Annotated in this window: 31 protein-coding genes and 1 rRNA gene (2 of these 32 cut by a window edge); 13 read left to right on the top strand and 19 right to left on the bottom strand. The window is 68.6% G+C overall.

All coding sequences use genetic code 11. The annotated features are described in order from the left end of the window. Nucleotides 1-1,428, top strand: a 23S ribosomal RNA gene (locus tag TSH58p_RS25075) (it extends 1,331 nt beyond the left edge of the window). 136 nt (nt 1,429-1,564) lie between these two features. Here TSH58p_RS25075 and TSH58p_RS25070 read toward each other — a convergent pair. The 11 genes from TSH58p_RS25070 to TSH58p_RS25015 all read right to left on the bottom strand — a co-directional run bounded on the left by TSH58p_RS25070 (nt 1,565) and on the right by TSH58p_RS25015 (nt 15,881). Next, nucleotides 1,565-2,629, bottom strand: coding sequence for a GNAT family N-acetyltransferase (locus tag TSH58p_RS25070; RefSeq protein ID WP_247874121.1), 1,065 nt, complete (start codon nt 2,627-2,629; stop codon nt 1,565-1,567). A gap of 38 nt (nt 2,630-2,667) precedes the next feature. Then, entirely contained in the window at nt 2,668-3,675 is a 1,008-nt protein-coding gene (gene nadE / locus TSH58p_RS25065; RefSeq protein WP_109070963.1) for an NAD(+) synthase, read from the bottom strand. Nucleotides 3,676-3,797: 122 nt separating this feature from the next. Next, nucleotides 3,798-5,816, bottom strand: coding sequence for an asparagine synthase (glutamine-hydrolyzing) (gene asnB / locus TSH58p_RS25060; RefSeq protein ID WP_109070964.1), 2,019 nt, complete (start codon nt 5,814-5,816; stop codon nt 3,798-3,800). A gap of 53 nt (nt 5,817-5,869) precedes the next feature. After that, entirely contained in the window at nt 5,870-7,429 is a 1,560-nt protein-coding gene (locus tag TSH58p_RS25055) for a class I adenylate-forming enzyme family protein (RefSeq protein ID WP_109070965.1), read from the bottom strand. Between the two features lie 64 nt (nt 7,430-7,493). Then, entirely contained in the window at nt 7,494-7,790 is a 297-nt protein-coding gene (locus TSH58p_RS25050) for an acyl carrier protein (RefSeq protein WP_014198153.1), read from the bottom strand. A gap of 536 nt (nt 7,791-8,326) precedes the next feature. Then, a complete protein-coding gene (locus tag TSH58p_RS25040; RefSeq protein WP_109070967.1) occupies nt 8,327-9,238 on the bottom strand; it encodes a polysaccharide deacetylase family protein in 912 nt (303 codons plus the stop codon). Between the two features lie 117 nt (nt 9,239-9,355). Continuing rightward, the gene (locus tag TSH58p_RS25035; RefSeq protein ID WP_109070968.1) at nt 9,356-10,483 is read right to left on the bottom strand and encodes a glycosyltransferase family 4 protein; all 1,128 of its coding nucleotides are present in this window, start codon (nt 10,481-10,483) and stop codon (nt 9,356-9,358) included. 77 nt (nt 10,484-10,560) lie between these two features. Then, the gene (locus tag TSH58p_RS25030; RefSeq protein ID WP_109070969.1) at nt 10,561-11,769 is read right to left on the bottom strand and encodes a glycosyltransferase family 4 protein; all 1,209 of its coding nucleotides are present in this window, start codon (nt 11,767-11,769) and stop codon (nt 10,561-10,563) included. 7 nt (nt 11,770-11,776) lie between these two features. Continuing rightward, nucleotides 11,777-12,754 carry a glycosyltransferase gene (locus tag TSH58p_RS25025; RefSeq protein WP_247874122.1) on the bottom strand — a complete coding sequence of 326 codons (978 nt, stop codon included), beginning with the start codon at nt 12,752-12,754 and terminating at the stop codon, nt 11,777-11,779. A 61-nt stretch (nt 12,755-12,815) separates the two neighbouring features. Beyond that, complete coding sequence (locus TSH58p_RS25020; RefSeq protein WP_109070971.1) at nt 12,816-14,153, bottom strand: O-antigen ligase; 1,338 nt, start codon at nt 14,151-14,153, stop codon at nt 12,816-12,818. Nucleotides 14,154-14,435: 282 nt separating this feature from the next. Then, nucleotides 14,436-15,881, bottom strand: coding sequence for an exopolysaccharide biosynthesis polyprenyl glycosylphosphotransferase (locus TSH58p_RS25015; RefSeq protein ID WP_109070972.1), 1,446 nt, complete (start codon nt 15,879-15,881; stop codon nt 14,436-14,438). A gap of 871 nt (nt 15,882-16,752) precedes the next feature. Here TSH58p_RS25015 and TSH58p_RS25010 point away from each other — a divergent pair. Continuing rightward, nucleotides 16,753-18,234, top strand: coding sequence for a lipopolysaccharide biosynthesis protein (locus TSH58p_RS25010; protein ID WP_109070973.1), 1,482 nt, complete (start codon nt 16,753-16,755; stop codon nt 18,232-18,234). A gap of 76 nt (nt 18,235-18,310) precedes the next feature. Here TSH58p_RS25010 and TSH58p_RS25005 read toward each other — a convergent pair whose 3' ends face one another. The 5 genes from TSH58p_RS25005 to TSH58p_RS24985 all read right to left on the bottom strand — a co-directional run bounded on the left by TSH58p_RS25005 (nt 18,311) and on the right by TSH58p_RS24985 (nt 26,606). Next, nucleotides 18,311-20,788, bottom strand: a complete 2,478-nt coding sequence (locus TSH58p_RS25005; RefSeq protein WP_109070974.1) for a cellulase family glycosylhydrolase — start codon at nt 20,786-20,788, stop codon at nt 18,311-18,313. A 229-nt stretch (nt 20,789-21,017) separates the two neighbouring features. Further along, nucleotides 21,018-21,944, bottom strand: coding sequence for a bifunctional 2-polyprenyl-6-hydroxyphenol methylase/3-demethylubiquinol 3-O-methyltransferase UbiG (locus tag TSH58p_RS25000; RefSeq protein ID WP_109070975.1), 927 nt, complete (start codon nt 21,942-21,944; stop codon nt 21,018-21,020). Between the two features lie 161 nt (nt 21,945-22,105). Next, nucleotides 22,106-23,365: an endo-1,4-beta-xylanase gene (locus TSH58p_RS24995; RefSeq protein ID WP_109070976.1), complete on the bottom strand. Its 1,260-nt coding sequence runs from the start codon at nt 23,363-23,365 to the stop codon at nt 22,106-22,108. Nucleotides 23,366-23,543: 178 nt separating this feature from the next. After that, complete coding sequence (locus TSH58p_RS24990) at nt 23,544-25,910, bottom strand: polysaccharide biosynthesis tyrosine autokinase (protein ID WP_247874123.1); 2,367 nt, start codon at nt 25,908-25,910, stop codon at nt 23,544-23,546. A 3-nt stretch (nt 25,911-25,913) separates the two neighbouring features. Beyond that, the gene (locus TSH58p_RS24985; RefSeq protein ID WP_109070978.1) at nt 25,914-26,606 is read right to left on the bottom strand and encodes a WecB/TagA/CpsF family glycosyltransferase; all 693 of its coding nucleotides are present in this window, start codon (nt 26,604-26,606) and stop codon (nt 25,914-25,916) included. A 557-nt stretch (nt 26,607-27,163) separates the two neighbouring features. Between TSH58p_RS24985 and TSH58p_RS24975 the strand changes: the two genes are divergently transcribed. After that, a complete protein-coding gene (locus TSH58p_RS24975; protein WP_109070980.1) occupies nt 27,164-29,443 on the top strand; it encodes a helicase-related protein in 2,280 nt (759 codons plus the stop codon). 208 nt (nt 29,444-29,651) lie between these two features. Here TSH58p_RS24975 and gpmA read toward each other — a convergent pair whose 3' ends face one another. Next, nucleotides 29,652-30,413: a 2,3-diphosphoglycerate-dependent phosphoglycerate mutase gene (gene gpmA, locus TSH58p_RS24965; RefSeq protein WP_109070981.1), complete on the bottom strand. Its 762-nt coding sequence runs from the start codon at nt 30,411-30,413 to the stop codon at nt 29,652-29,654. Between the two features lie 225 nt (nt 30,414-30,638). Here gpmA and TSH58p_RS24960 point away from each other — a divergent pair, with 225 nt between their 5' ends. Together TSH58p_RS24960 and TSH58p_RS24955 are read left to right on the top strand one after the other, a co-directional pair. Continuing rightward, nucleotides 30,639-30,917, top strand: a complete 279-nt coding sequence (locus TSH58p_RS24960) for a helix-turn-helix domain-containing protein (protein WP_236778250.1) — start codon at nt 30,639-30,641, stop codon at nt 30,915-30,917. Nucleotides 30,918-30,929: 12 nt separating this feature from the next. After that, the gene (locus TSH58p_RS24955) at nt 30,930-31,271 is read left to right on the top strand and encodes a hypothetical protein (RefSeq protein WP_040134552.1); all 342 of its coding nucleotides are present in this window, start codon (nt 30,930-30,932) and stop codon (nt 31,269-31,271) included. A 15-nt stretch (nt 31,272-31,286) separates the two neighbouring features. On the opposite strand, the gene TSH58p_RS24950 is transcribed toward TSH58p_RS24955, so the two are convergent. Further along, nucleotides 31,287-31,484: a Nif11-like leader peptide family natural product precursor gene (locus tag TSH58p_RS24950; RefSeq protein WP_109070982.1), complete on the bottom strand. Its 198-nt coding sequence runs from the start codon at nt 31,482-31,484 to the stop codon at nt 31,287-31,289. Between the two features lie 209 nt (nt 31,485-31,693). After that, nucleotides 31,694-33,979: a glycogen debranching protein GlgX gene (gene glgX / locus TSH58p_RS24945; RefSeq protein WP_109070983.1), complete on the bottom strand. Its 2,286-nt coding sequence runs from the start codon at nt 33,977-33,979 to the stop codon at nt 31,694-31,696. Nucleotides 33,980-34,549: 570 nt separating this feature from the next. Here glgX and TSH58p_RS24940 point away from each other — a divergent pair. The 8 genes from TSH58p_RS24940 to TSH58p_RS24905 form a co-directional block, all read left to right on the top strand. Continuing rightward, nucleotides 34,550-36,700: an ATP-binding protein gene (locus TSH58p_RS24940; RefSeq protein ID WP_109070984.1), complete on the top strand. Its 2,151-nt coding sequence runs from the start codon at nt 34,550-34,552 to the stop codon at nt 36,698-36,700. Between the two features lie 113 nt (nt 36,701-36,813). Then, nucleotides 36,814-38,106, top strand: coding sequence for a pentapeptide repeat-containing protein (locus TSH58p_RS24935; protein ID WP_109070985.1), 1,293 nt, complete (start codon nt 36,814-36,816; stop codon nt 38,104-38,106). A 40-nt stretch (nt 38,107-38,146) separates the two neighbouring features. Beyond that, nucleotides 38,147-38,596: a hypothetical protein gene (locus tag TSH58p_RS24930; RefSeq protein ID WP_109070986.1), complete on the top strand. Its 450-nt coding sequence runs from the start codon at nt 38,147-38,149 to the stop codon at nt 38,594-38,596. Nucleotides 38,597-38,715: 119 nt separating this feature from the next. Beyond that, on the top strand, nt 38,716-39,465 hold the full coding sequence (gene hisG / locus TSH58p_RS24925) for an ATP phosphoribosyltransferase (protein WP_247874124.1): 750 nt from the start codon (nt 38,716-38,718) through the stop codon (nt 39,463-39,465). Continuing rightward, nucleotides 39,449-40,756 (top strand): histidinol dehydrogenase, encoded by a 1,308-nt coding sequence (hisD, locus tag TSH58p_RS24920; RefSeq protein ID WP_109070987.1) that lies wholly within the window; start codon nt 39,449-39,451, stop codon nt 40,754-40,756. The genes hisG and hisD overlap by 17 nt, the downstream gene beginning before the upstream one ends. Beyond that, a complete protein-coding gene (locus TSH58p_RS24915) occupies nt 40,753-41,235 on the top strand; it encodes a UPF0262 family protein (RefSeq protein ID WP_109070988.1) in 483 nt (160 codons plus the stop codon). Before hisD ends, TSH58p_RS24915 begins: the two co-directional genes overlap by 4 nt. Before the next feature lie 16 nt (nt 41,236-41,251). Continuing rightward, a complete protein-coding gene (locus tag TSH58p_RS24910; protein ID WP_109070989.1) occupies nt 41,252-41,713 on the top strand; it encodes a low molecular weight phosphatase family protein in 462 nt (153 codons plus the stop codon). Nucleotides 41,714-41,848: 135 nt separating this feature from the next. After that, a protein-coding gene (locus TSH58p_RS24905) for a hybrid sensor histidine kinase/response regulator (RefSeq protein WP_109070990.1) crosses the window boundary here: on the top strand, nt 41,849-43,038 show its 5' portion. 1,117 nt of this gene lie beyond the right edge of the window; the window shows 1,190 of its 2,307 coding nt (coding positions 1-1,190); its start codon is at nt 41,849-41,851; the stop codon falls past the right edge of the window.

The following is a 43,038-nucleotide window of genomic DNA, read 5'->3' as shown; positions in this document are numbered from 1 at the left end:
GCAGGGTGAGCCGGCCCCTAAGGCGAGGCCGAAAGGCGTAGTCGATGGGAACCACGTTAATATTCGTGGGCCAGCGGGTGTGTGACGAATGGGAAAGCGTGTCGGGCCTTATCGGATTGGCCCGGCTGGGGACCCGTTCCAGGAAACAGCCCCCGCATCAGACCGTACCCCAAACCGACACAGGTGGACTGGTAGAGTATACCCAGGCGCTTGAGAGAATGGTGTTGAAGGAACTCGGCAAATTGCCCTCGTAACTTCGGAAGAAGAGGGCCCCGTTCGTGCGCAAGCGCGGGCGGGGGGCACAGACCAGGGGGTGGCGACTGTTTACTAAAAACACAGGGCTCTGCGAAGCCGTACAAGGCGACGTATAGGGTCTGACGCCTGCCCGGTGCCGGAAGGTTAAGAGGAGGGGTTCACGCTCCGAATTGAAGCCCCGGTAAACGGCGGCCGTAACTATAACGGTCCTAAGGTAGCGAAATTCCTTGTCGGGTAAGTTCCGACCTGCACGAATGGCGTAACGACTTCCCCGCTGTCTCCAACACCAACTCAGCGAAATTGAACTCTCCGTGAAGATGCGGAGTACCCGCGGTCAGACGGAAAGACCCCGTGCACCTTTACTACAGCTTTGCAGTGGTGCTAGGGATCTCATGTGTAGGATAGGTGGGAGGCTAGGAAACCCGGGCGCCAGCTCGGGCGGAGCCAACCTTGAAATACCACCCTTGAGGTCTCTGGCATCTAACCGCGCTCCGTTGATCCGGAGCCGGGACCCTGCATGGCGGGTAGTTTGACTGGGGCGGTCGCCTCCCAAAGTGTAACGGAGGCGCGCGATGGTGGGCTCAGAGCGGTCGGAAATCGCTCGACGAGTGCAATGGCATAAGCCCGCCTGACTGCAAGACAGACAAGTCGAGCAGAGACGAAAGTCGGCCATAGTGATCCGGTGGTTCCATGTGGACGGGCCATCGCTCAACGGATAAAAGGTACGCCGGGGATAACAGGCTGATGACTCCCAAGAGTCCATATCGACGGAGTCGTTTGGCACCTCGATGTCGGCTCATCACATCCTGGGGCTGGAGCAGGTCCCAAGGGTTCGGCTGTTCGCCGATTAAAGTGGTACGTGAGCTGGGTTTAGAACGTCGTGAGACAGTTCGGTCCCTATCTGCCGTGGGTGTCGGAGTTTTGCGAGGATCTGTCCCTAGTACGAGAGGACCGGGATGGACATACCTCTGGTGCACCGGTTGTCACGCCAGTGGCATGGCCGGGTAGCTAAGTATGGACGGGATAACCGCTGAAAGCATCTAAGCGGGAAACCCACCTCTAAACCAGAACTCCCTTGAGAGCCGTGACAGACCATCACGTCGATAGGAGGCATGTGGACGGGCGGCAACGCCTGAAGCTGAGCCTTACTAATCGCTCGATCGGCTTGATCCTTCATGAACGTCGCGTGCAGCGGCAAACCGCTCATGCGCTCAGAAGATGCACCCTCACATTCTCGACTTTACGCACGACCCGAACGAAAAGGGCGCCCGCATCGCTGCGGGCGCCCTTTTCGTTTTTGGAAAACCGCTTACTCGCCGAGATCCTTGAAGCCCATGTCGCTGTCGGCGGCGGTGACGAACCAGTTCTTCGGGTCGCCGATCAGCGGGGTCAGCTCCGGGCGGTCGGCGGCGGGGCGGGCCATCATCCGGGTCGGCTGGCGCAGACCGTTCTTCAGGCAGAGGAAGCCCATCATCGACAGGGGACGGGCCGCCTGGGCGTTCAGCGTGCGGCAGACCAGGGCGGCCAGCCGGTCCCGCCGGGCGCGCTCGACCAGCAGGGCGAAGGCGGGCATCAGCCAGCCCGGACGGGCCAGATAGTCGCACACCACCCCGACGCTCTCGCCGCGCCAGCGGTCCACCCGCAGCACCACATAGGCCATCACCGTGTCGCGCCGCATGACGAGGAAGCGGCGGTGCCGTTCCGCGTTGGGGATCTTGTCGAAGCGCCACTGGAGATAGGCGTGGTCGCGCCGGGCGGCGCAGAGATGCTGCGGCGCCGCGGCCTCCCACAGCCCGTCCATGCGCTCGTCGAAGCGGTCGATTTCGACCAGCCGGGCGCCGAAGGTCCGGGCGGCCGCATGGCCGACCAGGGCGGCGGCGCTCATCGCCGGCTTGCCCAGCCGCGCCATCAGGCGGGCCAGCCCGCCGTCGTAGGGGCTGACGCGCAGGCAGCGCGGCGGGTCGATCACGCGCAGATAGGTCGGGATGTTCCCGAGATCGAGCCAGCCCGCCCGCTTGTAGGACTTGTAGGCGGCGTCGGTCATCGACAGGGAGACGCTCACCTCGCTGGCGGCGGCGTGGGTCTCCGACAGGCCCGGCCCGACGCCGCGCAGACGCCATTCCGGGGCGACCATCAGGTCGATCGCCCAGGAGGCGCGGCGCACCCGCTGCCCCACCTTCAGCGCGAAGGGAATGCCCGCCTGCTGGCCGACGATCCCCCCGTTCCGCTTGCAGACCCAGAGCTGAATCCCCTCCGGATCGGGGGTGGGCGGTTCCTCGAACAGCCAATTGAAATGGGTGTCGTCCAGCAGCGGGGAGTCCGCGCCGAAGTGGTCGCGCTGGAAGGACTCCAGCGCGACGCGATCCTCGGACATGAACCGTTCCACACCCCGCTGAAGCCAGGGCATTGCGGTCATGCGTCGCTCCCATCCACCTCGACCGGCTGCACCAGCGCGGCGTTGCGCAGGATGCGGCCCGACGTGCGGCGCTTCAGGACGATGTCCTTGTAGACGCGACGGACCTGCTCGACCGACAGGTTGAGGGCGCGGGCCGCCTCGTCCTCCGGCACGCCGCGGCCGTAGGCGCAGAGCGCCAGATCCAGCTTGTCGTAGGGGATGGCGTAGTAGAACTCCTCCTGCGACTGCGGCAGGGTGTAGGTGTCGGTGCTCGGCGACTGGCTCTGGATGTCGTCGGGCAGGCCGAGATAGGCGGCCATCTGGTAGACCTGGGTCTTGAACAGATGGGCGATCGGCTTCAGGTCGGCCAGACCGTCGCCGCCGCGCACGAAGAAGCCCAGCTCATACTCCAGCCGGTTCGGCGTGCCGAGGACCGAGTAGTTCAGCCGGTCGGCGTGGGTGTATTCCATGGTCTTGCGGACGCGCTGCTTCAGGTTGGTGGCGGCGACCACCGACAGATAGACGTCCACCGGCATGCGGCTGGTCTGGCGGTCGCCCTCCGGCGCCTCCACCGTCATGGTGAAGTAGTTGACGCGGTCGGCGTCGAGCAGGCCGGCGGCCAGACCGATCTTCTGCTTCCAGCCCGGCCCGTATTCCGGGAACAGGCGACGGATGGCGCTGTCGCGGCGGTCGTAGCAGCCGAGCGCGGTCAGCGGCGCCGTGATGTTCTCCATGATCGGCTCGACGCCCAGGCTCTCGCAGAGCAGCCGGCCGCGGCGGGTGCTGTCCGGCGAGGATTCCTTCTCCGGCATCAGGATGGCCAGGACGCGCTCCGGCCCCAGCGCGCGCACGGCCAGCGCCGCGCAGACCGAGCTGTCGATGCCGCCGGACACGCCGAGCACGACGCCCTGGCGCTTCAGGTCGTGGGCGACGGTGCGCTGGATGAACTGTTCGATCTCCCGGGCAGCCGCCGCGCAGTCGAGCGAGAGGGCGTTGGCGTCGAAGGGATGCAGGGCGTTCAGCATGGTGTCGGTTTTCCCGGTTGGCGTTGTTGCATCGACTGTGAGAAGGGGACTGTGAGAAGGGGACTGTGAGAAGGGGACTGTTGGATAGGACTGTGCCTTGGGGACCGCGCCGGTCCGCCCGATCAGGCGGCGGCGGCGCTGTCCAAATGCTCTTCGAGAATGTGGATGGGCGCGGCGTCCAAGCGGGCGCGGAGCGACGAGGCCCGGCCCGGCAGCTCGTCCAGCACGTTCCGGGCGAGCATCTGGAGGGTGAGCACGCCGACCAGGGCCATCTCCTCGCGCTCGCCGGCCATGCGGCCGTCGGTGCGGTGGGCCTTGGCGGCCAGGGCGGCGACGCCGGCGGCGTCGACCAGCCCGTAGCGGTTCAGCGACTCCTCGGACAGCAGGTCCCGGACATAGGCCGGGGCCTGGGCGCCGAAGAGGGCGGTGGTCATCGGGGCGCGGTAGGGGCGCTTCGGGCGGTGGAAGATCTCCGCCGGCAGCAGGCGCGAGGCGACGCGGCGCAGCGCCAGCTTGTCGCGCAGCCCCAGCATCTTCACCCGGTCGGGCAGGGCGGCGCAGAGGTCGTCCACCTCCGGATCGAGGAAGGGGTAGCGGACCTCGATGCTGTTGGCCATCGCCACCCGGTCGCCCTGGCTGGTCAGCAGGTAGGGCGACATGAAGGCGGCGATCTCCGTCCACTGGGTGCGGGCGAGCGGGCTCCAGCGCGACCAGCCGGCGGGCAGATGGGCGGCCACCACATCGTCGAAGGCCTGCGCGTTGGCGGCGGAGCGCACGTCCGGGGCCAGCAGGCGCTGGGTCCAGCCGGTGTTCTGCCAGCGGATGCGGTGGGCGTAGAAGGGATCGTCCGTCTCCGTCATGCCGCGCTTCCAGAAGGCCTGCCAGAGCGGGCTGTCCTTCTGGCCGCTGGTGGCGGCGTAGGGATGGATGCGGCTGAGCAGCTTCGGGCGCGCCGCGGAGTGCGGCTGCCGCGCCCAGAAGCGGCGGACCTTGTCCTCCTTGAAGATGTCGTAGCCGGCCAGCCACTCGTCGGCGCCCTCGCCGGACAGCACGACGCGGATGCCGCTGTCGCGGACGAGGCGGGAGAGCAGGAACAGCGGCGCCGGGGCGGTGCGGACCAGCGGCGATTCGCCGTGCCAGATGACGTCGGGCAGGGCCGCCTGGATGTCCTCCGCCGTGCAGAGGATGTCGTGATGCTCCGTCCCGACATGGCCGGCGACCAGCCGCTGCTGCGGCGTCTCGTCGAAGGCGTTGTCGGCGAAGCGCACGCCGAAGCTGTGCATCTGCGTGGTGTCGAGCTTGCGGGCCAGCGCCGCGATGACCGAGCTGTCCAGGCCGCCGCTGATGTAGACGCCGACCGGCACGTCGGCGCGCAGCCGCAGGCGGATGGCGTCGAGCAGCTTCTCCTCCAGCCGGTCCGCCGCCTCGTCCAGCGTGATGCGGGACAGGGCGGGATCGCCGGCCATGTCCGGCTCCCAATAGCGGGCCTCGTGCAGGCGCAGGTCGGAGTCGATGCGGATGGCGGTGGCCGGCGGCACGCTCTGCACCCCGGCGAAGACGCTGCCCTGGGGGGCGACGCTCCAGTGGGTGAAGACCTGGGCGAGGCGGGCGGCGTCGAAGCGCGGCTCGATCCGCCCGCCGCCGAACAGGGCCTTGGCCTCCGACGCGAAGGCGAGATGGTCGCCGCTGCGGGCGTAGAACAGCGGCAGGATGCCCAGCCGGTCGCGGACCAGCCACAGCTCCCGCTTCACGGCGTCCCACAGGCCGATGGCGAACTGGCCGTTCAGCTTGGCCCAGGCGGCGGGGCCGTACTCCTCGAAGGCGTGGACGATCACCTCGGTGTCGGTGCGGGTGTAGAAGCGGTGCCCGCGCGCCTCCAGGTCACGCCGCAGCTCGACGTGGTTGAAGATCTCGCCGTTGAAGGTGATCCACAGAGTCCGCTCCTCGTTGTGGATCGGCTGGAAGCCGCCGGCCAGACCGACGATGCTGAGGCGCGCGTGGGCGAGCCCGATCCGCCCGTCGCGGTAGAAGCCGTAGCCGTCCGGGCCGCGGTGCCCGATCATGGCGATCATGCGCTTCAGTTCGTCGAGTCCGGCGGGCTCGGCGCGCGGCCCGGCGAGAACTCCAGCGACACCACACATCGCGCGTTCTCCTGTGTTGTAGGCCCAGCGGAAAAGAGGCAGGCGGAAAAGGGTCAGGCGGTTTCGGCGAGCATCGCGCGCTTGATCTTGCCGGACTCGGTCTTCGGCAGCTCGTCGCGGATCTCGATGAACTTGGGCACCAGATGGCTTTCCAGGCGGCCCCGGCAGTGCTGGCGGATCGCCATCTCGGTCAGGGTGGCGCCGGGGCGGACGACCAGATAGGCCTTCACCGCCATGCCGTCGGCGGGGTCGGGCACGCCGAGGACGGCGGCCTCGACCACGGCCTCCAGCTCGTAGAGGGCGTTCTCGACCTCCTTGGGGCTGACCTTCTCGCCGCGGCACTTGAAGACGTCGTCCTTGCGGCTGACGAAGTAGAGGCAGCCGTCGGCGTCCATGGTGAAGAGATCGCCGGTGTAGAGCAGCGTCTCGCCCTGCGGCCCGCTGCGCAGGCGCTTGGCGGTCTCCTCCGGGCGGTTCCAGTAGCCGCGCATCACGTTGGCGCCGCGGACCACCAGTTCGCCGACCTCGCCGGGGGCGGCGCGGTTGCCCAGCTCGTCCACCACATAGGCTTCGCAGTTGGGGATGGCCCGGCCCACCGAGGCGGTCTTGGTGCCGAGGTCGCGCGGGTCGAGGTAGCAGATGCGGGTGCAGCACTCCGTCATGCCGTACATCGAGTAGAAGGCGGCATCGGGAAAGCGCTCGCGCAGGCGGTCGATGTGGGCGGTCGGCAGGGGGGCCGCCGCGTTGGTCAGATAGCGCAGGGAGGACAGGTCGGCGGTCTTCAGCGCCTCCATCCCCAGCAGCGTGGAGAAGAAGGTCGGCACGCCGGGCAGGCCGGTGATGCGGTGCTTCACCATGCGGGCCAGCGTTTCCGCCGGGAAGGCGAAGGAGCGTTCCAGGACCACCGTGAAGCCGACCCGCGCCCCGGTCAGGATCTGCGACAGGCCGTACCCGAAGGTCAGCGGCAGGACGCACATCACGACGTCGTCGGGCGTGTTCTCCAGATAGGTGGAGATCGACCAGGTGGTGTTCACCAGCGCGGCGTGGCTGAGCATGACGCCCTTGGGCCGCCCGGTGGTTCCCGAGGTGTAGAGGATGGCGGCCAGATCCTGGTCGATCAGGCCGCGGCTTTGCGGCTTGGCGCTTCCGGACGGGGCGTCCGGATGGGCTGCCACGATGTCTGTGAAGGAGAGCCCGCCGGCCCCGGCCGGCACGGCGGGCCCGACCCACAGCGTCGTGGCGAGGTGAGGCGCCTCGCCAGCCGCCGGCACAACCTGCCGGGCGAGCGCGGCAGGCGCGATCAACGCCCGCACGCCGGCATCGGTCAGGATGTAGGCCAGCTTGTCCGCCTTGGTGGACGGGTTGACGGGGACATAGACGGCCCCGGCCTTCAGCGCGCCGAACAGGCCCGCGACATACTCGATCGAGTTCTCCAGCATGACCGCCACGCGGTCGCCGCGCACCACCCCGGCGGACTGGAGCGCGCAGGCGACGGCGTCGCTCTGGCGGTCCAGCTCGGCGAAGGTGACGGCGTTCTCACCCGCGATCAGCGCGGTGTGGTGAGGCCGCCTTTCGGCGGTTTCGCTGAGGAACTGATGAAGCAGGTGCGCCATGACGCTGTTCCCTTGCCTGACTCCGGTGACTGTCCCGATGGTCCGTTCCGTCCTGGCGGAAGGATCAGGCCGCGTCCTTCAGGGTCCGCTTGCGCTCGACATAGGCGGCGATGCGGCTGACCGACTCGAGGTTGTCGGCCACCATGTCCTCGTCCTCGACGATGATGCCGAAGTGCTCCTCGAGGAAGGCCACCACGTGCATGATGCCGGTGGAGTCGATGATGCCGGTCTCCAGCAGGGATTCGGCGTTGTCGAAGCCGGAGTCGCTGCCGAGCAGGAAGTTCTCCACGATGAAGGCGCGGATCTCCTGGGTGGCGGGTGCGCTCAGGGTCGTCGTCTCGGTGGTGATGGCGGTCCGCATGTCGCTGGCAACTCCTGTGGGTTTGATCGTCGATCCTTGGCCGGCAGTTCGGGACGGTGGTCGGCCTCTGTGGGAGTTACTCCAAAGGGGTCGGTCCGTTCCTTTCGGTGTTACCGCCTCGTTGCGTGGGATTGGGAAAGGCATTTCCCGTTCTTTGCAGAGAGGTTCCGGCAACGCCGCCGAGTACGTCATTCTTTATTGCATTCGAATGCGGTGTTTTCGAGAGTGCAAAGGATGATCGGACGGTGAAGACAGTGGCTAACCACTCAGGGTCATTGCAATTGAGCAGGGAATACCTTCTCGTACTCTTGGGGAACCCTCTCTGACTTGCGGCGTAGGAGGGCCTATCGCTCTCGTCATGGTTGCTGAGGGGGTTGCGCGTGCTTTCCCTCGCCCCTCCGGGGAGAGGGTGGCCCGAAGGGCCGGGTGAGGGGGTTGCGCGTGGCGGGACGTCCGGCAAAAGCGCAACCCCCTCACCCTAACCCTCTCCCCAGAGGGGAGAGGGGACATCTGAAGCGCTTGTCATAAGGCGAGGATCACGCCGCCGGCAGGGGATCGCCGTGTGTCGGGGTCGGCGCCGGCGCGCCGCCGCCGTTCTTGCGCTTGCGCAGCCAGGCCGGAATGCCGGTCACCTGCACCGACAGCCAGTCCATCGAGGCGTCGTCGGAAATCGGCACGGCGTGCAGGCGCAGCGGGTCCGCCTTCGGACCGTTCCAGCCCGGATCGATGGTGCGCGCGGTGCGGTAGCCGGCCTGGCGGATGATCGCCACCTCGCGGTCGCTGAAATCGCCGTTGGGGAAGGCGAAATGGCGGCAGGGCAGGCCGGTGGCCTCCTCCAGCTCGGTCTTGCACAGAGCGATCTCCTCGGCGCAGCGCTGGTCGTCGCATTGCAGGAGGATCGGGTGGGTGCGGGTGTGGGCGCCGTAATCGGTGACGGAGGCCAGATGCCGCACCTCGTCCCAGGTCAGCGACTGGCGGTCGGCGCCGTCCAGGTCGGGATCGTCGCCGGCTTCGGCCAGCCGGCGGCGGCGTTCGGGGTCGGAAAGGCGTTTCAGCGTCTCGACGCCGATTCGCCCGGCGGCTCCGGTCTTCCACCAGTAGGGGCGGGCGGTGCCGACCACGCGGCTGCACAGATAGATGGTCGGGCGCACCCCGAATTCCTTGAACAGGGGTTCCAGGCGGGCGTTGTTGCGGTGGCCGTCGTCGAAGGTGACGACAAGCGGATAGGGCGGCAGGTCGCCCCACCGCCCGCTCTCCAGCGCGTCGGCCACCGCGTCCAGCGTGGTGAAGCTGTAGCGTTCGGCGTACCAGGCGAGATGGGCGCGCATCACCTCCGGGTCCGGGTCGTGATACACGACGATCGTCACGTTCCGGCGCGCGAACAGGTTTCGGAACAGGGCACCGACTCCCGTCCAGCGCACGATTCCGGCCGCGATGGCTTGCTTCATGGGGATTGGACCTCTGCTGTGTGTCCGGTCCTTTGTTCACGGCTGGCGAGGCGGTTGCGGACCGGTTGAATGGCAGGACGGGCCCGGTGCTGGACCGGGCCCGGATCGGCGGGATCGTCAGCCGGAGCGCGCCCGGCGTGGCCCGATGGATGCCGTGGGCGCCGGCTCGGACATCCAGCCGCGGGCGTTGCGTCGGTAGATCTCGACGATGCGCTCGCGGTAGACGGCGATGTCGAACTGCCGTTCGAAGCGGCGGCGGGCGCCCTGGCCCAGCCGGCGGCGCAGCTCCGCGTCGTCGATCACGCGGGCCAGCGCCTCGGCCAGGGCCGCCCGGTCGCCCGGCGGAACCAGCAGGCCGGTCTCCTCGTCGGCGATGGCGTCGCCCACGCTGCCGACCGGGGTGGCGACGATGGTCAGGCCGTTGGCCATGGCCTCCAGAACCGACATCGGCAGGCCTTCGAACATGGAGGGCTGGACCAGAACATGGGCCTGCACCAGCTCCTTGCGGCAGCCGGTCTGGTCGAGCCAGCCGGTGAAGCGCACACGATCCTCAAGCCCAAGCGCCTTGGCCTGGGCGCGGTAGGTCTCCAGATCGCCGTCGCCGGCGATGGTCAGCTGCCAGGAGCGGCTGCGGCAGGCCTCCGACGCCAGGGCGTCCAGCAGGACGTCGATGCCCTTCAGCTTGATCAGGCGGCCGAGGAACAGCAGGCGCACCGGCCCGTCCTCCGCGCGCTCCGGGATGGTCTCCGGCCCCGGCACGGCGTTGTGCAGAAGGGTCGTACGGCGCACGGCCGGGAAGGTGGTGACCACCCAGTTGCGCCAGTATTCGCCCAGCACCACCACCTCGCTGGTCATCTCCATCATGTGGCGGATGGCCCAGCGGGACAGCGGCTTGGCGTCCTCGTAATGCTTCGGAAAACGGCCCCCGTGCAGATGCAGCACGACCGGCACCCGGAACAGCGAAGCCATGGCGACGATCAGCCCCTTGCGCAGAACGCTGCCGTACTCGGCCATGTGGATGTGCACGAGCTGGGCCTTGCCGGTCACGAAGCAGCCGAACAGGCGCAGCATCGCGGCGGCGAAGTAGAAGGGCATCAGGTGGAATTTCGCGTCCGGCCCGTAGCTGTCGATCACCTCGAACTTCACGTCGGGGCGGTTTTCCCTTAAGTCCGCCGTGAAGTTGTCGACGATTCGCCCCATGCCGCCCTTTTCGAGGGTGCCGCCGGGTGAAACGATGTAGATCATATCCGCTCCTGACTGTCGCGCTCCCCTCGCGAGGCTTCAGGGAGGAAGGAATAGGGACCCCGCGGAAAAATGGGTTCTTACTGTCGGCCCGCGCGGGTCAGCGATGGCTTCGCCGCCGCGGCGTCGGGCAGCGCCCCCAGCGAGGGGCGCCGAACGGCGTCGGGACGGTTCAGCTCCGCATAGATGTCCTGAAGGCTGCGGCCGTAGGACTCGATGACGAATTTCTCCAGGAACAGCCGGCGCCCCTCCGCCGACAGGCGCGCGTAGAGCGCCGGCCGGGCGGCGAGGTCGCGGACCGCATGGGCCAGCGCCTCCGGGTCGTTGACCGGGACGATGCGCGCCGTCTCCCCGTCGGTCAGCACCTCCGGGATCGAGCCGACCGGGGTGGTGACGACCGGCATGCCGGTGGACAGCGCCTCCAGGATCACCATGGGCAGACCCTCGTGGGTCGAGGGCAGAAGCAGCATGTCGTGATCGCGCAGATGGGCGTGCGCCTGCTCGCGGGAGATCCAGCCCTCGAACCGGCATTCGCCGTCCACGCCCAGTTCCGCCGCCATGCGGCGGTAGCCCTCGACGTCGCCGCCGCCGCCGATGGTCACCCGGAAGCGGAAGCCCTGGTCCTTCATCAGCCGGCAGGAACGCAGCAGCGTGCCGATGCCCTTGCGCTCCGACAGGTTGGCGAGCACCAGGAGCGACACGATCGCTCCCTCCGGCGGCGCGGCGCGCACCGGCAGGTCGGCGCCGATGTCCGGCACGGCGTTGTAGAGCACGCGCACCTTGTGCGGGTCCGTTCCGACCGACTGCACCAGGAAGTTCCGCCAGCTCTCGCCCAGCACCAGCGCGATGCCGCAGCGGTCGAACAGCCAGCGGCTGATCGCGCGGGACACCGGCCCCTTGTCGAAATACTCCATGAAGGACGCGCCGTGCAGATGCACGACCGTGGGGCAGGAGAACAGCCCGGCGAAGAGCTGGACCACCGCCTTGCGCCAGACGCTGGCGTTCTCCGACACGTTGATGTGCACGACCGACGGGCGGTGCCGCAGCATCATGGCGCCCAGCCGCGCCAGCGTGCCGGCCAGATAGACCGGCGACAGCAGGGCGCTGCCGGTGCCGCGGGTGTCGAGCACCACGGTGTCCGGGGCGGCGGGACTGTTCTGGAAGGCGTCGACGATGTAGCCCGTCATCCGCCCGATCCCCCCGCCGCCGTCGAGCGCGCCGGGGGTGGCGAAGACAATGCAGGCGCGGGACGCCTTCTTGCGACGGAAACCCCTGTCGATCAAACCCATTCTGACCTCACGCCGCGCCGGGAGCCGAGAAGATGGCCTGACGCAGTCGGCGCCGCAGCCCGACCGGCATCAGCGAATGCATCAGGAAGGTGGTCAGCGCCATCGGGGTCGGCGCGCCGTCCCGCAGCGCCGATTTCAGGATGCGCTTGCGCACCGCCGGGGTGCGCGCCGCCTGTTCCCCGCCGGTGGCCTGCAGCAGCAGGCTGGCGTAGGCGCGGGGCGACAGCTTGGGCCGCACCGACTCCGCCCAGTTCAGGGCCATGTCGATGTTGTGGCAGGTGGACAGGGTGATGCGGTCCGATTCCGTGTAATGGATCGCCAGCACCTCCGGCACCGTCACCAGGGCGCAGCTTTCGATCTGCCCGCAGGAGATCAGCCACTCCCAGTCGTCGAAGGCCGACTTGGGGATCGGCTGGCGCTGGAGCAGCGCCTTCGGCGCCAGCAGGGTGGTGGTGGGGGCGAAGGTCTCGCCCTTGAACAGCCCGTGGCGGACGAACAGGTAGTCGCCGATCCGGTCCCGCGGGGTGCACAGGCGCCGCGGCCATTCGAAGTCGCCGCGGGCCGTCACCACCTTGCAGCGGCAGCTCATGATCGGGTAGCGCACGCCGGGCGGGCGGGCGGCCATCTGCAGGGCGATCTTGCCCGGCATCCATTCGTCGTCGTCGTCGAGGAAGGCGATCCAGGCGCCCTTCGCGCGCTCCACGCCCAGATTGCGGGCGCCGGCGGCGCCGCGGTTCTGTTCCAGCGCGATCACGGTCAGCCGGGGATCGCCGAACGCCCGCAGGCGCTCCTCGGTGGCGGGGTCGGGTCCGTCGATGACGACGACCACCTCGAGCGGGGCGTAGGTCTGCCCCAGGGCGCTTTCCACGGCCCGCGCGACCATGTCCGGCCGGTTGCGGGTGGGAATGACGACGGTGACCATCTCTTGCGGGGCCATCTCTTGCGGGGCCATCTCTTGCGGGCCCGTCTCTTGCGGCGGCGTCATGACACTACCTTCTGTCGCGACGGAGAATTCGGGGGGCGGAACATGCGGTGGCTCCTTTCCGTCAGCCGGGCCGGACCGGACCGCTCCAACCGGCGGCCGGCGGCCCGCCGTAGGAGGTTCCGTAGGGGGAGGAACTGGCGTAGGCGGCATGGGCGTTCTGCTGCTGGTCCTCGATCCGGGCCTGCATCTTCGCCCAGCGGCGGCGCTGCACGAGGCGGGTCACCGCGATCACCAGCACGATCCAGTTCAGGGAGTGGCGTTCCAGGAACACGCTTTCCGACACCGAGATCAGCAGCAGGGCGCAGCCGACGGTGAAGATCCAGGCGGGCTCGGCGCGGTTCCCGCTGTAGCGGATGGCGCCGAAGCCCTGGATCAGCAGCCGGCCCATCAGCATCGCCGTCAGGATCACGCCGGGCAGGCCGAGGTCGAGCCACGCCTCCATCCACCCGTTGTGGGCGGAGTTGATGCCCCAGCCCTGGGTGAAGGTGCTGCCCGGCCCGTAGGCCCCGTACCAGTAGGCGCCGTAGCCCCAGCCGAGCAGGAAGCGGTCCTGGATCGACATCAGCGTGTGCTCCCACAGCACCGTGCGCCCGGTCAGCGTCGGGTCGCGGCCCAGCATGTAGAGGATGTCGTGCCAGAAGGTCGTGCCGCTGGTGATGCCGACCACCGCGACCAGCAGGACGAAGGCCATGGCCGGCGCGAAGCTGCGGATGCCGCCGCGCACGAAGCCGCTGACCAGCAGCAGGCCGGCGACCAGGATCGAGGTGACCAGACCGGTGCCCGACCGGCTCATCACGATCAGCAGCAGGGCCATCAGCAGCAGCGGGCGGACCACCCAGCGCTTGCCCTCGCGGGTCCAGTCGAGCCAGAGCAGGCAGAGCACCAGCCAGACCATCATGCGGCCCGTCACGTTCTTCTGCCAGAAGATGCCCTTCCAGGCGCCGACATGCTGCTCGTGGTCGAGACCGACCGCCGGCATGGCGAAGACCGAGACGTAGGACAGCACCATCAGGATCGACAGGCCCGTCGCCAGCATCCGGACGATTTCCGGGAAGGTGTAGCGCAGGGCCAGGTAGACGGCGAAGGCGGTGGTGAACAGGAAGGCCACCGCGCGGCGCAGCGTCACGTCCGGGTAGATCGACCACAGGGCCGACAGGAAGGCCAGCGCCACGATCAGCGACACCGCCGGGCTTCCCGTCGGGATGCGGAAGGCCAGGCTGGGCCGCAGCGCGATCAGGCCCAGGATCATGACGTAGACGGCCATGAAGTAGATCACCGCGCCCGGCGCGTCCGGATCGGTCGCGCCGCCGCCGGTCAGCAGCGCCGGGAGCACCGACCCGCCGAACGAGACGATGCAGAAGACGGTGATGCTCTTTTCCAGAACTTCGAGGACTTTCATGGGGCCGCTGTTCCGGTGAAAAGGGCTGCTATGGCAGTGAACGCCCATGACGGGCGCACCGCATCGTTTTCTGAAGATGCCAACCCGATGCCCGGACCTGTAGCCGGGCGGAGGCATTAGGCCGAAGGAGGCCATCCCCGTCGGGGCTACCTCCGGCTGGGCCATCCACCCCGATCTTGCGGGTCCCGCAGGGCATATGCGGCCCGGATCCCGAACGGAGCCCAGAAAAGGGAAGGCCCCTCTCCCGCGTGGGAAGAGGGGCCTGGATGGAGCGCCGCAGGGTCATGACCCGTCGCCCTTGAGGACGATCACCGCCGTCTTGCACAGGATGTAGAAGTCGAACAGCAGGCCGCAGTTGCGGACGTAGAAGACGTCCATGGCGACGCGTTCCTGGAAGGTGGTGCGGTGGCGCCCCGACACCTGCCAGTAGCCGGTCAGGCCCGGACGGACGGAGCCGATGACCTCGGCCGAGGCGCCGACCTCCGGCAGTTCCTTCGGCATGTAGGCGCGCGGGCCGATCAGGCTCATGTCGCCCATCAGGATGTTCACCAGCTGCGGCAGCTCGTCGAGCGAGGTCTTGCGCAGGAAGCGGCCGACCGGGGTGATGCGCGGGTCGTAGGTCAGCTTGTGGTAGGTCATGTACTCTTCGCGCATCTTCGGGTCATTCTCCAGCAGGCGCTGGAGATGCTCCTCCGCGTTGATGTGCATCGAGCGGAACTTCAGCACGTCGAAGGTCTTGTCGCCGCCGGCCCAGCGCTTCTGGCGGAACATGACCGGGCCGGGGCTGTCCAGCCGGATCGCCGCGGCGATGCCCAGCATCAGCGGCGCCACCGCCACCAGCAGGAGGCCCGACAGCAGGATGTCCAGGGCGCGGCGGATGCGCAGGTAGCTGGTCGGCGGGCGCACCGAGACGCGCAGCGCCAGCGAGCCGTGCAGGTTGTGGTAGGTGGCGTCCACCGCGCTGACGTTGCCCTCGCCCAGCAGGCAGTAGACCTGCTTGAAGGGCAGCCGCTCGACGAGCGCCGTCAGCTCCTTCTTGTGGCGCCCGATGTCGGCGACGATGGCGGCCTGGGCCTGCTGGGCGTAGGCCGGGGACTTGGCGAGCAGGTCGGTCGAGCCGACCACCGGCAGGTTGGCGACGCGGGTCTGCCACAGCGTGTCGTCGTCGTCGAAGAAGCAGACCGGGCGCATCCCCAGCCAGGGCAGGCGCTGCAGCTTCTCCGCGATGGCCGCCCCCTGCGGGCCGGCGCCGACGATGACCACCGGGGTGCGCCAGTTCAGCGCGCTGGCCATCAGGCCGTGCACCAGCAGCAGGTCGGCAGCGTAGGTGATCGCGAAGCCGATGAGGGCGACCGACAGAGCCTCGACGAAGAAGGAGCGGAAGCCGTCCATCACGATGAAGGGCACGGCCAGCACGGCGACCGACAGCAGGGCCGCCTGGAAGGTGCGGCGGGTCCGCTCCAGATAGTCGAAGCGGCCCAGCGAATAAATTCCGAAGACCGATTTCACCAGCGGCACCAGCATCAGGCCGGTGACCAGGGCGCGCTGCGACAGATCCGCTTCCGCGGTCAGGGTGTCGCTTCCGAACAGTTGGATGAGCGTCCAGCCGAGCAGGGCGAGCATGAAGCCGTCGGACAGCGCCAACAGCAGCCCGGGTCCCACCGTCGGCATGGCCGTCTTCTTCACCGGGGCCAGATTGATGACCGCTTCTGGGTCGAGTTTGCTCATCGCAGGTCCCATTTATGTGTGAAACGGAATGTCATCCGCCTCGCGCCTGACCTAACGCGCCGCAGCGTAAGACGGTCTCTCATCAGCTTTTTCTTTGAGTCTTCCTGTGTTCCGAAAGACACACAAATATCAGCGCTTGCCTTGCCTCTGTGCAGACAGATCAGGAGGTTGCGCTGTTCTCCACGAATTAGGATAAAGGCTGCCGTCAATCAACAAATCACAAGAGGCTTCCTCCGCCAGCGGCGATACCCCTTACATGCTGGATGGTTTCAGTGGGGTGAGTTTGAAGAGATTAAGGAAAGCGGGTGACTTCGTCCGGATCATCCGGATCGGTGGCGGCGCTGCCACCGCCGGTCCCCGGCTACCCCTTTTCTTCCCGCAAATTGGGGGTATTCGGGGGATGTTCCCTGTCCCCTATGGTCGGGTGCGGCGCCGGGTGGCGGCGGATTGCTCCGGGTTGGTCTGCCCGTCCCGCCGAGGCGATGGCGTGGACGTATCCCATAAGAATCCGCCGGGCGATTCCGGGTGAGACGGTGTCTCCAACGCCCCGTTGATCGCGGTGATGTGCCCTCGCAGGCTGGGCGGGTTGTCTGCCGGGTGGTTCGGCCGATTGCTTCCACCCCGGCCCTCCCCCGCTGACGCAGGGGAGGGTGCCTTCTGCGAAGCGGCGGCAGTCCCCTCCCCTGCGCCAGCGGGGGAGGGTTAGCGTGGGGGCGGGGACGTCGCCGACGCGCCTTCATGGGGATAAGCCTGAAGAACAGCGTGACGGCACCAACGCGAAATTGAAACGTCCCGGTCCGGTTCCAATCATCGGAATTGCGTTCGCGGGTGCGGCAATGCCGCCCCACCGGAGTTCTAGGCGGAGTTCCTGATGGCGTCCGAAGCAGCGACGATCTTGAAACACGGTTGGCTGTTCATGCTGGCCAACGTGGTGAACCGGGCTGCCGGGCTTCTGCTCCTGCCGCTCTACACCCGGCTTCTCAGCCCTTCCGAATTCGGCGTCTACGCGCTGGTGGTGGTGGTCGCCGATCTGCTGGCGGTCATGCTGATGATCGGCATGAACAACGCCTTCACCGCCGTCTATTTCGAACACGCCGAGGAAAGCGACCGGCGTCGCGTCGCCAGCACCTGCCTGCTGGCGGTGGTCGGCACGTCGGTGGCCATGGTCGGGCTGGCCTGGCCGCTGGGCATGGCGGGAAGCTGGGCGATGTTCGGCGACACCGGCCATGCGGCGGTGATGGCGATCGCCCTGGCCGGCGTCGCCCTGACCACCCTGTTCGAGCTGGCGCTGGCCTATTACCGGGCGCGCAAGCGGTCGGGCCTGTGCCTGCTGGTGTCGCTGGCCAAGGTGGTGGCCCTGCTCGCCTTCAACCTGCTGTTCCTGTGGGCGCTCGGCCTCGGGGTGGAGGGCATCTTCCTGGCGAACGGCGCGTCCTTCCTGGCGCTCGGCCTCCTGCTCGTGGCGGCGATCCTGAAGGACACCGGCTTCTCCTTCTCCTTCCCGATCCTGAAGCGGGTGGCGGCGCTGGGGCTGCCCTACGCGCCGCAGTCGCTGCTGGACATCGCCAACAACTTCGTCTCGCGCTGGCTGCTGAACATCCTGCTGTCCACGGCGGCGGTGGGCCTGTTCGCCTTCGGGATGCGGCTGTCGCAGATCCTCTTCATGTTCCTGACCGCCTCCTTCCTGCAGATCTGGTCGGTCAGCCGGCTGGAGGCGCAGCATGGTGCCGCGGACCACGCCCAGGCGGACTTCGTCTTCCACCTGTTCGTCGTCCTGCTGACCGGGGCCGGGCTGGGGCTGGCGCTGACCGCGCCGGAGATCCTCTGGCTGATCGCGTCCGCCGACTACACGCCGGTGCTGACCAGCATGCCCTTCCTGGTGCTGGCCTATGTGCTGCACGGGGTGCGGATGAATCCGGAGGTGGCGATCCTGAAGGCCAAGCGCGTCGGCGTGCTGCCCTGGATCTCCGCGGCCAGCCTCGCGGTGGGATCGGCGCTGGCCCTGGCGCTGGTCTGGCAGTGGGGCCTGCTCGGCGCCGCGCTGGCCAATCTCGGGCGCGAGGTCTTCCAGATCGTCCTGACCGAGACGGTGCGCCGCCGCATCTGCCGCGACGAACTGCCGCTGAACGCCGTGCGGATCGGCTGGATCCTCGTGCCGGCGGGCTTCGCCTACGCGGCGGGCTGGTACCTGTTCGGCACCGAGGTCGATCCGGCCTTCACCGCCGAGAAGGTGCTGCTGGTGCTGGTGTTCCTGGCCGCGGCGGTGTTCGGGCCGGGCATGGGGTCGGCGGGCCGGGCGCTGCTGGGCAAGCTGCTGCTGGGCCGCGTCCGCCGCCTGCAATCGGCGTCCTGAGAGCGCGTGCCCTGAAAAAGGAACGGGCCGGCGGATCGCTCCGCCGGCCCGTTCGCATGGTCCGCTTTCGCGGTCGTTACGCGGCCTGATGCTCGAGCAGCAGGTTCACGGCGTCCACCGTCATCATGTGCGAGAAGTCGACCGACGACAGGTCGAGCGCGGACTGCACGCCCACCGACTGCACCGTCGCCGTGTCCTGGGCCAGGCTGTGCGCCAGCAGGTCCGCCGACAGGGCCTGGGCGGAGCCCGGCGGGTTGATGGTGCCGATGCCGGTCCCGTCGGCGATGGTCGCCTGCGTCGGGTTGGAGAGCTTCAGGTTGAAGGTCTCGACGCCCTCGACCACGTCGTCGCTCAGCACCTTGACGGCGACCGTCTTGGTGGTCTCGCCGGCGGCGAAGGTCAGCTTGCCGCTGGTCGCCAGATAGTCCGAACCGGCCTTGGCCGTGCCGTCCGCCGTGGCGTAGTCCACCGTCACCGTCTGGTTGTAGGCCTGGGACAGCTTCACCGTGAACACGGCGTCGGTGGTGACCGGGCTGGCGGCGGTGCTGCTGTACAGGCCGGGCTTGATGGCGTTGTACTTGTTGTAGTCCACCTTCCAGCTGTCGTTCATGATGCCGCCGGTGTCGCCCGAACCGGGGCTCCAGGCCCAGTAGGTCCAGCTCGCACCCTGCTGGCCCGCGGCGAGGTCGATCTTGCCGTCACCGTTCCAGTCGCCGTTCATGTACTGGATCAGCTTGGGCATCCACGCCTTGTCGATGGCGGTTTCCATGCGGCTGCCGAACTCGCCGACCAGGATCGGGGTCTCGTCGTTCTGGATGAAGTGGCCCCACATCTGGTCCCACTTCGCCGGCATGTTGTTCGGGAAGTTGCCGGCCTTGAACCAGTCCATCATGTAGAGCGACGGGCCGTAGTCGTGGACCGAGTAGACCAGCTTGCCGGGCTCGTTGAACTTGACCTCGTAGTTCTTCTCGCCGAGCAGGTTGCCGCCCCACCAGTACCACTGGTTCTGATAGGTCTCGATGCCCTCGACGATCAGCAGCCAGTCCTTGTTGACCGACTGGATGGCGTTGCCGATGCGCTCCGCGGCGCGGGCCCAGTCGTTCGGGCCGCCGTCGCCCCAGGTGGCCGGGTTGTGCGGCTCGTTGTGCAGGTCGGCGCCGATGACGGCGTCGTTGCCCTTGTAACGGGTCGCCAGCATCTTCCAGTTCTCGATCATCTTCGATTCCGGGTACTGGCTGGTGTACCAGAGCCCGTTCTCGTTGGCCGACGCGCCGTCGCCGGAGCGGTGGTGGTCGAGGATGATCTTCATGCCGATCTTGTCGGCGTAGTCGATGATCTTGTCGAAGACCTCCAGCGAGGTCTTGCCGCGCAGGTCGGGGTTCTTCGAATAGTCGATGCCGGTCGGCATGCGGCCGTTGTCGAGCATCGCGTCGGAGTAGGGCAGGCGGATGGTGTTGAAGCCCAGATCCTTCATCTGGTTCATGTGGCTCTGGTAGCTGTCCATCCACAGCCCCTGCGGCGCGAAGGCGTAGCCCTCGGCCCCGAACCAGTTCACGCCGGTCAGCTTCACGGCCTTGCCGCTGCTGTCCATGATCTGGCCGCCATCGGTGTGCAGGAAGCCCGGCGCGATGCCGGTGGTCTTGCCGGTCGGCTCGGTAACCGAGACGTCGCTGACCGACAGGGTCGGCTTGGTCGGGGTGGGGGCCGGCGGGGTGGTGGGGTTGGTCGGGTTGGAGGAGCCGGGGAAGAAGCTCTTGTCGGCGTCGACCACCAGCGTGCCGTTCCACCACATGCCGGACTGGCCCTTCACCACGTCCTTGCCGTCGAGCGCGCCCTTGTCATAGGTGACGTTGCTGTCGGTGGGCATGACCGACTTGCCGTTGATGGTGATCTTGTTGACCAGCAGGTTGCGGTCCTGGCCGTTCACCGTGGCGTCGTTGTCGTACTGGATCTGGACCTTGTGCGCCTGATCCGCCGTGGCGTTGATCGAGAAGGCGTAGTCCTTGGCCGAGGCGCCGGCCATGCCCTCACCGACCTTCTTGCCGTCGATCAGCAGATTGAAATGCGCGTTGACGCCGGCGGCGGCGTTGCCCTGCAGGTTCAGGATGACCTGGGTGTTGCCGGCGGGGGCCGGCGGCGTCGGGACCGGGAAATAGTCCTTGGTCAGGGCGAAATCGAGCGAACCGTCCCACCACATGCCTTCCTGGCCGGGAATCACGTCCTTGCCGTCGGAGGCGCTGCGGTCGTAGCTGACCAGCGAGCTGGTGGAGGCGACGGGCTTGCCGTTCACTTCCAGCGACTTGACGAGCAGGTTGCGGTCCTGCCCGTTCACATAGCCGTCGTTGAAGTAGACGATCTGAACCTTGTGCGCCTGATCCGGTGCGACCTGGGCCTTGAAGGTGTAACGGCCGGCGCTGGTCGAGCTGACCGTCGCCTGGCCGAGGTTGACACCATCCAGGAGCAGCCGGAACTGCGGCCAGATCCCGCCGGCAGCCTGCCCCGAGGCGTTGACGACGAAGGTCGTGTCGACGAGACCCGTGGTGGTCGTTGCCATTGGAAGTAACCTCTCTCCATTTTCGGTGGAGGAAAGGTGACGCCCAATTGGTTAACGAGGTATTTCGGATTTTAGGGAAATGCGACTCAAAAGCCACGACAGGCTGTGAAAAGAATGGGGCGCGAAAATCCGCCTTTGCTGCGGTTTCCGCGCCACAGTGGGACCTTGCCGCCACGGCGAGGAGAAAGTGTAAAGTCTTGTTACAGAAAGGTTTCCGGAAGCCGTTGAATCAGCCCTCGTGACTTTTGTGAGCCACCATGAAGACCTCCGGGCGGAACAGGTAGAGCTGGCCGAGCTTGCCGAGCTTGCGCCGCAGGGTTAACGGCATCGCCCCCATGAAGGATTCCACGGCCTTCACATAAGCCAGATAGCCGGCACCGGAGCCATGGATGGGCAGGCGCTTGCGGACCGCCATCGGGGCGATGTAGACGGCCTCCATCCGGGTGAAGCCGGCCTCGCGCAGCGCGCGCTCGGTCTCGCTCCAGGTGTATTCGCGCAGATGCATGCAGATCGGCTCGTCCAGCCCGAAGACCTCCGACAGGTCCATCGGCCCGGCGTGCTTGTGCGGCATGCTGAGCACGTAGCGCCCGCCCGGCTTCAGGATGGCGTGCACGTTGGACAGGTGCACGGACACGTCCTCGGGGTGGAGATGCTCGATGACGTGGGTGGAGACGACGGCGTCGTAATGGCCGCGCGGCTCGAACTCGGCGAGGTTGACGCCGTCGCAGCAGCGCCACGTCACGTTGGAGCGCTCGTCCGTCCAGCGCTCCCCGCGCTCGCGGGTGATCTCGGTGGCGACGCAGCGGTGGCCGTGGCGGGCGAGATAGCTGAGCAGCCGGCCCTTGCCCGACCCGACCTCGTAGACGTCCCGCGCGCCCTTGAGCAGCGTCAGGAAATGGCGGAAGTCCAGCTCGTCGTTCTGCGCCGCCGTGTCCACCGCGTCGTTCAGCCAGGGGCACGCGCTGTAGAGGGTGGTGTAGTTCCGCTCGAACACCGTCCAGCGCTCTTCGCGGCGGGAGTCCAGCAGCTCGCGGGCGAGCTGGCGTTCCAGGTCCCAATGCTGGCGGACCATGGTTTCGCTGAGGGGGTAGTTCGGGGCCAGACCGAACTTCCGCTTGTAGCGGGCGACCAGCTCATCCGACGTCAACGTGTCCACAGATCACCTCGTTGGGAGAAACGCCGCTGTTCCGATAATCTAAGGGCGCCGTCGGAAATCCTTACAGGCGCGGACGGCGGATCGGACCGCGCGATCGGGCGGGGTAGGGGAGCCGGAAGGGGTACCGCACCGCCTCCCGGCCGGATTCGCCCTGATCCGCCTCACCCCGACCGGTTGCGCCCGCGCAGCGCCTGCACCGACGCCTCGTACAGCGGCAGCGGGCGCGACGCCGCGTCGTAGGGGGACGGGTGGGGCTTCAGCTCCGGCATCTCGCGGGAGATGTAGTTCAGGTCGGAGCGCAGGTGCCACCAGCACAGCTCGGCCAGCCGGGCGTTGCCGGCGATGTCGCCCAGATACTGCCCGGCCAGGAAGGCCATGGCGCGGTCCTTCTCCGCCCGCGACCAGGAACGCGGCAGATGCTTCTCGTTCACGTCGAACTCGGTGACGTGGATGGGCAGGCCCAGCCGGTCCATGGCCCGCAGGAAGCCCTTCATGCCCTCGCGGTCGTAGGGCTTGCCGGCCATCAGGTGGCTTTGCAGCCCCACCCCGTCGATCGGCACGCCGCGCTTGACCGCGTCGGTCAGCCAGGTCTGGAAGTAGGCGCGCTTGCGCTGCTGCCAGCCCTCGTCGATCTCGATACCGAACTCGTTGATGACCAGCTTGGCGGAGGGGAATTCCTTGCGGATGTGATGGAAGAAGGGGTCGAGCCACTCCGGCCCCTTGGCGCCGCCGGCCACCACCCACCACATGCCCTTGCGGAAGCCGTAGCGGTCCTGCTCCTGCGGGTGGCTGCGCTCGGTCTCCCAGAAGAAGGCCTCGTTCATCACGTCGATGCGGTAGAAGCTGTCGCCGTAGCGCTGCTTGACCGCCGCGACCATGGCGGTGAAGCGCGGCCAGTAATTGTCCTCGGACAGCGTGCCGTCCGCCGAGAAATAGGCGCTCTCGCCGATGCCCAGCGCGCGCTGGCGGCTCGCCGGCAGCGTCATGTAGTCGGGCATGCCCATGTGCTGCCACAGGGCGCAGTGCCAGTTGGGCTTGGCGCCGATGCGGCGGGCCAGCTCGACCCCGGCGTCGAAGCGGCCCCAGTCGAAGTTGCCCTCCTGCGGCTGGAAGACGGCCCATTTGCCGCCGTTCTCGGGCGTCACCACGTCGCATTCCCGCGCCATCAGCGTGTCGAGCATGGGGTCTTCCGGCTCGATCAGATGGTCGCGGGCGGCGCCGTGGAGGATGCCGGCGGCCCGGCAGGCGTCACGCAGGGTGGGATTGGGCACCGCCGCAACGGACGCCGCCTCGGCGACGGCGGGTCCGGCGGCGGCCTTGCAGCTTGCCAGCACCGCGGCGGCGGCGGCGGCGCGCAGCGCGTCCCGGCGCGTGAAGGAAAAGGTTTTTGGCGAGGTGGTTTTTGGCGAGGTCTGGGCCATGGGCGTCGGGCCTCGTGTGGTTTGGAATGAAAATTCCCTCGCCCCCCTGGGGAGAGGGTTAGGGTGAGGGGGCGCCCGTCAGGGCGTCCACGCACTGCAATGAGCGAGCGTGGTCGGCCTGCGGCCGCCCCCTCATCCCATACCCTTCTCCCCGGAGGGGAGAAGGGCTTGGCGTCGCTTACGGCGCGGCGCGCAGGGTCTGGTCGCCGTAGTATTTCCGCGTGGCGACGTAGCTGTTGTACGGACCCTGGTAGCCCTTGCTGGCGGCCTTCTTCAGGTTCACGTCGGTCATCACGCAGACGAACTTGCTGTGGTCGATCGGACCGAGGTCGGCCACCGCGTTCAGGTCGCTCGCCGTGGTGTGGCCCCAGCGGGTGACGAACAGCACCTTGGAGGCGGCACCGCAGACGATGCGGGCGTCCGACACGGCCAGCGCCGGGGCGGTGTCGAACACCACCAGATCGAAGCTGGGCGACAGGCCGGCCATCAGCTGCACCAGGCTATCGACGTTGAAGCGGTCCAGCGTCATCGGGTTCAGCTTGCCCGCCGGAACCATGGCGAAGGGCACGTCGTCGGAGGTGTGGACGATCTCGTCCAGCGTGGCGTCACCGGAGATCCAGTCCGACAGGCCCTTCTTGGTGGACAGGTCGAACAGCCCTTCCATGCGGGAGCGGCGGAAGTCGGTGTCCACCACCACCACCCGGCGGCCGGCCTGGCTGGCCACCTGGGCGACGGCGAGCGTCAGCGAGGTCTTGCCGTCCTGCGGGCGGGCCGAGGTCACCGCCAGAGCGCCGACCGGGCCGAGATCCGACAGATGGTTGCGGAACAGGGCGCGCAGGGATTCGCTGAACAGCGAGAAGGGGTGGCGCTGGAAGATCTTGTAGAGCCGGCCCTTGGCCCCGCGGTCGCTGTGGTGCGGCACGATGTGGACGGTGCCGACGCCCAGGATGCGGCGCACGGCGTCCGGGGTGTGGATGCGGCGCTGGAGAAGCTCCAGGCCGAAGACGCTGAAGACGGCCAGCGCGAGGGCGGCGACGAAGCCGGCCAGCAGCAGCAGGACGCGGAAGGGACCCGACGGCTCGTGCGGCACCTGCGGCGCGGAGACCAGCTTGACGGCGGCCGGGAAGGCGCGGCTGTCCTTCTGGGCCTCGACCTCTTCCAGACGGCCCAGCAGGCTGTCGAGAAGCTGGCGCTTGGCGGTCGCCTCGGATTCCAGGGTGCGCAGCGGGATGGCCTGCTCCTGCATGGTGGCGTAGCTGCCCTCCATGCGGGTGATCATGGAGCGCAGCGCGGTCTCCTGCTCCACCGCGACCTGGGCGGCCTCGCGGACGCCGTTGATCTCGCGGCGGATTTCCTGCTGGAGCGAGGAGTTGGCCTCGTTCAGGCGGCCCTGAAGCTCGACGATGCGCGGGTGCTTCGGACCGTACTGGCGGGAGAGCTGGGCCATTTCCGTGGAGATGGCGGCGACCGTGGCGCGGAGCTGGGCGACGACCGGGGAGGCGATGCTGCCGCCGATGGCGTTCCAGTTGCCGGCCTTCAGGTTGCGCTCCAGCGTGTCGGCCTGGGCGACCGAGCGGGCGCGGATGGCCGACGCCTCGCTCAGGCGCAGGCGGGTCTGCTCAAGCTCGTTCTGGGCCATCAGGCCGGTGCCGCCCTTCAGCAGGCCGCCCTTGACGCGGGCCTCCTCGACCTTGGAGTCGGCCTCGGCCACCTCGCGGCGCAGCAGGACGATGCGGTCCTGCAGCCAGGAGATCGCGCTGGTCGACAGGTCGCGGTCCATCTGCTGGCGGGTTTCCATGTAGCGGCGGACGATGCCGTCCACCACGTCGCGGCTCAGCTGCGGCTCCTTGGAGGTGAAGCGCACCTGGATCACGCGCGATCGGCCGACGATGGCGACGTCCAGCTTGCGGTGGATGCGCGCGATGATCTGGTCGTTGCCCAGCGCCGCGTGCGCCTCGCGCGCCCGGATGTCCTGCGCCACCTCGTCGCCGTGGCTCAGCAGCCAGGCGACCGGGGCCGGCGGGGCGCCGTCCCAGAAGCGGTCGGCGACGCCGCGGCCGTAGGCCACCGCGCGCTCGACGAGCGGGAGCGTCTCGTCCTCCTGCGCCGGCGGGTTGAATTCCGGATGCTGGGCGAGCCGGAGATCGTTCACCACCTGGTTCAGCACCTGGGGCGACTTCAGGATCTCGATCTCGCTCAGGATCGCCGCGTCCTCGGTGGGGATCGCGCCCACCACCTGCTCGACCTCGCGGACGACGCGGACCTGCCGGTTGTCGACCAGCAGAAGCGCTTCGGAGGTGTACTGGTCCTTGAGCGTGGAGACGCCCAGGGCCGACAGGCCGGTCAGCACCACCACGATGGCCATGATCAGCCACTTGTGGCTGCCCAGCACGCGCAGGATGAAGCGGAAGTCGGGACCCATGGACGGGGTCTGGGATTCGAACTCGCTGCGCCGGGACGGGCCGGGGGCGGCGGGCCATGCCGGAACCGGAGCCGGCGGACCGCCGTGATGGCCGCCATGGTTGACTTGGGGCAGATTTTCCACGACTCAAAGCTCCTTATGCATGGGCGCTGGTGCAGGGGCGCTGGACGAACGCATGGCGGCACGGCGCATAAGCATGACGGTGTGGGCGAAGCCGAAAGCGCCGACGCAATAGCGGCGAAACAGGCGGCGGGGCTCCTGGACCAGCCGGAACGCCCATTCCAGCCCGATGCGCTGGACGGCGGCGGGGGCCCGGGTGAAGCGCCCGGCGAGGAAATCGATGATGGCGCCGCCGTTGACGATCAGCACCTTATGGTCCAGCGCGCGCTTGAGCTGCACCGCGACCTCCTCCTGGCGGGGCATGCCCATGGCCAGGATGATGACGTCGGGCTGAAGCTCCCGCGCACGGGCGATGTAATGCTCCACGGAATGGAACCCGTGCTGGGCATCGACATAGTCGTGCGGGGTCCGCTCCTTCAGCCGCTCGATCCCCTCGTCCAGCCAGGGCGCCGCGGTGCCGTAGACGGCGACCCGACGGGGCGACAGGTGGCGGAGGAGAAGCGGGATGAAGTCGGTGCCGTTCATGTTCAGCCCGACCGGCTGGTCGAGCCACGGCAGGGCGACCTCCAACGCCACCCCGTCCCGCAACAGGACGTCGGAGGCGCGGAAGGCCGACCACGCGGCGGAGGACCCCGCGCAGAGGTTCACGCCGTGAGCGTTGAGGAACGACAGGATGGTCGGACGCTCGACGGCTGACAATGTCTTTATCAATGCATGGCGCTCGTCCTCGCAAGAAATACACCGTATTCTCTCGATCAGTGCCAGGACGTCACGAGGGGTCGGCATGCACATCTCCTAACCAAATCTGCGAAGCGACGACGGTTACGTTGTCTGTGCAACGATGATGCCCGACGGTTTGCGGTGCAGTAAGACGATATTGCTTGCTAACACTTTCGATTGGGGGCAGCCGGTGAGACCGTTACCGGGTACCCCTTTCGACGCGACCGCCGGACAACAGGGAATGATGTGGCCGGCACCGCCCCTTTTTCGCAGCGGTGGGATGGGAGAGGGGAAAGTTCAGGCGAATTAGCCCGGCCACGCCGGGGGAACCCCGGAATCGGCTTGCCCTATCATACGGCTCCGACCATATAGGTACGCCCGTGGGGTGCCGGTGTGCAGAATAGGGGGTGGGCGTCCGCCCCGCGGCGCGGCACTGTTCGTGATCCGGCGAAGCCCCCTAAGACCGCCAGCCCCAGCCAGTTCCTTGAATCCACAGGCCGATCTCTCCGGGGCCGGCGACGGAAGAAGACCAGTCCATGAGCAACGACGAAACCACTCCCCGCCAACCGGGCACGGCCCCAGGCACGGCCGACGAATTCGACCGCCGCGACGCGCTGCGCGCCATCGCCGCGGTGGTGCGCGGCGACGGGATCGAGGTGGACGCCGACAGCACCCCGGCCCGCTGGTCGGTCGCCGTCGTCCACGAGGTGGTCGTTCCCGGAACCGACCGGAAGCTGAAGCTGCGGTTCCGCGTGGCGCTCGGCCCCCTGCCCGACATCGAGGCGGACCTCTGGGGCCTGATGACCGCGGAGGAGGGCTTCGGCCGCCCGCAGGCGAAGGCGCTGGGCAAGCGGGTCAAGGCGGCCTGCCTGTCCTCCTCCGCCATTGAGAAGGCGCGCGGTCGGGTCGACGGCTGGTTCGCCTCGATGACGCAGCGCGCCGCCGGCTTTGGCGAGGCGTGGCGGCCCAAGGGCTTCGCCGACGAGCTGGGCCGGGTGATCGGCTTCGGCGGGCGCATCCCGCGCCTGCAGACCCTGCTGGACGCGCTGGAGGAGGCCTTCTCCACCGCCGCCGCCCGCGCCGGCCTGAAGGTCCGGCGGGAGCGGCTGGAGAACGCCTCCGGCCTCGGCGTCTATCTGGACAGCTTCGCCACGGCCCGCGCCATGGTGCGCAAGCTGCGGCTGTTCGTCGGCCCGACCAACTCCGGCAAGACCCACGCCGCCATGGACCGGCTGGCCGAGGCGCAGAGCGGCTGCTACCTCGCCCCGCTGCGCCTGCTGGCGCTGGAGGGGCAGGAGGCGCTGGAGACGCGCGGGCGGGCGTGCAGCCTGGTGACCGGCGAGGAGCGCGACGTGCGGCCCGGCGCCTCCTTCACCTCCTCGACCATCGAGATGGTCAACACGTCCAAGGTCTGGGGCGCCTGCGTCATCGACGAGATCCAGATGATCGGCGATCCCGACCGCGGCTGGGCCTGGACCCAGGCGGTGGCCGGCGTGGCCGCCCCGGAAATCCTGATGACCGGCTCCGCCGACGCCATCCCCTACGTGCAGCGCCTCGCCACCGCGCTGGGGGAGGAGCTGGAGGTCGTGGAGTTCACCCGCAAGTCGCCGCTGCGCGTGCAGGAGGAGCGGGTGCCGCTGGAGAACGTCCGCCGCGGCGACGCGGTGATCGCCTTCTCGCGCAAGGACGTGATGGGGCTGCGCCGCGAGCTGCTGGCCCGCGACCACACCGTGGCGGTGATCTACGGCGCCCTGTCGCCGGAGGTGCGGCGGGCCGAGGCGCGGCGCTTCCGCGACGGCACGGCCGACGTGCTGGTGGCGACCGACGCCATCGGCATGGGGCTGAACCTGCCGGTCGCCCGCGTCGTGCTGTCCACCACCCGCAAGTATGACGGGCGGGAGGAACGCGAGCTGAATTCCTCCGAAATCCGCCAGATCGGCGGGCGGGCCGGGCGCTTCGGCATGCATGAGGAGGGCCGCGTCGCGGTGCTGGAGGGGGAAAACATCAACCCGGTGCGCCGGGCGCTGACCACCCCGCCGGTGCCGCCCGAGGACCCGCGGGCCTGGATCAGCCCCAACCTGACCCATGTCGAGGCCATCGCGCGGGAGCTGGACACCGACAGCCTCGCCAAGGTGCTGCGCACCGCCGGACAGGAGCTGCTGCGCGCCAACCAGACCTTCCGCATGACCGACCTGGAGCAGCGCATCCAGGCCGCCGCCGCGGTGGACCGGGCGAAGCTGCCGCTGGCGGTGCGCGACATGCTGGCGCGCTGCCCGATCGACGTGCGCGACCAGAACAACCTGCGCCTGCTGGCGCTGTGGGCGACCAACCAGGGCAAGGGCGTGCGCAACTCCGCCCCCGACGCCGCCGAACGCTTCCACCACCGCGTCGGCACCGACGTGGAGCTGGAAAAGGCGGAGCGCGCGGTGAAGGAGCTGACCGCCTACGCGTGGCTGGCCTACCGCTTCCCCGACGCCTATCCGGACATGGACCTGTGCCAGGAGCGCCGGGCCATGCTGAACGCCTTCATCGAGCGGACCCTGGCGGAACGCTCGCTGGCCCGCGCCTGCCCGGTCTGCGGCACCCGGCTGAAGGCGAACCACCGCTTCCGGGTCTGCGACGCCTGCTATGCCGGGCGGGTGGAGGAGCGGCAGGGCGAGCGGCGCGGGCGCCGTCCCGAAGGCGCGCGCGGCCAACAGCCGCAGGCGAAGAGCGGCGCGGAGGGCGGCCACCCGCAATTCCACCACCCGCTGCCCGGCCGCAAGCCCGGCAAGGGCGGGGCGGGGCACCGCGGGCGACGCCCCGCGGGGGGATGAGGTTAGTCCCTCGCCCCTCCGCTCACGCGCAAACTTCGTTTGCGCTGACGCGACAGGCGGACCTCTGGTCCACCGAAAGCGGGGAGAGGGTGGCCCGAAGCGCCGGGTGAGGGGGATGCGCGTGGCGGAACGTCCGTTGTAAGCGCACCCCCCTCACCCTGACCCTTTCCCCGGAGGGGAGAGGGGATAGAAGAGAGGATTCATCGAATTACGCCGCGGCGACGCCGCTGGGACCGCCGTCCTCCCGGCGGGTCCAGGTGATCTCCTCCGTCCCGCCGCCTTCGGTCAGGAAATAGCGGCGCAGCGGGACCAGGTCGGCGCCCAGCTCGTAGACCAGCGGGCGGCTGGTCGGGATTTCGAACAGCGGGATGTCCTGGTCGGGCACCTTGTCCAGATGCTTGACGAGGCCGCGCAGGCTGTTGCCGTGGGCCGACACCAGCACCCGCGCGCCCAGCCGCAGGGCGGGGCAGATGCCCTCCTCCCAGAAGGGGATCACCCGGTCCGTGGTGTCCTTCAGGCTTTCGCCGCGGGGCAGGTTGGCGCGGCCGATCCCGGCGTAACGGCGGTCCGACACCGCGGAGCACGGGTCCTCGGGCTCGACGGGCGGGGGCGGGACGTCCCAGCTCCGCCGCCACAGGAAGACCTGATCGGCGCCGTGCCGGGCCGCCGTCTCCGTCTTGTTCAGCCCCTGGAGCGCGCCATAATGGCGCTCGTTCAGGCGCCAGTGCTTGTGCACCGGCAGCCACATCCGGTCCATCTCCTCCAGCACGATGTCGAGCGTCCTGATCGCCCGCTTCAGGACGGAGGTGAAGGCCACGTCGAAATCGAACCCGGCCTGCTTCAGCAGGCCGGCGGCGTGGCGGGTTTCGGCCACCCCCTGTTCGGTCAGATCGACGTCGGTCCAGCCGGTGAACAGATCCGAGCGGTTCCAGACGCTCTGACCGTGCCGCAGCAGCACGAGCCGATGCATGGTCCCTCCTCCTGACGTGACGGTGTCTCCTTCCGGGAACGGGAGGGCGGGGGGAAGGGTTCCGGCGGGGGCGTCACAAATGGCGCGGCTTTATGTCAATTTGGAAACGCACGCGACACATTCGGACAACAAATGCGGGGTAACCTGCGGAGCAGGCGAAATTATCCGCCCGGCGCGTGCGCAGCCGGACTGCGACGCCGAGCCAACTTGCGTTCCGAGGCCGCCATGCAGCATCATGACCTCCTCTCCAGGACCGTTTCGACCGATCGGGACATCACCCTGGAGGCGCTTCGTGTGTTCACCTACCTGAGCCGGCGGCTCCATTTCGACCGTCCCGTGCCGGTGCTCCAGTCCGAACTGGCTGACGCGCTCGGCATGCAGCGGCCCAATGTCAATCGGGCCATCAAGCTGCTGGAAACCAAGCAGATCCTTCTGCGGGATTCCAAACTGGGGCGTGCGATCACGTTCCGGTTGAACCCGGAACTGGAGGGCGGCCGGGCCTGAAACTGGTCCGGAATGATTTTCGAAACGCGTCACCTTGTCTTCACGAACTCGGCCCTCAAGAAAGCCTTCGGCTGGTACCAGAAGGTGCCGAATCAGACCGATCTTCCGTTGGGCCTGATCGCCTCCGTCGTTCCGAAATCGGATGGAGGCGTGGTGGTCATGGTGCAGCAGGGGGCCGCGAAGGTGCGGGACGTCGCCTTCATGCCCAGCAAGACGCTCGGCATCCTCCTGCTGTTCTGCCGCCGCCAGAAAATCCCGATCCCGCGCGACGCCGACAAGGACATCTTTCAGTCCGACGACGGGATCATGCTGACGATCCGCGGCAGTTGCAGCACGACGGCGCCGCCGCCGTGACCGCGTCGCTCGCGGTCAGTCGGACCCGCAGGCGGCGGGCCGGGCCACGGCCAGGGGAATGTCCGCCTCGGTGAAGCGAAACCCGTGGCCGGCGGCGAAATCCACCAGATCGCCCAGGGTCAGCAGGCCGCGCGACGCCCGCCGCAGCGCCGCGCGCAGGGCCGGGTCGGCCTCGGTCGCGACCAGGAATCGGATGTAGTCGCCATGACACATGCCCAGACCCCCTGGATTCCCGGCGGCTGCCCTTCGCTTCGAGGCGCGGAAACGAGGACAATGCTGCGTTGCGGACACAAGCAATGGTTCGATGCGGATAGTTCGCTGCCTTGATATCGCCTATTTGCCTAAAATTGTATATATAAACAGCGAGGAACGGTGCGGCGTCCTGCCGCACCGTTCGCGATGGACCGTTCAGGCCCCGGTGGTCACTCGCCCGGCTGCTGCACCGTCTCGGCCGGGCTGGCGCCGGACGCGATGCTGTCCGGCGTGATGGCCGCGACCGGCTCGCCCGGCCCCGAGGCGGCGCGCAGGGCCCGCGCGGCGGCCTTCAGCCCCATGTCGGAGCGGCGGTCGGGCATCAGCTCGAACAGCAGCAGCGACCGCCCGTTGACCGGGATCTCGTCGCCGGTCTGGGCGGTGGCGACCTCCAGCCGGTCGGGCTCGGTGGTGTCCACCAGGGTCAGCCAGCGGCTGCCGCCGGAAACCTCCGGCAGCTTGAAGGGCACCACGTCGTGGTAGGCGTTGATGATCAGCAGCAGCGTGGCGTCCGACGCCGCCTTCTTGATGCCGGTGGCCTGCGCCCGCCCGTCGAGCAGCATGCCCAGGCAGCGCGCCATGGGGTCCTGCCACTGCTCGGTCGTCTTCTCCTCGCCGGCCGGGGTGATCCAGGTGAGGTCCTTCACCTCCAGGTCGGGGTTGTAGGCGCCGGTGAAGAAGCGCCCGCGCCGCAGAAGCGGATGGCTCTGCCGCAGCCCGATCAGGTGGCGGACGAAGTCGGTCAGCGCCCAGCCCTCGTCGCTGACGCCTTCCCAGTCGATCCAGCTGATCTCGTTGTCCTGGCAATAGGCGTTGTTGTTGCCGTTCTGGCTGCGGGCGAACTCGTCGCCGGCCAGGATCATCGGCGTGCCCTGGGACAGCAGCAGCGTGGCCAGCAGGTTGCGCATCTGGCGGAAGCGCAGGGCGTTGATCTCCGGATCGTCGGTCGGCCCCTCCGCCCCGTGGTTCCAGGAGATGTTGTGCGAATGGCCGTCGCGGTTGTCCTCGCCGTTCGCGTCGTTGTGCTTGTCGTTGTAGGACACGAGGTCGTGCAGGGTGAAGCCGTCATGGGCGGTGACGAAGTTGACGCTGGCCCAGGGCTTGCGCCCACGCCGGTTGAACACGTCCGCCGAGGCGGCCATGCGGGTCGCCAACTCGGGCAGCTTGCCCTCGTCGCCCTTCCAGTAGGAGCGCACGGTGTCGCGGAACTTGTCGTTCCACTCCGCCCAGCCCGGCGGGAAGCCGCCGACCTGATAGCCGCCGGGGCCGCAGTCCCACGGCTCGGCGATCAGCTTGACGCGCGACAGCACCGGGTCCTGGCGGCAGGCGTCGAGGAAGCCGCCGCTGTGGTCGAAGCCGTAGGTCTCCCGCGCCAGGATGGTGGCGAGGTCGAAGCGGAAGCCGTCCACATGCATCTCGGTCACCCAGTAGCGCAAACTGTCGGTGACCATCTGGAGGACGCGCGAATGCACGAGGTTCAGCGTGTTGCCCGTGCCGGTGTCGTTGATGTAGTAGCGCGGGTCGGGCGCCAGCCGGTAGTAGGAGGCGTTGTCGATGCCCTTGAAGGACAGCGTCGGCCCCATCTCGTTGCCTTCGGCGGTGTGGTTGTAGACGACGTCGAGGATGACCTCGATCCCGGCGTCGTGCAGGCGGGCGACCATCTCCTTGAACTCGTGGATCGCGCCGGTCGCCATGTAGCGCGGGTCGGGCGCGAAGAAGGAGATGCTGTTGTAGCCCCAGTAGTTGCGCAGCCCCTTTTCCAGCAGATAGCGGTCGTCCACGAAGGCGTGGACCGGCAGAAGCTCCACCGCCGTGACGCCCAGCGAGCGGATGTACTCCACCACCTCCTGCTGGGCGAGGCCGGCGAAGGTGCCGCGGTACTGCGGGGGCACCGCCGGGTGCCGCATGGTGTAGCCGCGCACGTGGGTCTCGTAGAAGATCGACTTCTCCCAGGGGATCGCCGGGTGCCGGTCGTGGCCCCAGGTGAAGGCCGGGTCGATCACCACGCATTTCGGCATGCCGGGGGCGCTGTCGCGCCGGTCGAAGGACAGGTCGCCGCGCGGCGAGCCGACACGGTAGCCGAAATGCGCGTCCGACCAGCGCAGCGGCCCGACCATATGCTTGGCGTAGGGGTCGAGCAGCAGCTTGTTCGGGTTGAAGCGGTGGCCCGCCTTGGGCTCGTACGGCCCGTGCACGCGGTAGCCGTAGACGGTGCCGGGACGGGCGTCCGGCAGATAGCCGTGCCACACCTCATCGGTGTATTCGGGCAGCTCGACCCGTTCCAGCTCGCGGCGTCCATCCTGGTCGAACAGGCACAGCTCCACCTTGGTGGCGTTGGCGGAAAACAGCGCGAAGTTGACGCCAAGCCCGTCCCATGTGGCGCCGAGAGGGTAGGGAAGACCTTCCCGGATGCGGGACTGGCGGAAAACCTTAGGAGCGAACGGCGGCTTCTTCACGGTTGAACCTCGTGTGGGCGCGTTGCGGCATGAAGCAGCACAGGAACGCGCAGACCGCCCGGGTGATCCCGTCATCGGCACAATTTCCGATGAATGCCGGAGCCTCGACTCCCGGCCGAACCGCTTTTGCAACCCTTCACCCAAAGAGTGGGTTCGGTATGAGCATGGTCATAGTCGTCATGGCGGGTCGCGCCGATAACTATCGCATGCTATCATCGGTTCCAGACAATAAAGGCAAATAAACTTCTGGGGGATGTCCGGGAGCTTTCCGACAAAAGGCTGAGGAAGCGGGTGTAACGCAAATGACAACTTTCGTCTTTCCATGCCGTCGCCGGGTCTTCATGGCTGAAGATGCGGAAAGATCAATGAAGGGCGGGTCCGGCGGCCATTCCTCTACGGTCTTTTCGACTCAGGCGCGCATTGCTGTCCGGCGACACGCGAACCATTGAATTCGATCCGCAAACATCGATCATCGCCGCAGGCACAGGCTTCGCCGGTGTCCCGCGGCATCGTGCATCCGGCGGGCCGGCGACGTCGTTCCCGCTCCGCCTCACCAAGACGCCCCCGCCCATGATCCGGCTCTCGGTCAACGCCCTGCTGAACTTCCACCCGAAGGCCATCCTGGCAGCCATCGTCCTGGTGATGACGCTGCTGGGCGGGGTGGCCTGGGGGGCGCTGTCGCTGGTCGATTACGTCAGCACGCTCGACCGGGCCGAACGCGGCACCCGGCAGGCCGCGGCGTTCCTCGAAGGCCACGCCGACGCGGTGCTGGACGGCGGGGCCGCCGCCCTGGCGCGGGTGGCCGACCGGTTGGAGACGGGCGGGTTGGCGTCGCTCCCCGATCACGCCCTGGGGGAGGCGCTGGCGGCGTCGCGGTTCGGCGCTCTGTCGATCCTGGACGCCGGCGGCCGGACGGTGTTCGGCCCCTCGATCCACCCCGACGGCGGCATCGCCAGCCTGTTCCAGGGGGCGGATGGCGGCCTGGAGCTTCTGCACGGGCAGGTGGACGGGCTCGATTCCATTTTGATGGTCCGCCGCATCCTGGGACGCGGGGGCCTCCTGGAGGGGGCGGTCCTGCTGGCGCTTCCCTCCTCCAGCCTGCACACCGTGCTCGACGTCTTCGGCGACGGGCGGCACAGCGTCGCCGGGCTGTTCCGTTTGGACGGCACGCGGCTGGCCGGCATTGGAGGCACCGGGGGCGACGCCGGGATCGGCCCGCTTCCCGCGCTGGAGCCGGGGGCGGAGAGCGGCGACGGCGACTGGAGCGTCGCGGGGGAGGGCGTGGTCATCGGCCTGAAGCGGATGCGCGACTTCCCGGCGGTGGCGGCGGTCGCCCTGCCGCGCAGCATCGTTCTGGAGCCGTGGAGCGGCCGCCTGCAGCACGGTTTCATGATGGTCGGCGTCAGCGTCGTCGCGCTGTTCGGGCTGGCCGCGCTCGGCTGGGCCAGCCTGCGGCGCGAGGCGGCGGCCCGCGACGCGCTGCGCGACGCCAACGCCCGGCTGGAGCAGCGGGTGGAGGAGCGCACCGCCGACCTGCGCTCCCTCAACCAGAAGCTCGTCCGCGCCCTGGCCGAGAAGGAGCGCGCCAACCAGGCCAAGGCCCGCTTCCTGTCGGCGGCCAACCACGACCTGCGCCAGCCCTTCCAGGCGCTGCGCCTGTTCCACCATCTGCTGATGGAGCGGCTGAAGGAATCGCGCGAGCGCTCCATCGCCGAGAAGATGGGCGAGGCGCTGGACAGCGGGGAGAAGCTGCTGCACGCGCTGCTTGAGGTCGCCACGCTGGACGCCGGGGTGGTCCGTCCGAACATCGCCGACGTGCCGGTCGCCGCCGTCCTGAACGGCGTGGCGGCGGAATTCCGGGGACTGGCGGCGGACAAGAAACTGGATTTGCGCGTGCGCGGCTGCGCCGCCATGGTGCGCACCGACGCCACCCTGCTGACGCGGATGCTGGGCGACCTGCTGCGCAACGCCATCGCCTACACCCCGGCGGGCGGTGTGGTGGTCGGCTGCCGGCGGCGCGGCCAATGGCTGCGCATCGAGGTGTGGGACACCGGCCCCGGCATCGCGGCGGAGCATCTGGACGCCATCTTCGAAGACTTCGTGCAGTTGGGCAACCCGGAGCGCGACCGCCGCCGCGGCCTGGGGCTGGGGCTTCCCAAGGTGCGCCGCAAGGCCGCGCTGCTGGGCCACGCGGTGGAGGTCCGCTCGCGCCCCGGCCAGGGGTCCGTCTTCTCCATCATGGTCCCGCTGGCGGCCAGCGAATCGCGGACGGACGCGGTGGCTCCCGCCCCCGCCGGCCGTGCGGAGGACCCCGACACCCGCCTGATCCTGATCGTCGAGGACGACCCGGTGCAGAGCGCCGGGATGCAGCTCCTTCTCGAAAGCTGGGGGCACGACGTGCTGGTGGCGGCGGACGGGCCGGCGGCGCTGGCGGCGCTGCGCGCGGCACCGCGCTGTCCGGACGTGATCCTGTCGGATTTCCGCCTGCCGGGTCCGCTGACGGGGGCCGAGACGGTCACCCGAGCGGCGGAACAGGAAGGGCGCCCCATCCCCGGCATCATCCTGACCGGCGACACCGCCCCCGAACGCATCCGCGAGGCGGTGGCCGCCGGCTGCCGCCTGCTGCACAAGCCCGTCACCCCCGATGTGCTGCGCGACGCGCTGAACGCCCTGGGTACGGAGCGCCAACCGATCCGCCACAGCCAGCCGTCCGCGGCCTGAAAGGCGATCCGCGCCGTCCGTTGACGGGAAGAATTTCCTATCGCGGGCTGCATTAATCATTCGTGAAGGCCGCAAAGGGTAGTCTGAAACCGTGATCGGAGGCGAACACGGCCATGCAGCAGCGTCCTCTCACCCGCCTGGATCAGGTCCAGCTCGATGCGGTGGTGCGCCGGCACGAGATGTTCCGCAACGCCCGCATCGGCGGGGCACGGGCGACGCTGTCCTTTTTCGACCTGAACGGGCTCGACCTCGCGGGGCGTGACCTCGCCCACGCCGACTTCGTCGGGGCCAGCCTGCGCGGCGCCAATCTGGCCGGGGCGCGGCTCGACTGCGCGTCGATGTTCGCCACCGACCTGCGGCTGGCCAACCTGGAGAACGCCAGCCTGATCAAGGCGGACCTGCGCGGCGCCTGCCTGCGCGGCTCCATCCTGATCGGCGCCAACCTGTTCGAGGCCGACCTGCGCGACGGCTCGCTGGCGGAAAAGGACCGCGACGGCAGCCTGCGCATCATCAAGGTGGAGTCCCAGCCGACGGAGGCGTCGGGGGCCGACCTGTCCGGCGCCAACCTGACCAACGCCCGGCTGTCCGGGGCCATGGCCATCCACACCGACTTCACCGACGCGCTGATGCGCGGGTGCAAGCTGGTGCGCGCCACCATGCGCGGGGCCAACTTCACCGGATCGAACCTGGAGGGAGCGGACCTGTCGGGGGCGGACCTGCGCGGCGCCTGCCTGCGCGGCGCGGTGCTGACCGGCGCCACCATGGTCATGACGGAACTGGCCGACGCCGACATGGAGGACGCGCTGACCGACGATCCGGTGGGCCGTGTCGTCGCCGAACTCGGGCGCCCGCTGGACGAGCTTCTGCACGACCACATCCGCTGGGTCGGGTCGAGCGGGGCGGAGGGAACGGCGCTCGACCTGTCGGGCTTCGACCTGCGCCACGCCCCGTCGCTGGCCCACACCTGCCTGACCATGCTGCGGGCGGTCGGGGCGACGCTGTATGGGCTGGACCTGACCAACGTGCAGCTCCAGGCCGCGGTCCTGGAGAAGGGCGATTTGCGGCTCGCCAAGCTGGTGGGCGGCGACCTGCGCGGCGTGAACCTGCGGCTCGCCAAGCTGAACAACGCCGACCTGCGCAAGGCCAACCTGCGTCCGCTCTACTTCGACGAGAGGCGGTCGATGCAGTCCGACCTGTCGGGCGCGCGGCTGCGCTACGCCGACCTGCGCGGCGCCTGCCTGCGCGAGGTGAATTTCGCGGGCGCCGACCTGTCCTTCGCCAACCTGTCCGGCTGCGACCTGACGAAGACGGACCTGACCAACGCCCGCATGTTCGGGGCGAAGCTGGACCGGCGCTCTCTGTCCGATGGCGCCATTCTCGACGGTGTGGCGGGGCTGAAGCTTTAGGGCTATATCTGCTGCGGATTTCCTGCTGGAGTGCTGTCCCATGTCCGGGCGCGTCGGTGCGGTTTGCGGTGGCGTGGTGTTCGGTCTGGTGCTGGCGGCTGGGCTGACGGTTCCGTCCGGTCCGGCGCAGGCGCGGTCGTCGGTGTTCCTGTCCTTCGGGGGGCCGGTCTATCCCGACCATCCGCCGCCCCACCGGCATTTCCACGGCTATCCGCCCCCGGTCTACGGGCCGCCGGTCTATGTGGTGCCGGCCCCGCCGCCGGTGGTGTACGTGCAGCCGGCGCCCGTCCCGGCCCCGCCGCCCGCGGTGGTCTTCACCGAGCCCGCGCCGGCTCCCATCGCCGCCACCCCGACCGGCCCGGCCTACATGGCCCGCAACGGCCAGCTCTGCCGGGAATACCAGACGACGGTGATGATCGGCGGCCTGGCGCAGCCCGGCTACGGCACCGCCTGCCGCCAGCCGGACGGAAGCTGGCGGGTCACCAACTGACCGGTTGCCCCGCCCGTCGCCGGGCAAAGCCGTTCTGCGCCGCACTATGCCTCCTAAGACCGTGACGGCGGCGCGGAATGTGGTATATCCGGGCAGCGGTTCAGCCCGAGGAGAGTTCTTTGCCCGCCGATACCCGTGCTTTTGGCGCGCCGGCGCCCAGCACGCCGACCGATGCGCCGTCCGCAACGGCGCCCTTCGACGCGCCGGCCGGTCAGCCGCTGGTTCTGGCTTTGCCCAAGGGGCGCATCCTGAAGGAGCTGCGCCCGTTGCTCGCCCACGCCGGCATCGAGCCTGAAGCGGCGTTCGACGACGCGGACAGCCGGCTCCTGCGCTTTGCGACCAACATCCCGAATCTCAGCATCATCCGCGTCCGCTCCTTCGACGTGGCGACCTTCGTCGCCTTCGGCGCCGCCCATCTGGGCGTGGCCGGCAACGACGTGCTGATGGAATTCGACTATCCGGAAATCTACGCGCCGCTCGACCTCGGCATCGGCAAGTGCCGCCTGTCGGTCGCCGAACCCGTCGAACTGGGGGAGAGCGACGATCCGTCGCGTTGGAGTCACGTGCGCGTCGCGACCAAATACCCGGAGGTCACCAGGAAGCATTTCGCGGCGCGCGGGGTGCAGGCGGAGTGCGTGAAACTGAACGGCGCGATGGAACTTGCCCCGACCCTCGGCCTGTGCCGCCGCATCGTCGATCTGGTGTCCACCGGCTCCACGCTGAAGGCGAACGGGCTGGTGGAGATCGAGCACATCGCCGACGTCACCTCCCGGCTCATCGTCAACCGGGCCGCTTTCAAGACGCGGCCCGAGGAAATCTCCGGCTGGATCGACCGCTTCCGGGAGGCTGTGAATGCCCGTCAGGCTTGATGCCCAGGACCCCCGCTTCGCCGAGGGCTTCGAGGGGCTTCTCCACGCCAAGCGCGAGACCAGCGAGGACGTGCAGGCCCTGGTCGCCGGCGTCATCGAGGAGGTGCGCAGGCGCGGCGACGCGGCGCTGATCGACTACACCGCCCGCTGGGACCGCCAGACGCTGACCCCCGCCACCCTGCGCATCTCCCAGGAGGAGGTGGACGCGGCGGTGGGCAAGTGCGGCGACGACCTGCTGCGCGCGCTCGACACCGCGGCGGAGCGCATCGAGAGCTTCCACCGGCTCCAGGTGCCGGAGACGACCGACTACCGCGACGCCCAGGGCGTGCGGCTGGGCGCCCGCTGGACGGCGGTCGGGGCCGCCGGCCTCTATGTGCCGGGCGGCACGGCGTCCTACCCCAGCTCCGTCCTGATGAACGCGCTGCCGGCCAGGGTCGCCGGGGTGGAGCGCATCGTCATGGTGGTGCCGACTCCGGACGGGGCGATCAACCCGCTGGTGCTGGCCGCCGCCAAGCGCTGCGGCATCACCGAGATCTACCGCATCGGCGGCGCCCAGGCCGTGGCTGCGCTGGCCTACGGCACGGAGACCATCGCCCCGGTGGACAAGATCGTCGGACCGGGCAACGCCTTCGTCGCCGCCGCCAAGCGGCTGGTCTACGGCACGGTGGGCATCGACAGCATCGCCGGCCCGTCGGAGATCCTGGTGGTCGCCGACAACCGGAACGACCCGGCCTGGATCGCCATGGACCTGCTGTCCCAGGCGGAACACGACACGTCCGCCCAGTCGATCCTGATCACCGACGACCCGGCCTTTGCCGACGCGGTGGCGGCGGCGGTGGACAAGCATCTGGAGACGCTGCCGCGCGCCGCCATCGCCGGGGAAAGCTGGCGGGAGCACGGCGCCATCATCGTGGTGCGCGACCTGCTGGCCGAGTCGCCGGCCCTGATCGACCGGTTGGCGCCGGAACATCTGGAACTGGCGGTGGAGGACCCCGACGCGCTGGCCGCGACGGTGCGCAACGCCGGGGCGATCTTCCTCGGCCGCTACACGCCGGAAGCCATCGGCGACTATGTCGCCGGTCCGAACCACGTCCTGCCGACGGCGCGCTCCGCACGCTTCTCGTCCGGCCTGAACGTGCTGGATTTCATGAAGCGGACGACCTTCGTCGCCTGCGACGCGGACAGCGTGAAGGCGATCGGCCCGGCGGCGGTGACGCTGGCCCGGTCGGAGGGTCTGGACGCGCACGCGCTGTCGGTGGCGCTGCGCCTGCCGGGGGGAGGTCAGGGGTGAGCACGAAGGGCAACCGCCGCATCGTCCATGTGACGCTCGACGAGAAGACCGTGATCCGGCGCAAGCCGGAGGTGGAGCACGAGCGCGCGGTTGCCATCTTCGACCTGCTCGAAGACAACGAGTTCTGCCCTTGCGACCACGCCGACTGCGGCCCCTACCATCTGCATCTGTCGATCGAGGACAACCGGCTGGTCTTCGACGTCCGGCGCGACGACGACAGCGCGCTGGACAAGATCACCCTGCCGGTGACCGGCTTCCGGTCCATCGTCCGGGACTATTTCCTGATCTGCGAAAGCTACTATCAGGCGATCAAGCGCTCCACGCCCTCGCAGATCGAGGCGATCGACATGGGCCGCCGCGGCCTGCACAACGAAGGATCGGAGATGCTGCGCGAACGGCTGGCCGGAAAGGTCGAAATGGATCTCCAGACGGCGCGTCGGCTGTTCACGCTGATCTGCGTCCTCCACATCCGCGGCTGACGGGGTCGGGCGGCGCATGGCCCCGGTGCTGCAACCGCTCCCCGTGACGAGCGTGTTGTTCGCCTGCACCTACAACATGATCCGCTCCCCGATGGCGGCGGCGATCATGCGGCATTTCCACGGCACGCGCGTCTATGTCGATTCGGTCGGCGTGCGCGAGGGGGACGAGGTCGATCCCTTCGCCGTGGCCGTGATGGAGGAGATGGGCATCGACCTGTCGCGCCATCGCTGCCGCAGTTTCGAGGATCTGGAGGACACGAACTTCGACCTGATCGTGTCGCTGTCGCCGGAGGCGCAGCACCGCGCCATCGAGATGACCCGCACGATGGCCTGCGAAGTGGAGTTCTGGAACACCTTCGACCCGACGCTGGTGGACGGCAACCGCGAGGCCATGCTGGACGCCTACCGCAAAGTGCGCGACGGGCTGCTGGGCAAGATCAAGGAGCGCTTTCCGCTGTCCCGCGGTCCGACGGTGTGATCATCCGCGGGATCGGGGCTTGCCTTCGGGGAAGTTCTTTTTCAAGGTTGGGTTGAGGTGCTATTGAGATGAGTCATCGAATGACGTGCGCTTCTCCTCCTAGACTCTAGCGGCCCCTGAGAGGTTCTCCGCCTGATGCTCGCCGGTTTGCCGTCCCGCCTGTCTCGTGTCACCGGCCTGCGGAGTCTCCGGCTGCGTCTGATGGGCGTCGTTCTGGCGTCCCTCGCCCTGCCGCTGGCCGGGGCGCTGTACTTCTTCGACCAGCAGCTCGATCAACGGCTGAGCAGCGCCCGGGAGCTGGCGCGGCACCTGACCGAGGACGGGGTGGAGCGCCAGCGCGACCTGATCGGCGAAGCGCGCAACCTGCTGAGCGTCCTGGCGCTGGTGCCGGCGGTCCGCGATGCCGCCCACGGCAACACCGACGCCTGCGTCGCCACGCTGGCGCCGATGCCGCGGCAGCACCGCTGGACGACCGGCGTGTGGGTGGCCGACCCGAACGGCCTCCTCATCTGCGACACGACCGGTCCCGGTTCCGGGATCAGCCTGCGCGAGCGCGAGTATTTCCAGCGGGCGCTGGACACAAAATCCTTCGTGCTGAGCGAGGTGGTGATCGGCAAGCGCTCGGGGAAGCCGCTGATCCTGGCGGTGCAGCCGGTGCTGGTGAACGGCGAGGTCGAGCGGGTGCTGGGCGTCGCCATCGATCTCGCCTGGCTGACCGACCTCGTGAAGGTGACGAAGCAGGACGACGCGCGCATCCTGGTGCTGGACCGCCGTGGCGTGCTGATCGCGCGCCAGCCCGATCCGGAGGGCTGGGTCGGGCGCAGCCTGGCGGAATTCCCGCACATCCGGCGCATGCTGGCCGAAAGCAGCGGCGCGTTCGAGGGCGAGAGCGCCGACGGGCTGAACCGCATCTGGGCCTTCCGCCATTCCCCGGAAACCGACACCGTCTTCGCCGTGGGCATGCCGACCGGGCCGATCGTCGCGGACGCCCAGCGCGACCTGCTGCGCGGGCTGGTCCTGCTCGGCATCGCCGGGCTGCTCAGCGTGGCGGCGCTGTGGTCGCTGCTCCATGCCTCGGTCCTGCGCTGGATGCGCGTTCTCAGTCAGGCGGCGACCCGGATCGGCGCCGGCGACGTCGGGACCGTGGTGGAGGCCCGAGGCGCGCCCGACGAGATCCGGCTGGTCGCCAACGCCTTCAACGACATGTCGGGCCGGCTGAAGCGGCGCGAGCAGGAGCTGCGCGCCGCCATGGAGGAGGCCCGCGCCGGCAGCCGCGCCAAGGAGGACTTCCTGGCGACCATGAGCCACGAGATCCGCACGCCGAT

The sequence above is a fragment of the Azospirillum sp. TSH58 genome (genome assembly GCF_003119115.1).
Classification (GTDB): domain Bacteria; phylum Pseudomonadota; class Alphaproteobacteria; order Azospirillales; family Azospirillaceae; genus Azospirillum.
The sequence above is the reverse complement of the archived record's forward strand: the minus strand, read 5'-3'. Positions and strand labels throughout refer to the sequence as shown.

Excerpts from the sequence above, each read along its gene's own strand:
- TSH58p_RS24950 (WP_109070982.1), bottom strand. The coding sequence starts at position 31,484 with ATGTGTCATGGCGACTACATCCGATTCCTGGTCGCGACCGAGGCCGAC.
- TSH58p_RS24975 (WP_109070980.1), top strand. The coding sequence starts at position 27,164 with ATGAGCAACGACGAAACCACTCCCCGCCAACCGGGCACGGCCCCAGGC.
- TSH58p_RS25040 (WP_109070967.1), bottom strand. The coding sequence starts at position 9,238 with ATGAAGCAAGCCATCGCGGCCGGAATCGTGCGCTGGACGGGAGTCGGT.
- asnB (WP_109070964.1), bottom strand. The coding sequence starts at position 5,816 with ATGTGTGGTGTCGCTGGAGTTCTCGCCGGGCCGCGCGCCGAGCCCGCC.
- TSH58p_RS24930 (WP_109070986.1), top strand. The coding sequence starts at position 38,147 with ATGTCCGGGCGCGTCGGTGCGGTTTGCGGTGGCGTGGTGTTCGGTCTG.
- TSH58p_RS25030 (WP_109070969.1), bottom strand. The coding sequence starts at position 11,769 with ATGGGTTTGATCGACAGGGGTTTCCGTCGCAAGAAGGCGTCCCGCGCC.
- TSH58p_RS24995 (WP_109070976.1), bottom strand. The coding sequence starts at position 23,365 with ATGGCCCAGACCTCGCCAAAAACCACCTCGCCAAAAACCTTTTCCTTC.
- nadE (WP_109070963.1), bottom strand. The coding sequence starts at position 3,675 with ATGCTGAACGCCCTGCATCCCTTCGACGCCAACGCCCTCTCGCTCGAC.
- TSH58p_RS25015 (WP_109070972.1), bottom strand. The coding sequence starts at position 15,881 with ATGAGCAAACTCGACCCAGAAGCGGTCATCAATCTGGCCCCGGTGAAG.
- TSH58p_RS25050 (WP_014198153.1), bottom strand. The coding sequence starts at position 7,790 with ATGCGGACCGCCATCACCACCGAGACGACGACCCTGAGCGCACCCGCC.
- TSH58p_RS24910 (WP_109070989.1), top strand. The coding sequence starts at position 41,252 with ATGGCCCCGGTGCTGCAACCGCTCCCCGTGACGAGCGTGTTGTTCGCC.
- TSH58p_RS25035 (WP_109070968.1), bottom strand. The coding sequence starts at position 10,483 with ATGATCTACATCGTTTCACCCGGCGGCACCCTCGAAAAGGGCGGCATG.
- TSH58p_RS25005 (WP_109070974.1), bottom strand. The coding sequence starts at position 20,788 with ATGGCAACGACCACCACGGGTCTCGTCGACACGACCTTCGTCGTCAAC.
- hisD (WP_109070987.1), top strand. The coding sequence starts at position 39,449 with ATGCCCGTCAGGCTTGATGCCCAGGACCCCCGCTTCGCCGAGGGCTTC.
- TSH58p_RS25020 (WP_109070971.1), bottom strand. The coding sequence starts at position 14,153 with ATGAAAGTCCTCGAAGTTCTGGAAAAGAGCATCACCGTCTTCTGCATC.
- TSH58p_RS24960 (WP_236778250.1), top strand. The coding sequence starts at position 30,639 with ATGCAGCATCATGACCTCCTCTCCAGGACCGTTTCGACCGATCGGGAC.
- TSH58p_RS24935 (WP_109070985.1), top strand. The coding sequence starts at position 36,814 with ATGCAGCAGCGTCCTCTCACCCGCCTGGATCAGGTCCAGCTCGATGCG.
- TSH58p_RS25055 (WP_109070965.1), bottom strand. The coding sequence starts at position 7,429 with ATGGCGCACCTGCTTCATCAGTTCCTCAGCGAAACCGCCGAAAGGCGG.
- TSH58p_RS25010 (WP_109070973.1), top strand. The coding sequence starts at position 16,753 with ATGGCGTCCGAAGCAGCGACGATCTTGAAACACGGTTGGCTGTTCATG.
- gpmA (WP_109070981.1), bottom strand. The coding sequence starts at position 30,413 with ATGCATCGGCTCGTGCTGCTGCGGCACGGTCAGAGCGTCTGGAACCGC.
- TSH58p_RS25025 (WP_247874122.1), bottom strand. The coding sequence starts at position 12,754 with ATGACGCCGCCGCAAGAGACGGGCCCGCAAGAGATGGCCCCGCAAGAG.
- TSH58p_RS25070 (WP_247874121.1), bottom strand. The coding sequence starts at position 2,629 with ATGTCCGAGGATCGCGTCGCGCTGGAGTCCTTCCAGCGCGACCACTTC.
- TSH58p_RS24955 (WP_040134552.1), top strand. The coding sequence starts at position 30,930 with ATGATTTTCGAAACGCGTCACCTTGTCTTCACGAACTCGGCCCTCAAG.
- TSH58p_RS24940 (WP_109070984.1), top strand. The coding sequence starts at position 34,550 with ATGATCCGGCTCTCGGTCAACGCCCTGCTGAACTTCCACCCGAAGGCC.